Origin of the sequence: Pseudarthrobacter sp. NPDC092419 (assembly GCF_044755045.1) — a bacterium.
Taxonomy (GTDB): domain Bacteria; phylum Actinomycetota; class Actinomycetes; order Actinomycetales; family Micrococcaceae; genus Arthrobacter.
In genome coordinates this window covers 1-56,414 of sequence record NZ_JBIVQF010000005.1, presented here as the reverse complement: position 1 = coordinate 56,414, position 56,414 = coordinate 1, and the positions used below count along the sequence as shown (strand labels likewise).

General features: G+C 67.5%; 51 protein-coding genes and 1 tRNA gene (1 of these 52 running past the window's edge). 33 read left to right on the top strand and 19 right to left on the bottom strand.

The genetic code is table 11. From position 1 onward, the window contains the following. From ACIQC0_RS09685 to ACIQC0_RS09675, 3 genes are all read left to right on the top strand, one after another. Window positions 1-2,018, top strand: the 3' portion of a protein-coding gene (locus ACIQC0_RS09685; RefSeq protein WP_400534611.1) for a PhoX family protein. Its footprint begins 58 nt before the window's first position; the window shows 2,018 of its 2,076 coding nt (coding positions 59-2,076); its start codon lies off the left edge, out of view; the stop codon is at window positions 2,016-2,018. 159 nt (window positions 2,019-2,177) lie between these two features. Beyond that, window positions 2,178-3,875 (top strand): 2-succinyl-5-enolpyruvyl-6-hydroxy-3-cyclohexene-1-carboxylic-acid synthase, encoded by a 1,698-nt coding sequence (gene menD / locus ACIQC0_RS09680; RefSeq protein ID WP_400534609.1) that lies wholly within the window; start codon window positions 2,178-2,180, stop codon window positions 3,873-3,875. Window positions 3,876-4,044: 169 nt separating this feature from the next. Continuing rightward, on the top strand, window positions 4,045-5,040 hold the full coding sequence (locus ACIQC0_RS09675; RefSeq protein ID WP_400534607.1) for a hypothetical protein: 996 nt from the start codon (window positions 4,045-4,047) through the stop codon (window positions 5,038-5,040). Between the two features lie 37 nt (window positions 5,041-5,077). Here the strand turns inward: ACIQC0_RS09675 and ACIQC0_RS09670 are convergent, their stop codons facing one another. From ACIQC0_RS09670 to ACIQC0_RS09655, 4 genes are all read right to left on the bottom strand, one after another. Further along, window positions 5,078-5,881, bottom strand: a complete 804-nt coding sequence (locus tag ACIQC0_RS09670; protein ID WP_400534605.1) for an amino acid ABC transporter ATP-binding protein — start codon at window positions 5,879-5,881, stop codon at window positions 5,078-5,080. Window positions 5,882-5,893: 12 nt separating this feature from the next. Then, window positions 5,894-6,685: an amino acid ABC transporter permease gene (locus ACIQC0_RS09665; RefSeq protein WP_377214554.1), complete on the bottom strand. Its 792-nt coding sequence runs from the start codon at window positions 6,683-6,685 to the stop codon at window positions 5,894-5,896. A 124-nt stretch (window positions 6,686-6,809) separates the two neighbouring features. After that, entirely contained in the window at window positions 6,810-7,610 is an 801-nt protein-coding gene (locus tag ACIQC0_RS09660; RefSeq protein WP_377214555.1) for an ABC transporter substrate-binding protein, read from the bottom strand. A gap of 179 nt (window positions 7,611-7,789) precedes the next feature. After that, window positions 7,790-9,208 (bottom strand): isochorismate synthase MenF, encoded by a 1,419-nt coding sequence (locus ACIQC0_RS09655; protein ID WP_400534603.1) that lies wholly within the window; start codon window positions 9,206-9,208, stop codon window positions 7,790-7,792. A gap of 109 nt (window positions 9,209-9,317) precedes the next feature. On the opposite strand from ACIQC0_RS09655, the gene ACIQC0_RS09650 reads away from it, so the two are divergent. The 4 genes from ACIQC0_RS09650 to ACIQC0_RS09635 all read left to right on the top strand — a co-directional run bounded on the left by ACIQC0_RS09650 (window position 9,318) and on the right by ACIQC0_RS09635 (window position 13,785). Continuing rightward, window positions 9,318-10,094, top strand: coding sequence for a demethylmenaquinone methyltransferase (locus tag ACIQC0_RS09650; RefSeq protein ID WP_400534830.1), 777 nt, complete (start codon window positions 9,318-9,320; stop codon window positions 10,092-10,094). A 3-nt stretch (window positions 10,095-10,097) separates the two neighbouring features. Then, window positions 10,098-11,429: a geranylgeranyl reductase family protein gene (locus ACIQC0_RS09645; RefSeq protein ID WP_400534601.1), complete on the top strand. Its 1,332-nt coding sequence runs from the start codon at window positions 10,098-10,100 to the stop codon at window positions 11,427-11,429. Next, window positions 11,426-12,526, top strand: a complete 1,101-nt coding sequence (locus ACIQC0_RS09640; RefSeq protein WP_377214558.1) for a polyprenyl synthetase family protein — start codon at window positions 11,426-11,428, stop codon at window positions 12,524-12,526. Before ACIQC0_RS09645 ends, ACIQC0_RS09640 begins: the two co-directional genes overlap by 4 nt. Before the next feature lie 839 nt (window positions 12,527-13,365). After that, on the top strand, window positions 13,366-13,785 hold the full coding sequence (locus tag ACIQC0_RS09635; protein ID WP_400534598.1) for an endonuclease domain-containing protein: 420 nt from the start codon (window positions 13,366-13,368) through the stop codon (window positions 13,783-13,785). 126 nt (window positions 13,786-13,911) lie between these two features. Here ACIQC0_RS09635 and ACIQC0_RS09630 read toward each other — a convergent pair whose 3' ends face one another. Both ACIQC0_RS09630 and ACIQC0_RS09625 read right to left on the bottom strand, forming a co-directional pair. Continuing rightward, entirely contained in the window at window positions 13,912-14,334 is a 423-nt protein-coding gene (locus ACIQC0_RS09630; protein WP_400534596.1) for a hypothetical protein, read from the bottom strand. Between the two features lie 13 nt (window positions 14,335-14,347). Further along, the gene (locus tag ACIQC0_RS09625; RefSeq protein WP_377214561.1) at window positions 14,348-15,016 is read right to left on the bottom strand and encodes a trimeric intracellular cation channel family protein; all 669 of its coding nucleotides are present in this window, start codon (window positions 15,014-15,016) and stop codon (window positions 14,348-14,350) included. 61 nt (window positions 15,017-15,077) lie between these two features. On the opposite strand from ACIQC0_RS09625, the gene ACIQC0_RS09620 reads away from it, so the two are divergent. The 5 genes from ACIQC0_RS09620 to ACIQC0_RS09600 all read left to right on the top strand — a co-directional run bounded on the left by ACIQC0_RS09620 (window position 15,078) and on the right by ACIQC0_RS09600 (window position 20,719). After that, window positions 15,078-15,827, top strand: a complete 750-nt coding sequence (locus ACIQC0_RS09620) for a sirohydrochlorin chelatase (protein ID WP_400534594.1) — start codon at window positions 15,078-15,080, stop codon at window positions 15,825-15,827. A gap of 74 nt (window positions 15,828-15,901) precedes the next feature. Continuing rightward, window positions 15,902-17,647 carry a nitrite/sulfite reductase gene (locus ACIQC0_RS09615; protein WP_377214563.1) on the top strand — a complete coding sequence of 582 codons (1,746 nt, stop codon included), beginning with the start codon at window positions 15,902-15,904 and terminating at the stop codon, window positions 17,645-17,647. Continuing rightward, complete coding sequence (locus tag ACIQC0_RS09610; RefSeq protein WP_400534592.1) at window positions 17,647-18,375, top strand: phosphoadenylyl-sulfate reductase; 729 nt, start codon at window positions 17,647-17,649, stop codon at window positions 18,373-18,375. Before ACIQC0_RS09615 ends, ACIQC0_RS09610 begins: the two co-directional genes overlap by 1 nt. Continuing rightward, window positions 18,372-19,316 (top strand): sulfate adenylyltransferase subunit CysD, encoded by a 945-nt coding sequence (gene cysD / locus ACIQC0_RS09605; RefSeq protein WP_400534590.1) that lies wholly within the window; start codon window positions 18,372-18,374, stop codon window positions 19,314-19,316. Before ACIQC0_RS09610 ends, cysD begins: the two co-directional genes overlap by 4 nt. After that, entirely contained in the window at window positions 19,316-20,719 is a 1,404-nt protein-coding gene (locus ACIQC0_RS09600; protein ID WP_400534588.1) for a sulfate adenylyltransferase subunit 1, read from the top strand. Before cysD ends, ACIQC0_RS09600 begins: the two co-directional genes overlap by 1 nt. A 49-nt stretch (window positions 20,720-20,768) precedes the next feature. Here ACIQC0_RS09600 and ACIQC0_RS09595 read toward each other — a convergent pair whose 3' ends face one another. Then, a complete protein-coding gene (locus ACIQC0_RS09595) occupies window positions 20,769-21,227 on the bottom strand; it encodes an SRPBCC family protein (protein WP_400534586.1) in 459 nt (152 codons plus the stop codon). Window positions 21,228-21,289: 62 nt separating this feature from the next. Here ACIQC0_RS09595 and ACIQC0_RS09590 point away from each other — a divergent pair, with 62 nt between their 5' ends. From ACIQC0_RS09590 to ACIQC0_RS09560, 7 genes are all read left to right on the top strand, one after another. Further along, window positions 21,290-22,456, top strand: a complete 1,167-nt coding sequence (locus ACIQC0_RS09590) for an RtcB family protein (protein WP_400534584.1) — start codon at window positions 21,290-21,292, stop codon at window positions 22,454-22,456. Window positions 22,457-22,576: 120 nt separating this feature from the next. Beyond that, the gene (locus ACIQC0_RS09585; RefSeq protein ID WP_400534828.1) at window positions 22,577-23,722 is read left to right on the top strand and encodes an ABC transporter substrate-binding protein; all 1,146 of its coding nucleotides are present in this window, start codon (window positions 22,577-22,579) and stop codon (window positions 23,720-23,722) included. A 30-nt stretch (window positions 23,723-23,752) separates the two neighbouring features. Beyond that, window positions 23,753-24,478: an ABC transporter ATP-binding protein gene (locus ACIQC0_RS09580; protein ID WP_400534582.1), complete on the top strand. Its 726-nt coding sequence runs from the start codon at window positions 23,753-23,755 to the stop codon at window positions 24,476-24,478. Then, entirely contained in the window at window positions 24,468-25,409 is a 942-nt protein-coding gene (locus ACIQC0_RS09575; RefSeq protein WP_400534580.1) for an ABC transporter permease, read from the top strand. Before ACIQC0_RS09580 ends, ACIQC0_RS09575 begins: the two co-directional genes overlap by 11 nt. Before the next feature lie 111 nt (window positions 25,410-25,520). Then, complete coding sequence (locus ACIQC0_RS09570) at window positions 25,521-26,465, top strand: PLP-dependent cysteine synthase family protein (RefSeq protein WP_400534578.1); 945 nt, start codon at window positions 25,521-25,523, stop codon at window positions 26,463-26,465. Window positions 26,466-26,547: 82 nt separating this feature from the next. Continuing rightward, a complete protein-coding gene (gene cobA / locus ACIQC0_RS09565) occupies window positions 26,548-27,813 on the top strand; it encodes a uroporphyrinogen-III C-methyltransferase (protein ID WP_400534576.1) in 1,266 nt (421 codons plus the stop codon). 21 nt (window positions 27,814-27,834) lie between these two features. Continuing rightward, window positions 27,835-29,301 (top strand): FAD-dependent oxidoreductase, encoded by a 1,467-nt coding sequence (locus ACIQC0_RS09560; protein WP_400534574.1) that lies wholly within the window; start codon window positions 27,835-27,837, stop codon window positions 29,299-29,301. 12 nt (window positions 29,302-29,313) lie between these two features. On the opposite strand, the gene ACIQC0_RS09555 is transcribed toward ACIQC0_RS09560, so the two are convergent. From ACIQC0_RS09555 to ACIQC0_RS09545, 3 genes are read right to left on the bottom strand one after another with little or no spacing between them, the layout of a single operon-like run. Next, complete coding sequence (locus ACIQC0_RS09555; RefSeq protein WP_377214574.1) at window positions 29,314-29,754, bottom strand: SRPBCC family protein; 441 nt, start codon at window positions 29,752-29,754, stop codon at window positions 29,314-29,316. A gap of 32 nt (window positions 29,755-29,786) precedes the next feature. Beyond that, the gene (locus ACIQC0_RS09550) at window positions 29,787-30,614 is read right to left on the bottom strand and encodes a DUF1206 domain-containing protein (RefSeq protein WP_377214575.1); all 828 of its coding nucleotides are present in this window, start codon (window positions 30,612-30,614) and stop codon (window positions 29,787-29,789) included. A gap of 4 nt (window positions 30,615-30,618) precedes the next feature. Further along, on the bottom strand, window positions 30,619-30,903 hold the full coding sequence (locus ACIQC0_RS09545) for a hypothetical protein (protein WP_377214576.1): 285 nt from the start codon (window positions 30,901-30,903) through the stop codon (window positions 30,619-30,621). 157 nt (window positions 30,904-31,060) lie between these two features. On the opposite strand from ACIQC0_RS09545, the gene ACIQC0_RS09540 reads away from it, so the two are divergent. Continuing rightward, window positions 31,061-31,597 (top strand): hypothetical protein, encoded by a 537-nt coding sequence (locus ACIQC0_RS09540; protein ID WP_400534571.1) that lies wholly within the window; start codon window positions 31,061-31,063, stop codon window positions 31,595-31,597. A gap of 97 nt (window positions 31,598-31,694) precedes the next feature. Here the strand turns inward: ACIQC0_RS09540 and ACIQC0_RS09535 are convergent, their stop codons facing one another. The 3 genes from ACIQC0_RS09535 to ACIQC0_RS09525 form a co-directional block, all read right to left on the bottom strand. Beyond that, complete coding sequence (locus ACIQC0_RS09535; RefSeq protein ID WP_400534569.1) at window positions 31,695-32,867, bottom strand: AI-2E family transporter; 1,173 nt, start codon at window positions 32,865-32,867, stop codon at window positions 31,695-31,697. A gap of 141 nt (window positions 32,868-33,008) precedes the next feature. Continuing rightward, a complete protein-coding gene (locus tag ACIQC0_RS09530; RefSeq protein WP_400534567.1) occupies window positions 33,009-33,689 on the bottom strand; it encodes a FadR/GntR family transcriptional regulator in 681 nt (226 codons plus the stop codon). Window positions 33,690-33,697: 8 nt separating this feature from the next. Continuing rightward, window positions 33,698-35,014, bottom strand: coding sequence for a CynX/NimT family MFS transporter (locus tag ACIQC0_RS09525; protein WP_400534565.1), 1,317 nt, complete (start codon window positions 35,012-35,014; stop codon window positions 33,698-33,700). Window positions 35,015-35,125: 111 nt separating this feature from the next. On the opposite strand from ACIQC0_RS09525, the gene ACIQC0_RS09520 reads away from it, so the two are divergent. Beyond that, window positions 35,126-36,706, top strand: a complete 1,581-nt coding sequence (locus ACIQC0_RS09520) for a CHAD domain-containing protein (RefSeq protein ID WP_400534563.1) — start codon at window positions 35,126-35,128, stop codon at window positions 36,704-36,706. A gap of 7 nt (window positions 36,707-36,713) precedes the next feature. Here the strand turns inward: ACIQC0_RS09520 and ACIQC0_RS09515 are convergent, their stop codons facing one another. Beyond that, window positions 36,714-38,198 carry a PucR family transcriptional regulator gene (locus ACIQC0_RS09515; protein WP_377214582.1) on the bottom strand — a complete coding sequence of 495 codons (1,485 nt, stop codon included), beginning with the start codon at window positions 38,196-38,198 and terminating at the stop codon, window positions 36,714-36,716. 170 nt (window positions 38,199-38,368) lie between these two features. On the opposite strand from ACIQC0_RS09515, the gene ACIQC0_RS09510 reads away from it, so the two are divergent. Next, complete coding sequence (locus ACIQC0_RS09510; RefSeq protein ID WP_400534560.1) at window positions 38,369-39,799, top strand: gamma-aminobutyraldehyde dehydrogenase; 1,431 nt, start codon at window positions 38,369-38,371, stop codon at window positions 39,797-39,799. Window positions 39,800-39,812: 13 nt separating this feature from the next. Further along, entirely contained in the window at window positions 39,813-41,183 is a 1,371-nt protein-coding gene (gabT, locus tag ACIQC0_RS09505) for a 4-aminobutyrate--2-oxoglutarate transaminase (RefSeq protein WP_377214584.1), read from the top strand. Here gabT and rarD read toward each other — a convergent pair. After that, window positions 41,167-42,225, bottom strand: a complete 1,059-nt coding sequence (gene rarD / locus ACIQC0_RS09500; protein ID WP_377214585.1) for an EamA family transporter RarD — start codon at window positions 42,223-42,225, stop codon at window positions 41,167-41,169. The genes gabT and rarD overlap by 17 nt on opposite strands. Window positions 42,226-42,330: 105 nt before the next feature. On the opposite strand from rarD, the gene ACIQC0_RS09495 reads away from it, so the two are divergent. The 7 genes from ACIQC0_RS09495 to ACIQC0_RS09465 all read left to right on the top strand — a co-directional run bounded on the left by ACIQC0_RS09495 (window position 42,331) and on the right by ACIQC0_RS09465 (window position 50,377). Beyond that, window positions 42,331-43,326 (top strand): DNA topoisomerase IB, encoded by a 996-nt coding sequence (locus ACIQC0_RS09495; protein ID WP_400534558.1) that lies wholly within the window; start codon window positions 42,331-42,333, stop codon window positions 43,324-43,326. 69 nt (window positions 43,327-43,395) lie between these two features. Next, window positions 43,396-44,850, top strand: a complete 1,455-nt coding sequence (locus ACIQC0_RS09490) for an FAD-dependent oxidoreductase (protein WP_400534556.1) — start codon at window positions 43,396-43,398, stop codon at window positions 44,848-44,850. A gap of 46 nt (window positions 44,851-44,896) precedes the next feature. Then, the gene (locus tag ACIQC0_RS09485; RefSeq protein ID WP_400534554.1) at window positions 44,897-45,505 is read left to right on the top strand and encodes a TetR/AcrR family transcriptional regulator; all 609 of its coding nucleotides are present in this window, start codon (window positions 44,897-44,899) and stop codon (window positions 45,503-45,505) included. Window positions 45,506-45,555: 50 nt separating this feature from the next. Beyond that, window positions 45,556-46,758 (top strand): glycosyltransferase, encoded by a 1,203-nt coding sequence (locus ACIQC0_RS09480; RefSeq protein WP_400534552.1) that lies wholly within the window; start codon window positions 45,556-45,558, stop codon window positions 46,756-46,758. A 160-nt stretch (window positions 46,759-46,918) separates the two neighbouring features. Then, complete coding sequence (locus tag ACIQC0_RS09475) at window positions 46,919-48,262, top strand: GAF domain-containing protein (protein ID WP_400534550.1); 1,344 nt, start codon at window positions 46,919-46,921, stop codon at window positions 48,260-48,262. Between the two features lie 147 nt (window positions 48,263-48,409). Next, entirely contained in the window at window positions 48,410-49,933 is a 1,524-nt protein-coding gene (locus ACIQC0_RS09470) for an aldehyde dehydrogenase family protein (RefSeq protein WP_400534548.1), read from the top strand. Window positions 49,934-49,936: 3 nt separating this feature from the next. Beyond that, entirely contained in the window at window positions 49,937-50,377 is a 441-nt protein-coding gene (locus ACIQC0_RS09465) for a DUF779 domain-containing protein (protein WP_400534546.1), read from the top strand. Between the two features lie 27 nt (window positions 50,378-50,404). On the opposite strand, the gene ACIQC0_RS09460 is transcribed toward ACIQC0_RS09465, so the two are convergent. The 3 genes from ACIQC0_RS09460 to ACIQC0_RS09450 all read right to left on the bottom strand — a co-directional run bounded on the left by ACIQC0_RS09460 (window position 50,405) and on the right by ACIQC0_RS09450 (window position 53,127). Further along, on the bottom strand, window positions 50,405-51,040 hold the full coding sequence (locus ACIQC0_RS09460; RefSeq protein ID WP_400534544.1) for a DUF2461 domain-containing protein: 636 nt from the start codon (window positions 51,038-51,040) through the stop codon (window positions 50,405-50,407). Window positions 51,041-51,152: 112 nt separating this feature from the next. Next, a complete protein-coding gene (locus ACIQC0_RS09455; protein WP_377214594.1) occupies window positions 51,153-52,634 on the bottom strand; it encodes a catalase in 1,482 nt (493 codons plus the stop codon). Between the two features lie 7 nt (window positions 52,635-52,641). Then, entirely contained in the window at window positions 52,642-53,127 is a 486-nt protein-coding gene (locus ACIQC0_RS09450) for a Fur family transcriptional regulator (RefSeq protein ID WP_400534542.1), read from the bottom strand. 126 nt (window positions 53,128-53,253) lie between these two features. On the opposite strand from ACIQC0_RS09450, the gene ACIQC0_RS09445 reads away from it, so the two are divergent. Continuing rightward, window positions 53,254-54,525: an MFS transporter gene (locus ACIQC0_RS09445; protein ID WP_400534540.1), complete on the top strand. Its 1,272-nt coding sequence runs from the start codon at window positions 53,254-53,256 to the stop codon at window positions 54,523-54,525. Window positions 54,526-54,558: 33 nt separating this feature from the next. Beyond that, on the top strand, window positions 54,559-55,428 hold the full coding sequence (gene htpX, locus ACIQC0_RS09440) for a zinc metalloprotease HtpX (RefSeq protein WP_377214597.1): 870 nt from the start codon (window positions 54,559-54,561) through the stop codon (window positions 55,426-55,428). On the opposite strand, the gene ACIQC0_RS09435 is transcribed toward htpX, so the two are convergent. Then, window positions 55,425-55,916, bottom strand: a complete 492-nt coding sequence (locus ACIQC0_RS09435) for a YajQ family cyclic di-GMP-binding protein (RefSeq protein ID WP_079596566.1) — start codon at window positions 55,914-55,916, stop codon at window positions 55,425-55,427. The genes htpX and ACIQC0_RS09435 overlap by 4 nt on opposite strands. Window positions 55,917-56,233: 317 nt before the next feature. On the opposite strand from ACIQC0_RS09435, the gene ACIQC0_RS09430 reads away from it, so the two are divergent. After that, window positions 56,234-56,315 (top strand) — tRNA-Tyr (locus tag ACIQC0_RS09430). The last annotated feature ends 99 nt before the right edge of the window (window positions 56,316-56,414 follow it).

The window sequence follows — 56,414 nt, the reverse complement described above, 5'->3', positions numbered from 1 at the left end:
GCAAGCGCAGCGCCGTTACCTGTGCGCTCAAGTGCGACAACGCCTGTGCCGGCGATGTCTGCAACACCAGCTCCAACAGCTACTTCCGCGACATCGCCTCCGCAACGATGTCCCGCCGCGCCGCCCTGGGCTTTGGTGCCGCCGGTGCCCTCGCCGTCGTACTCGGGGGTGCTGTCACCTCGCCGGAGAAGGCGAACGCCGCCGGCCTGTCCAAGGCAGCCACCGAGGGCTTCGCCAAGTCGAAGCTCCAGTTCTCTCCCATTCCGTCGATTGACGCCATGGTGGACGCTGTTACTGTCCCCGAGGGCTTCACCTGGAAGCCGGTCATCCGCTGGGGCGACCCGATGTTCAACGACGCCCCGGTGTTCGACATCAGCAACCAGACGGTTGAGGCGCAGGAAAAGCAGTTCGGCTACAACAACGACTACACGGATATCCTCGAGATTCCGGGCAGCAAGGGCCGCCGGGCAGTCATGTTCTCCAACCACGAGTACACCAACGACGCCCTCATGTTCCCGCCCACAATGCCGGCAGAGCAGGTCCGCGCCGTGGGCCAGGCCGCACACGGGCTGTCCGTCGTGGAACTGGAGCGCCACAACAAGAACCAGCCGTGGACCTACGTCAAGGGTGCCGGGCTGAACCGCCGCTACCTGAACAGCACCGTCTACGAACTGACCGGCCCCGCTGCCGGTTCCGCCCTGGTCAAGACCGTGGAGGACCCCGCAGGCCGCTTCATCAAGGGCACGCTGGGCAACTGCGCCGGCGGCACCACGCCGTGGGGCACCATCCTGTCCGGCGAGGAGAACTTCCAGGGCTACTTCGTTGGCAATGGCACCTCGGCGTCAGACAAGCGCTACGGCCTGACCTCCAAGGCCACCGCCCGCAAGTGGGAACTGGACGACCCGCGCTTCGACACCCGCAACGCCGGCTACGAGAACGAGGCCAACCGCTTCGGCTACATCGTGGAAGTTGACCCGTTCGACCCCACGTCCACCCCGAAGAAGCACTCGATGCTGGGCCGCTTCAAGCACGAGGGCGCCAACGTGATCATCGCCGAGTCCGGCCACGTGGTGGCCTACTCCGGCGACGACGAGCGCTTCGACTACCTGTACAAGTTCGTCTCCAAGGACAAGTACATCGAAGGCGACCGCAAGCACAACATGACGCTGCTCTCTGCCGGCAGCCTGTACGTCGCACGCTTCACCGGCAACTCACCGGCAGCGGAGATCGATGGCACCGGCAACGTTCCGTCCGACGGCGCCTTCGACGGCATCGGCGAATGGCTGCCCCTGGTGGTGGACGGCAAGTCCGCCGTTCCGGGCATGTCCGTCGAGGAAGTCCTGGTTTACACCCGCCTCGCGGCGGACAAGGTCGGTCCCACCAAGATGGACCGGGCCGAGGACGTGGAGCCCAGCCTGCACACCGGCAAGGTCTACGTGGCCTGCACCAACAACTCCGCACGTGGCACCGGCACGAAGGAAGGCGCCACCGAGGTCAACCCGCGCAACCAGAACCGCGACGGCCACATCGTGGAAATCACCGAAACCGGCGACCAGACCTCCACCACCTTCACATGGAACCTGCTGATGGTGTGCGGCGATCCGGCCCAGGGGGACGTCACCTACTTCTCCGGCTTCCCGGTGGACCAGGTTTCGCCCATCTCCTGCCCGGATAACCTTGCCTTCGACTCTGTGGGCAACCTCTGGATCTCCACGGACGGTGCACCCAGCGGCATCGGCCGCGCCGACGGGCTCTTCAAGGTCACCTTGGAAGGTGCTGAACGCGGCAAGGTGGAGCAGTTCCTGGCTGTCCCGCGCGATGGAGAGACCTGCGGACCGATCATCCACGACGAAGAGCGCACCGTGTTCGTCGCCGTGCAGCACCCGGGCGAGGACGGCTCGTTCGAGAACCAGGTGTCCTTCTTCCCGGACTACGTTCCGGCAGGTACGACGCCGGCACCGGGCCAGGCGCGCGCGCCCCGGCCGTCAGTGATCCAGGTGTTCCGCACGGACGCTTAGGTCCCGTTCCCTCCCGCCTCCCCGGGACGCTCTCTCACTTCCTGCGGTTTCGGGCAAACGCTCTCTCACCCTTCGTGCCTTACGGTTCGCAAGGTGAGAGAGCGTTTGGGTTTAAGCGACGGTAAGTGAGAGAGCGTCCGGGGGTGGGAGACTGGTTTGGTGACTTTCCTGAACTCCCTCGAGGCGGCGCGGATCGCCGTCGGGATAATGCTCGACGGCGGTGTGCGGCACGTGGTGGTCTGTCCCGGTTCGCGGTCCGCGCCTATGGCCTACGCGCTCGCAGAGGCGTCCGCAGCGGGGCGGGTGGAGCTGCTGGTCCGCATCGACGAGCGCTCAGCCGGGTTCACCGCGCTCGGCCTGGCGCTGTCCACCGGCTCCCCGGCGGCCGTGCTCACCACATCCGGGACCGCCGTCGGAAACCTGATGCCGGCGGTGATGGAGGCCAACCACGCCGCCGTCCCGCTGCTGGTCATCTCCGCCGACCGGCCCGAAGAGCTCCGCGGAACCGGCGCCAACCAGACCACCGTGCAGCCTGACCTCTTCGGTGAGCAGGTCCGGTTCGCCGTCGACGTTCCGGCCGGGACCGATCCCGGGCGTGCCGTGGAAACCGCCCTCTCCGCCGCCACCGGGGCGTTCCCGGACCTCCCGCCGGGGCCAGTGCAACTGAACCTCGCTTTCCGGGATCCGCTGGTCCCGGCGGCCGGCGAGAAGCTGCCTCCCCCCGCCGGACGGCAGCGTTTCCGGATGGGCGCCGAACCGCTGGTGATGAACCTGCCCCCGGCGCCGGACCACCTCCCGGAGCGGCGCACCGTGGTCCTTGCCGGACACGACGCCGGACCCGTGGCGGAGGCATTCGCGCGCGCCCACAACCTGCCGCTCCTGGCGGAGCCGTCCTCCAACGCCCGCTTCGGCCCCAACGCCGTGGGCCCGTACCGGCTGCTGCTGGAGCACTTCGGACCGGACTCAGGGCAGCCCATCGAGCGCGTGATCCTGTTCGGCCGGGCCACGCTGTCCCGCCCGGTGGCCGCGCTCCTGGCCCGGGCAGATGTCCCGTCCGCGCTGTACCAGCCCGTTCCCGTCGCCTGGTACGAGCCCGGCCGGCGCACCGAACTGCCCCTGGAAAGCCTTGCCGACCTCGCCGATTTCGCCGGCCGGGGGAGCGCCGGCTGGCTTGATGCCTGGCTGCTGGCCGGGTCTGCCGCGCAACACGCCCTGGACGGTGTGCTGGCCGCGGATGCGCCCGCCACCGGCCCGTCCGTCGCCTCACTGGTGTGGAAGCACACGCGCGGGCAGCTGCTCCTGGGCTCCTCGAACGGGATCCGCGACGTGGACCTGGCCGGCCTGCCCTCGCCGGAACCTGCGGCCACCGTCTACGCCAACCGCGGCCTGGCCGGGATCGACGGCACCGTTTCGACCGCTACCGGCTTGGCGGTCGGCGGCGGCCAGGACACCACCGTCCTGCTGGGCGACGTCACCTTCCTTCACGACGCCGGCGGCCTGCTCCTGGGCGCCGCCGAAGACGAACCCGCGCTTCGGATCGTGGTCCTCAACGACGCCGGCGGGGCTATTTTTGGACTCCTGGAGCACGGTGCGGTGGAGGATTCCGGGAACTACGGAGACGCCGTCGAACGCCTCTTCAGCACCCCGCACTCCGTGGATCTGGCGGCACTCGCCGCAGCGTACGGCGTCGGACATTCAGCGGTAAGTACGACGGCGGGACTCGCCGAAGCGCTGGCCCAGCCGTTGCAGGGGCGCACCATCATCGAGGTGCGGACGGACCGGCGGGGGCTGCGGGCACTGCACGCCCGCATCAAGGAAGCCGTTGCCGCGGCGGTAGAGGGAGTACTGGCCGGGTAGTCGCTGCACCGGTTCGGACTTCCGCGCCGGTTTCGGACTGCGGCTGCCCGGTCCCCGGATGCGGATGTCCGGAACCGCAGCCTGTGTCAGAAACCGCGGCGTCAAGGACTTGTCCACATAGAGGTTCAGTGGGCTTCACCAGCCGCGGGGAGCGGAGGAGCCTCGTTGAATGAACCAGATTTCCCTGATTTTGAGCAGCGACTACGCACGGGTTGGCCAGGACAGCCGGGCGTTGTCCCGCCGCGCTGCGTCCAAAGAGCTCTGCAGGATCAGGCAGGGGGTCTACGTAGCGGCCAAGGAATGGAACACGTTGAAGGAGTGGGAGCAGTATCCGTTGCTGATTCGGGCGGCCGCTGCGACGCTCCAATCACGGACGGTGTTCTGCCGCGAGTCCTCTGCTGCTGTGTGGGGCATTCCATTGCTCGGGACCCGGCAGATCGTGCACGCGTTGACAGCTGATGGCGGCGGAGGACGTTCGCGGGCGGGCGTGCGACGGCACCGCGGGGATCCCGAGGCGGCGGACGTTCAGCTAAGGTCCGGTCTGCGGGTGACCGGAAGACTGCGCACGGTGTTGGACCTGGCGGCGTTTGGAACGTTCGAACAGGGCGTGGCCGCGGTGGACCATGTGCTCAAGCCGGACCCCGTCCAGCGGCTCCTGCCCCTGACCTTGGCCGAACTCGAAGGATCCATAGGCTCGGAATACAGTGCAGCGGCTGCCCGGCGCATTCGAAAGGTGCTTGGCTTCGCGGACCCGGCCTCAGGCTCCCCCGGGGAGTCACTCAGCCGCGCCTATATGTGCATGGAAGGCTTCAAGGAACCGCGCCTCCAGACCGAAATCCGTGACCGGCGGGGATTTGTGGCGCTGCTTGACTTCGAGTGGCCAGAGGAGGGGCTGGCCGGGGAATTCGACGGGCTGGTGAAGTATCAGAAGGCCGAGTACCTGAGCGGCCGCACGCCGTCGGACGTGGTGGTTGCGGAGAAACGGCGCGAGGACCGGATCCGTGCCGCCGGCCGCAGGGTCATCCGCTGGACGTGGACTGACCTGGCGGACCGGCCGGCTTTCGCGGCCATGCTGGAGCGGGCGGGGGTTCCCCGGACCCGGTTTCGGGCATGCGCTCCGGACATACGCTACGGAAACGGACAGCCGCCACGCGGGTCCACGTAGCGGCTGTCCGAATAGGTGCGGAACCTGGGCCAGGGGGCTAGCTGTCCAGTCCGATGTGCGTCGGGTCCAGCACGCGGCGCAGGAACTCCTTGGTGCGGGGCTGCGCGGGGGCACTGATGACCTGCTCGGCCACGCCTTCCTCCACCACGACGCCGCCGTCCATGAAGACCACGCGGTCCGCAACTTCGCGGGCGAAGCCCATCTCGTGCGTGACCACCAGCATGGTCATGCCGTCCTTGGCCAGGTTGCGCATGACGGACAGGACATCGCCCACCGTCTCCGGGTCCAGGGCGGATGTCGGCTCGTCGAACAGCATCAGTTCCGGGTCCATGCTCAGCGCGCGGGCGATGGCAACGCGCTGCTGCTGGCCGCCGGAGAGCTGGTCCGGGAAGCGGTCGGCCAAGTGGCCCAGGCCCACGCGCTCAAGGTTGCGCAGCGCCACCTTGTCCGCCTCTGCCTGGCTCCGCTTGAGGACCTTGGTCTGGGCGATGGTGCAGTTGCGCCGCGCATCCAGGTGCGGGAACAGGTTGAACTGCTGGAACACCATTCCCACCTTGCGGCGCATCCGGTCGATGTCCACTTCGGGGTCCGTGGCTTCAAAGCCGCCCACATGGATGCTGCCCTGGTTGGGCGTTTCCAGCAGGTTCACGCACCGCAGCAGGGTGGACTTGCCGGAACCGGACGGACCGATCAGGCATACCACTTCGCCGGGGGCGACGCTTAGGGTAATGCCCTTGAGGACCTCGTTGGAGCCGTAGGACTTGCGCAGGTTGCTGATGTCCACGCCTGCCGCGTTGATGGGGGAGGTGCTGCCGCTGGGGTTAGTGACGACGTCGTTCATTGTCTTCCCTGCCTATCGCTTGGTCCGCGCGGAGCGGCTTTCGAACTTCCGGGCCAGGAGGCTCAGGGGGATGGTGATGACCAGGTAGAAGGCACCCGCCACGAGGAGCGGCGTGAGGCCCGCACCCAGCGAGGAGATGCCGTCGCGGCCGAACTTGGTGAGTTCAAACTGGGAGGCAGTCAGGCCCAGGACGTAGATCAGCGAGGAGTCCTTAGTGAGCAGGATGACCTCGTTGGTCAGCGGCGGCAGGACGATCTTGAAGGCCTGCGGGATCACGATGGTGACCATTGCCCGCCACTGCGGCATGCCCAGCGAGCGGGCGGCCTCGAGCTGGCCCTTGGGCACGGCCTGCAGGCCTGCGCGGAGGGTTTCTGCGATGTAGGCCGAGGCCACCATTCCCAGCGAGATCATGACCACGACGGTCACGTTCCACGAAACGCCGAAGGCCAGGGGAACGCCGTAGCCGAAGGCGATGAAGACCAGAAGGGCCGGGATGCCGCGGAAGAATTCTATGTACGCGGTGGCGATCCACCGGTAGAGGGGGAAGCTGGAAAGCTTCATGAGGGCCAGAAGGAGGCCGCCGGAAAGGCCCACGATAAAGCCGAGGGCGGTGTAAATCAGCGTGTTGCTCAGGCCCGTCAGGATGATTCCCGGGAACATCGGGCCGATCTTGCCGAAGTTGAAGACGCTGTTGGCGACGGTCTTCCAGTCGGTGGCCAGGACCAGCGCGGCAACTGCGACGATGAAGATGCCGGCCTGGACGTAAAGGCTTACTCTGGCGCGCTGACTTGCGGTCATTGCCATGGGGTGCTCACATTCGTTGTGCGTGGCTGAGGCCCCGGACGGACTGGGGACAGTGCGTCCGGGGCCTCAGCTGCGTGTTCTCAGGGGCTATGCAGGAGCCGTGGCCGCGATGGCCGTGGGCTGCTTACTTGGCGGTCTCGCCGAACCAGGTGGTTTCGAACTTCTCCAGGGAGCCATCATCCTTCAGGCGCTTGAGCGTGGCGTTGACCTTCTCGGCCATCGCGGTGTTGCCCTTCTTGATGCCGATGCCCAGCTGCTCGCCCGTGCTGTAGTTCTCCACGCGCTCCCACTTGTCGTTGTCCTTGATGGCGTAGGCCAGGACGGACTGGTTGCCCAGGGCGGCGTCGATGGTGCCGGCCTGGATGGCCTGCGTGAGAAGCCCGGTGTCCTCGAACTGCTGGGCGTCGATGCCCTTCTCGGACGCGTACTTGGCGCCGGTGGTGGCCTGCTGGACGCCGACCTTCTTGCCCTTGGCGTCCTCCAGGCTCTTGATGCCGGAGTCCTTGGAGGCGAGCAGCGTGAGGTCGTCATCCATGTACGGCGTGGAGAAGTCCATGACGTTCTTGCGGGTGTCCGTGATGGAGACCGAGGAGATGGACAGGTCGCACTGGGTCAGTGCGGTGCCGGTCTCGATGGCCTCGAAGGAGCTGTCCACGATGCTCAGCTCGGCGTCGAGGTCCTTGGCGATTTCCTTGGCGATGTCGATGTCGAAGCCTACCGTCTCGCCGTCCTTCTCAAACTCGAACGGCTCGTAGGGGACATCGGAGCAGACCGTGAGCTTGCCGGCGTTGATCAGCTGGACGCCGCCTTCGGACGCGGCCGGGGTGGAGTTGCCGCCACATGCCGTGAGCGTCAGGGCTCCGACGGCGAAGAGTGCTGCTGCCTTGGCAGTGATCTTGGCCGTGGCCAGGGACTTGAGCTGCATGTTTCTTTACCTTTTGTTGCAGGGAATATGCCGTACTAAATCGGTACATAGTGTAGCGCCGATTATGAGATGTGCATCACAGGAAACTTTGTTTCACTATTGGATAACTAAATGGGCTCAGAAATCAAGCGGGCACCGCCGGTGGGTGTCTGTTATTTCGGACTCCCGTTGGGTGGGGGTCAGTTGCGGATGCCGAGGGACTCCAGCATCGGCCGGAACTTGGCCCACGTCTCCGCCAGCTCGGCCTCCGGCTGCGATCCGTCGACGATGCCGCAGCCGGCATACAAACGCACGGTATCCCGGGACTCGATCACGGCCCCGCGCAGCGCGATGCCCCACTCGCCGTTCCCTGCCGCGTCCAGCCAGCCCACCGGCCCGGCATACGGTCCGCGGTCCAGGTGCTCCAGCTTGCGGATCAGCGCGCCCGCCACCTGGGTCGGCGTTCCGCATACGGCCGCGGTGGGGTGCAGCGCATTGATCAGCGCCAGGCAGGTGGGCACGTGCCCCTCCACCTCGGCCAGCTCCGCCTTCACGTCCGACGCCAAATGCCACACATTGGGCAACTCCAGGATGAAGGGCTCGTCGTGCGCGTTCATGGCTTCGGAGAACGGCGCCAGCTGCGAGGTCAGCGACTGGATGGCGATCTCATGTTCGTGCCGCTGCTTCTCCGAACCGGCCAGGACCCGCGTGGCGTAGTCCATCGGCGCGCCGTCCTCGCCGTGGGCATCGCGACGGTCCAGGGTCCCGGCCAGCACGCGCGCCTGGGCCGTGCGGCCCTCCACCTGGATCAGCATCTCAGGGGTGGCGCCCACAAGGCCATCGACGCCGTAGGTCCAGCACTCCCTGTAGCGGGAAGACAGTTCACGCAGGACGTTCGCGGCATGTACGCCGGCGGGAACAGTCGCCACCACGTCCCGCGCCAGCACGAGTTTCTCGAGGGCTCCCGTGCGGATTTCCGCCACGCCGGCGGCCACCGCGGCCATCCATGCCTCCTCGGTCAGGGATCCCGTGTGCAGGGTTGCGCCGGCGGCCAGGGTGACGGGACGTACGACGGCGCCGCCCGCCTGCCCGGGAACGGCACCTTCCGCAGCGTCCCCGGCGGAGTCCGCTGCCGCCGTCGGGGGTGCCGCGGCGGAACCCGCGCCTGGAACGGAACCGGAGCCCAGCCAGCGCTCCAGCGCGGCGAGGGCCCCCGCTTCGGTGAGAGGGCCGTCGTCGAACGTTAAATGGGTGAGCCAGGCCCGGGTGTCCCGCACGCCCACCACGATCTCGGGCACGATCAGCCGGGACTCATGGGACGACGTCTTGGAAAACGCGAAGGAACCGAACGCCACGGGACCCGTTCCCGGAAGCTCCACGGCGTCGGTGACCTCCGCCTCCAGGACGAGGTGCCGCCACCAGATGTCGGCCTCGAGGAACCGGTCCGGGCCGGTGGCCGTGAACCGCGCGATCTCGCCGAAACCCGCCAGTCCGGCTTCGCGGCGGGTCCAGCAGAGGACGTCGTCCCGCACCAAAAACGACGGCAGCCCCCCGGGGAATGCTTTTCCATCCAGGGGGACTGTCAGTGACTTTATGAGGCCGGTGCGCGTGCTCGTCATGATGGAACAACACTACTCCGGCCCGCCGCGCGCCTTTGCGGAAGCCGTGCTGCGCCGAGGGGCCATCCGGGTGGTCCGCACGCAGCCGAACATTTGAGACAATGTCATGGTGAACCGAGCATCCTTGGATAAGCGACCGGACGAAGTAGCCACGATGTTTGACGACGTCGCACCGAAATACGACGTCGTCAACGATGTCCTCTCGATGGGACAGACCCGCCGCTGGCGGAAGATCGTGGTCGAAGCGATGGAGGTTTCCAAGGGCCAGCGGGTCCTGGACCTGGCTGCCGGTACCGGCACCTCGAGCGAGCCATATGCCGATGCGGGCATAGACGTTGTGGCCTGCGACTTCTCCCTGGGCATGCTCAAGGTCGGCAAGCGCCGTCGTCCGGACATCAACTTCGTTGCCGGGGACGCCACCAACCTGCCGTTCGCGGACAACACCTTTGACGCCACCACCATCTCCTTCGGACTGCGCAACGTGAACCAGCCCAAGAAGGCGCTGGAGGAAATGCTCCGCGTGACCAAGCCCGGCGGCCGGCTGGTCATCGCCGAGTTCTCCCAGCCCGTGGTCCCGCTGTGGCGCACCATGTACACCGAATACCTGATGCGGGCGCTGCCGGCAATTGCGGTGAAGGTCGCCTCCAACCCGGACGCCTACGTTTACCTGGCCGAGTCCATCCGCGCCTGGCCGGACCAAGACCACCTGGCCGCGTGGCTTCAGGAAGCCGGCTGGGAAAACGTCACCTACCGCAACCTCACGGGTGGCATCGTGGCCGTGCACCGCGCCTTCAAGGCCCCGGAAACCACGCCGGACGGGGCTGCCGCCGCCATCGCCGCGCACAAAGGTCCGGTGGCCAAGCTCCGCCGCAACATCGTCCGCTGACCTGTGAAGGTACTGATTGTCGGGGCGGGCCCGGCCGGATCCACTGCCGCGTACTACCTGGCCAAAGCCGGGATCCAGGTGACGGTGCTGGAAAAGACCAGCTTTCCGCGCGAGAAAGTCTGCGGCGACGGCCTCACCCCCCGCGCCGTCCGCGAAATCCAGAAACTCGGACTGCCGCACCCCGAGGGTGAGGGCTGGCGCCGCAACAAGGGCCTGCGCCTGATCGCGGGCGGCCGCACCATTGAACTGCCCTGGCCAGAAGTGTCGGACTTCCCGCAGTACGGCCTGATCCGCACGCGCCTGGGCTTCGACGAGGAACTTGCCCGCCACGCCCAGGCAGCCGGCGCCGTGATCCTGGAGCGCCACAGCGTCACCGAAGCCGTGCGGTCCGAGGACGGCCGAGTCACCGGAGTCCGCGCAGCGCTCCTGGACGAGTCCGGACGCAAGACGGGGGAGACGCTCGAGTTCAGCGCCGACGTCGTACTTGCCGCGGACGGCAACTCCACGCGCACCGCTGTATCCCTCGGAATGCATAAACGCGACGACCGCCCCCTCGGCGTAGCCGTCCGAACCTATTTCACCTCCCCGCGCACCGACGACGACTGGATGGAGGGCTGGCTGGAACTCCCCGGCCGCGACGGCAAGCTCCTGCCCGGCTACGGCTGGGTGTTCGGCGTGGGCGACGGCACGTCCAATGTGGGCCTGGGCATCCTGAACTCCTCCAAGGAATTCGGCAAGCTCGACTACAAACAGGTCCTGCGCGAATGGACCGCAGCGATGCCCGCAGAATGGGGCTTCACGCCGGAGAACCAGGTGGGCGAAATCCGCGGCGCCGCGCTACCCATGGGCTTCAACCGCACACCGCACTACTCTCCGGGCCTCCTCCTGCTGGGCGACGCCGGCGGCATGGTCTCCCCCTTTAACGGGGAGGGAATCTCCTACGCGATGGAGTCCGCGCGGTTTGCGGCAGAGTTCATCATCGACGCTTCCTCGCGCACACATGCAGCAGGCGGAATGTACGACGCCGACGCGCACCTGTCCCGGTACGCGGACTATGTACGGAACCAGTGGGGCTCGCACTTCACGCTGGGCCGGGTGTTCGCCGCGCTGATTGGGAAGCCCTCGGTGATGAAGCTGGCGTTGCAGACGGGCATGCCGATTCCGGTTCTGATGCGGTTCGTGGTCAGGCTGCTGGCCAACCTGACCGACCCGTCCGCGAAGGGAGTCGAGGACCGGATGATCAGGATCCTCGAATCATTGGTCCCCGCCACATCCAATGCTCCGGTTGCCTCGAATCAGCGGTATCCGCAACAAAAAGTTAGGGTTAACCCGTGACCAACTCCGCAGACCACAGCTGGACGCACGCCGGGCACGGCCTTCCGGACACCGAACCCAGCCTCGACACCACCGCCATCGCCACGGGACTGCAGCTGCCCGCAGGGTTTGCGGCGATCGCGGAGGACCCTGAGCTCGGCCCCGCCATCACGAACAACCTGGCCCGCGTGGAGAAGAAGCTCCGCGAGGCCATCGCCAACTCCGACCCCCTGGCTGACGCAACGTCGCGGCACCTGGTGGAAGCCGGCGGCAAGCGGATCCGCCCGCTGTTGACCCTCCTCTGTGCCCACCTCGGAGACGCGAGCCGTCCTGCTGTGGTGCAGGCCGCCGTCGTCATGGAACTGACGCACCTGGCCACGCTGTACCACGACGACGTGATGGATTCCGCCCCGTTCCGCCGCGGCGCCCCCACGGCACATGAGGTCTGGGGCAACTCGGTGGCGGTCCTCACCGGTGACCTCATCTTTGCCCGCGCGTCGATTCTGGTGTCCGAGCTCGGTTCGCGCGCGCTCGGCATCCAGGCGCGGACGTTTGAACGGCTGTGCCTGGGCCAACTGCACGAAACCGTGGGGCCGCGCCCGGACGAGGACCCGGTGGAGCACTACCTGTCCGTTATCGCGGACAAAACCGGTTCGCTGGTGGCTGCGTCCGGCCAGCTGGGAGCGATCTTCGCCGAGGCGGATCCCGCCTACGAGCCCGTCCTGGTGGAGTACGGCGAGAAAGTGGGCGTGGCGTTCCAGCTGGCTGACGACGTCATCGACGTGACTGGCGTGAAGGTCAAGTCCGGCAAGTCGCCGGGGACGGACCTGCGCGAAGGTGTGCCCACCCTGCCGGTGCTGCTGCTGCGGAAGGCCGCCGATGAAGGTGACCAGTCCGCCGTCGAACTCCTGAAACTGATTGACGGCGATCTGAGCTCAGACGAAGCGCTGTCCGCTGCGGTGGCCGGGCTGCGCGTGCACCCCGTCACTGCTGAGTCCTGGGTCGTGGCGCGGCGGTGGGCCAACGAGGCCATTGCCGCCCTGGCCCCCCTGCCCGAGGGCGTGGTCAAGGACTCGCTGTCCAACTTCGCACTGGCCGTGGTGGACCGCGCCAGCTAGGTCAACTGCTCTTTTAAGGCCCGGCTCTCCCTGGACGTTGTCCGCGGCGCGCCGGGCCTTTTTTGGCGCTGCTTGGAGTCGCTGCTTAAAAACGATAGCCCCGGTTCGCAGCAACGATACGAGTCATACGTTGCGTTGAACCGAGGCTATCTCTCCGTTCGCATCAGACCCGCCGGAGGCGTTTAGCGGATCCGTGAACAGCTTATGACAGCTTTGTCATATTACGCAAGTCCCGATTTACGGTGTCTGTCACAGGGTTTTCCCCGCCGGGTTTCCCCAGGCTTGAATCCGGCAAGTGGCTGACAGGCGGCGAAATTGGGGGACACGCCGTCGGACGCTCTGAAAGGTGGGGAAAACCGGCGCGGGGTGCCGACAGACTTTGCACATAGAGCTGATTGGGGCTGACAGCCGGGGCGCCGATCAAGTGTTCTGAATCTATGGATCTCTGCAGGTTTCTGCACTACGCCGGCTCAGTAGCCCGAAGGACTACACTCCTGAAGGCTGGATTCTCGGAGCGGGAAGTTCGCAATGCCGTGGCTGCCGGGGAGATACGAAGGCTGCGGCATGGTGTCCTGGCTCTCCCGGAGGCGCCGGCGGACATGGTGGGCGCCGTCTTGGGCAACGGGCTTCTGACCTGTGCGTCCGGGGCGGCGCACCGAAACCTCTGGGTGCTGCACCAGCCGGAGCAACTTCACCTGGCCTGCCGGCATGGCGGGACCAAAACCGCCGTGGTGCACCGTGAAACCTGGGTGCCTCCGGATACTCCCAGGCCGGTGGCCAGCACCACCGATGTACTCTTGCACGGGCTTCGCTGCCTTCCTGGAGTGGAGGCCGCAGTGATGACCGAGAGTGCTGTGCGGCAGGGGGTGACTACGCTCCCTTACCTCCGCGCGCGGCTCCCCGGCAACCGGAACGGCGCTGCCCGAAAAGTCCTCGATTTGGTGGACGGCACCGCGGACTCAGCCATTGAGGTGGTGGCCCGGCTGATCTTCCGCAGTGAGGGGATCTACACCGAAACCCAGGTGGAACTGGAGGGCATCGGCATAGTGGACTTCCTGCTGGAGGGATTCCTGATTGTGGAAATCGACGGTTCCACTCACCTGGAGCCGCGTCAGGTCAAAAAGGACCGGAAACGGAACAACGCCGGCACCCTGAATGGCTATGCAGTACTCCGGTACGGCTACGCCGAGGTGGTCTACCACCCGGAGCGGATCATCAGCGAGGTCTGGCAGGTCCTGCGGGGCAGAGTTGTCCGCTGAGTTTCCCCAAGTTTGGATTCGGGACGTGGCTGACGCGCCGGAAATCCGGGGGGACACGCCGTCGGCCGCTCCCAAAGGTGGGGAAACCCGGCGGCAGGTCCGCTGGAAGCCGGGCCCCGGGAAGCCCTACTCTTCGTCCTCGAACGCCCACTCGAACATGTCGAAAACGAACTCGGAGAAGGTGCCTTCTTCGGACTTCCACTGGCCGCGGGCGTTGTTGCGGCGGTACACGATGGGGTCCGGGATGCTGAGGTCACCGGTCCGAAAGCCCCAGGTGAAGGCCTCCTCCTCGTCCTCGAGGAACATCAGGAAGCCTTCATCATCAACTTCGAGCTCTTCGGGGTCCCAGAAGTAGTGGTACGCCTCCATGAGGTCCTCGCAGCCGCCCAGTGCCAGGTAGAACTCGCGCAGGACCAGCGGGATCTGGAACTGGTGCTCGGCGAGGGCTGAGTCCAGTTCCTCCGGGCTGAGCCCGTCCTCCGGCTGCCATTCGTCCTCGAGATACTTCGGAACAAGCGCGCGGAACTTCTCGAGGAACATGTCAGTCATGCTCATATCCTAGCTAATCGCGGGTGCCCCACTCGCCGGTAGGCCCCGCGCTGCGCTGCCAACCGCGGACCGCCAGCGGGATGTGCCACGACCGCCGCCAGGCCACCACGCGGAACGCGAAGACCACGCCCGCCACGGCGCACGCGGTCAGCGCATTAAAGGACGATGTGACCCACAGGACGGCGGTGAGGGTGGCCCCGCTGAAGGCCGGCAGGGCATAGAGGTCGCGGGCGTCGAATAGCTGCGGCACCTCGTTGGCGGTGATGTCGCGCAGCAGCCCCCCGCCCACGGCCGTCGTCACGCCCAGCAGCACGGCCGCGAACGGGTTCATGCCCAGGGTCAGTGCCTTCAGGGTGCCGGTGATGCAGAACAGGGCAAGCCCGCCGGCATCGAACAGCACCAGGAGGGAGGTGTACCGCTGGACGCTGGAGAACAGGAAATACACCAGCACCGTGGCCAGGACGGGCGGTACCAGGTAGGCAGGGTTGGTAAAGGCTGCCGGGACGGAGTTGAGGATGATGTCCCGGATCACGCCGCCGCCCAGGGACACCAGCGATGCCAGCAGGAGGGAACCCACAAAGTCGAACTGCTTGCGTGCGGCCAGCAGCGAGCCTGAGACCGCAAAGAAGAACACGCCCGCAAGATCCAGCCACACCAGGGCGATGTCAAAAGGGAATGTCATGGAACGTCCCTGCGGTTAAAAGAGGGCGGACAGCGGCGGCTCCAACGTTACGCTAGCCCCTATGAACAGCCCGGTAATGATCGCCTGTGCCCACGGCACCTCCAGCAAGCAGGGAGCCGCGGAGGTCAATGCCCTGCGCGCCGCCATCGCCGCACTCCGCCCCGGCCTGGACGTCCGGGAAGCCTACGTGGACGTTCAGGAACCCGACCTGGTTGATGTGGTGGCGGGCCTGCCGGAGGGGGCGGAAGCCGTCGTCGTGCCCTTGCTGCTGAGCGTTGGCTACCACGTCAAGGTGGACATTGCGCGGGCCGTGAAGAGCCGGCCCGGCATGGCCGCCGCCCAGCCGCTCGGCCCTGATCAGCGCCTGGCCGCGCTGCTTGACCAGCGGCTGCGCGAGGCCGGCGCCACGGACAACGACGCCATCATCCTCGCCGCAGCAGGTTCCTCCAACCCCAACGCGGCCATCAGTGTAGAGGAGCTGCTGGGACACCTGCGGCAGCTGCGGTCCAACCGGATGGTGGCCGCGTACGGTGCCTCCGCCAAGCCTTCCGTGCCCGACGCCGTCGCCATGCTCCGCGAGGAACTCGCCGGGGGTGCCGGGGCGGGGGAGTCCGCGGGAGGGGTCGACGTCGGCGGGCGGGTTGTCATTGCGTCCTACCTTTTGGCGCCGGGTTTCTTCCACGACCAGCTGGCGAAGGCCGGTGCGGACCTGGTCACCGAACCTCTGCTGCAATCTCCGGTGCTCGCCGAAATTGCGCTCGAAAGGTACGACGCCGCCGTCGCCGAAGCCAGCGCCTCCGGCGTTTCGTGACGAAATATTTCCCTAGGTGACTTAGCGTTTCCGGACCTTTGTAGCCCCCTCGAAGCGGGACCTACAGTCGATGCATGACTGATACAGCTCTAGCCGGAGCGTCGGCGGATTCCGCTGCCGCCAAGCGCCCCGCCCGCCCGTCCCGCCCCGCCGCCAAGCCGCACGGGCAGTGGAAGGTGGACGGCAAGGCGCCGCTGAATGCCAACGAAACCTGGAAGCAGGAAGACGACGGCCTCAACGTCCGCGAGCGTATCGAGACCATCTACGCCCAGGAAGGCTTCGACGCCATCCCCAGCCAGGACCTGCACGGCCGCTTCCGCTGGTGGGGCCTCTACACCCAGCGCAAGCCCGGGATCGACGGCGGCAAGACCGCAACCCTTGAACCGCACGAGCTCGAGGACAAATACTTCATGCTCCGCGTCCGCATCGACGGCGGCGCGCTCACCACCGAGCAGCTGCGCGTCATCGGCCAGATCTCCGTGGACTTCGCCCGGGACTCCGCCGACCTCACGGACCGCCAGAACATCCAGCTGCACTGGATCCGCGTGGAGGACATCCCCGAGATCTGGACCCGCCTGGAAGCTGTTGGCCTCTCCACCACCGAGGCCTGCGGGGACGTGCCCCGCGTCATCCTGGGTTCGCCTGTGGCCGGCATCGCCAAGGATGAGCTCATCGACCCCACTCCGCTCATCGAGGAGCTGGGGGAGCGGTTCATCGGCAACCCACTGCTGTCCAACCTGCCGCGCAAGTACAAGACCGCCATCACGGGCCACCCAAGCCAGGACGTGGTCCACGAGATCAACGACTTCGCCCTGGTGGGTGTCCGCCACCCGGAACTCGGCATTGGCTACGATCTCTGGGCCGGCGGTGCGCTGTCCACCAACCCGATGCTCGGCAAGCGCCTTGGCGCCTTCGTGAAGCCGGAACAGGCCGCCGACGTGTGGCTGGGCGTGACCAGCATCTTCCGCGACTACGGCTACCGGCGCATGCGCACCAAGGCCCGCCTGAAGTTCCTGATGGCCGACTGGGGTCCGGAGAAGTTCCGCCAGATCCTGGAGGACGAATACCTCGGCTACAAGCTGGCCGACGGTCCGGCCGCGCCCAAGCCCACCACCCCGGGCGACCACGTGGGCGTGCACGAGCAGAAGGACGGCAAGTTCTTCATCGGCGCCACCCCGGTGGCCGGCCGCCTGTCCGGTGCCGCGCTGGTCAAGCTCGCGGACACCCTCGAAGCCCGCGGTTCCTACCGGCTGCGCACCACCCCGCACCAGAAGCTCGTGGTCCTGGACGTCGAGAAGGAGCAGGTGGAACCGCTCGTCGCGGAGCTGGACGCCCTGGGGCTGTCCGCCCGCCCGTCCGTGTTCCGCCGCGGCACCATCGCCTGCACCGGCATCGAGTACTGCAAGCTGGCCATCGTGGAGACCAAGCACACCGCCGCCACCGCCGTTGCCGAGCTGGAACGCCGCCTGGCGGACCTCGCGGAATCCGGCCAGTTGCCGCAGGCTCTGTCCCTGCACATCAACGGCTGCCCCAACTCCTGCGCCCGCATCCAGACGGCGGACATCGGCCTCAAGGGCATGATGCTTCCCACGCCCGACGGCGACCCCTCCCCGGGCTTCCAGGTCCACCTGGGCGGCGGCCTGGCTTCCAAGGACCGCGAGGAAGCAGGCCTGGGCCGGACGGTTCGCGGCCTGAAGGTCTACGTGGACGACCTGCCGGACTACGTGGAGCGGGTTGTCCGCACCTTCGTGGCCCAGCGGGCAGAAGGCCAGACCTTCGCCGAGTGGGCCCACGCAGCGGACGAGGAGGCGTTGCAGTAATGGCAAAGCACCTGGCACCCTCACCGGCCAAGCGCCCGGTGGAAGAGCTCAAGGCCCTCGCCAAAGCCGGCGCCGCCGAGCTTGGCTGGGATGCCCCGGCCGCTGACGTGATTGCCTGGGTGGCGCGCAACTTCGAGCTGCCCGCCGTCGCCGTCGCCTGCTCCATGGCCGACGCCGTCCTGCCCGCCCTGGTCGCGGACCAGCTGCCCGGCGTCGACGTCCTGTTCCTGGAGACCGGCTACCACTTCCCGGAAACCTACGCCACGCGTGACGAGGTGGCAGCGAACCTCCGCGTCAACGTGGTGGACGTGCTCCCGGAGAACACCGTGGAGCAGCAGGACCGCCTCCTGGGCAAGGACCTGTTCCTCCGCGACGCCGCCCAGTGCTGCGCACTCCGCAAGGTGGCCCCGCTGCAGCGCACCCTCGCTGGCTACGAACTCTGGTTCACCGGCGTCCGCCGCGACGAGGCCCCCACACGGACCAACACTCCGCTGGTGACGTGGGACGACAAGAACGGCCTGGTCAAGGTCAACCCGATGGCCGCCTGGACGTTCGACCAGCTGGTCCAGTACTCCGACGACAACCTCCTGCCCGTCAACCCGCTCCTGTCCCAGGGCTACCCGTCCATCGGATGCCAGCCCTGCACCCGCAAAGTGGCTCCCGGCGAGGACCCCCGCGCCGGCCGCTGGGCAGGAACCAACAAGACAGAATGCGGACTACACGTATGAGCACTTACTTAACCGAGGAGCCCCAGGTGACTGAAGCTGCCGTATCCACGCGCCTCTCCAGCCTGGACACCCTCGAATCCGAAGCGATTCATATCATCCGCGAGGTTGTTGCCGAGTTCGAGAAGCCCGCGCTGCTGTTCTCCGGCGGCAAGGATTCCGTGGTGATGCTGCACCTGGCCACCAAGGCGTTCTGGCCGGGCAAGGTCCCGTTCCCCGTGCTGCACGTGGACACCGGCCACAACTTCCCCGAGGTCATCGACTTCCGCGACCGCACTGTTGAGCGCCTGGGCCTGAAGCTGGTAGTGGGTTCCGTGCAGGAGTTCATCGACCGCGGCGAACTGGCAGAGCGTGCCGACGGCACCCGCAACCCGCTGCAGACCGTCCCGCTGCTGGACGCCATCCAGCAGAACAAGTTCGACGCCGTGTTCGGCGGCGGCCGCCGCGACGAGGACAAGGCCCGCGCCAAAGAGCGCATCCTCAGCCTCCGCGACGAGTTCGGCCAGTGGGACCCGCGCAACCAGCGCCCCGAGCTGTGGAACCTGTACAACGGCCGCCACACGGTGGGCCAGCACGTCCGTGCGTTCCCCATCAGCAACTGGACCGAGCTGGACATCTGGCGCTACATCGAGCGCGAAAACATCGAGCTGCCCGGCCTGTACTACGCCCACGAGCGCGAGGTCTTCGCCCGCGACGGCATGTGGCGCGCAGTGGGCGAGGTTTCCCAGCCGCGCCCCGATGAGGAAGTCATCACCAAGACCGTCCGCTACCGCACGGTGGGGGACATGTCCTGCACCGGCGCGGTCGAGTCCAACGCCTTCACCGTGGCCGACGTCGTGGTCGAAGTCGCCGCCTCCACCCTGACCGAACGTGGCGCCACCCGCGCAGATGACCGCATCTCCGAGGCAGCCATGGAAGACCGCAAGAAGGACGGGTATTTCTAATGAGCACCGATACTTTGGCTTCGGAGCTGGAGACAGCACTGCCCACTACGTTGTTCCGGTTCGCCACCGCCGGGTCGGTCGACGACGGCAAGTCCACTTTGGTGGGCCGCCTCCTTCACGATTCCAAAGCCATCCTGGCTGACACCCTTGACGCCGTTGCCCGGACTTCGGCCGACCGCGGCTTTGGCGGGGAGAAGGGCGGGATCGACCTCGCCCTGCTGACCGACGGACTCCGCGCCGAGCGGGAACAGGGCATAACCATCGACGTGGCCTACCGCTACTTCGCCACCGACCGCCGCAGCTTCATCCTGGCCGACTGCCCCGGGCACGTGCAGTACACCAAGAACACGGTGACCGGCGCGTCCACCGCGGATGCCGTCGTCGTCCTCATCGACGCCCGCAAGGGTGTCCTGGAGCAGACCCGCCGGCACCTGTCCGTGCTGCAGCTGCTGCGGGTGGCACACGTGATCGTGGCAGTGAACAAGATCGACTTGGTGGACTTCAGCGAGTCCGTGTTCCGCGAGATCGAGGCGGACGTGCAGCAGGTGGGCCGCGAACTGGGCCTCGGCTCGGACGGAATCAGCGACCTGCTGGTCATCCCCGTGTCCGCCCTCGACGGCGACAACGTGGTGGACCGGTCCGAGCGCACCCCCTGGTACACCGGCCCGGCGCTGCTGGAGGTCCTCGAGACCCTGCCCGCCGCGGACGAACTCGAAAGCCACCTGGAGAGCTTCCGCTTCCCCGTGCAGCTGGTCATCCGGCCGCAGGGCGCCCTGGCTCCGGACGCCGTGGCCGCCGGCCTGGACGTGGAGGCCTACCGTGACTACCGCGCCTACGCCGGCCAGATCACCGAGGGCTCGGTCAAGGTGGGGGACAAGGTCTCCGTGCTGACCCCCGGCCAGGAGCCGCGGACCACCACTGTGGTGGGAATCGACTTCGCCGGCGCCTCCCTGGAGGAAGCCGCCGCCCCGCAGTCCGTCGCCATCCGGCTGGCCGAGGAGTTCGACGTGGCCCGCGGTGACACCATCGCCGCTGCGGGAACCGTCCGCGAAGCATCGGCGGACCTGTACGCGGCGCTGTGCTGGCTGTCCCCGAAGCCGCTGCGCGAGGGCCAGAAGGTGCTGGTCAAGCACGGCACGCGCACGGTCCAGGCCATGGTCCGCAACGTCTCCGGCAAGCTGGACCTGGCGTCCTTCAAGCTCGAGGGCGCGTCCAGCCTGGAGCTGAACGACATCGGCCACGCACAGCTCCGGCTCGCCGCCCCGCTGCCGCTGGAGAACTACCTGCACCACCGCCGGACCGGAGCGTTCCTGGTGATCGATCCGCTGGACGGCAACACGCTGGCCGCCGGCCTGGTCAAGGACCACCCGGGCGACCACGAAGACGAGCGCTACTCGATCTGATGTCGCACAACCGGCCCTCGCTTGCTTAACCGGTGCCGCCCGGCAACGGTTATGCGGTTCCGGGCCGGTTATGCGGGTCGGCTTCGAGGATCGACTTCAGCTTCTGCAGGTCCTTGCGGTTCTCCCGGCGCATCAAAGGCGCCATGAACAGCCCTGCCAGCCGCGAGAAACCCGAGGGGCTCCCGCTGTTGCCGAGCGTCATCCGGGTCCCGCCGTCGTCGTCCGTCCATGTGTAGGTGGTCTGCATGGGGAAGGGGCCCTGCGCGGTCCGCATGACCAGCCGCTCGCCGGGGACGTACTCCACGAACTCGTACGTGTAATTGAGCTCGCGGCCCAGGAACTTCGCCGTGAACGCTACCCTCGTGCCGGGGCCGACCGGCCCGTCCGTGAGCCTCTGCGCACGGTGGATGTTCGCGTACCACTGTGGGGCGTTGTCCGGGTTGGCCGCGTACTCCGCCACCTCGGCGCGGGGCCGGTTGATGACCATCTCGGTCTGGACATTCACCATAGGTGCCTCCTCGTTGCGGGGTTAGTCTGGAACCCACGTTAGTCCGGGGCGGCGGGAGAACCATGGAAACCATCAACGGCAAGCTGCTGAACTGGGCGTCCATCCTGGATGAGAAGACCCGCGAACAGGCCGTGATGACCGCCGACCTGCCGTTCATCTACCCGCACCTGGCACTGATGCCGGACGCGCACCTGGGCAAGGGCGCCACTGTCGGCTCCGTGATTCCCACGCTCGGCGCGATCATCCCGGCGGCGGTGGGCGTTGACATCGGCTGCGGCATGATCGCGGTCCGGACCCAGTATTCCCTGGCCGACCTGCCCGCAGACCGGCGGCCGCTGCGCGAAGGCATCGAGCGGGCTGTCCCTCTCTCTGCCGGACATAACAACAAAAAGGTGCTTCCGACGGCGGCGCCCCGGGTTGCGAAGCTGCAGTCACGCGCCGCGGTGGCCGGGTTCGATCCAGCCCGGTACGTCCCGGCTTGGGACCTGCAGCTGGGATCGCTCGGGTCAGGGAACCACTTCATCGAGGTGTGCGCGGACGAGGCTGACGGCGTATGGCTGTTCCTGCACTCGGGCTCGCGGGGCATCGGGAACAAGATCGCGCAGCACCACATCGGCGTGGCACGGCAGGCGGCGGCCAGGCTGAAGGTGCACCTGCCGAATCCGGACCTGGCCTACCTGGAGGAGGGAACGGCCGAGTTCGACCGATACATCGCCGAGCTCCGCTGGGCGCAGCACTTCGCCCTCTTGAACCGCGAGGAAATGATGGACCGGGTGACTACCCAGTTTGCGCAGTTCGTGGGAGGGCCGGTCAAAGAGCTGGAGCGCATCAACTGCCATCACAACTTCACCCAGCAGGAGACGCATTACGGAAAGTCCGTCTGGGTCTCACGCAAGGGCGCGATCAAAGCCGAGCCCGGCGATCCGGGACTAATCCCGGGATCCATGGGAACGGCGTCGTACGTCGTGGCGGGGCTCGGGAACCGGGCGTCGCTGAACTCCTCGCCGCACGGGGCAGGCCGGGAGTACTCACGCAACGCCGCCCGCAAGGCCTTCACCCTTGAGGAGCTCAAGCGGGCAATGCGGGGCATCGAGTTCCGCGCCTCCGAAGCCTTCATCGACGAAATCCCCGCCGCCTACAAACCCATCGATGTGGTGATGCAGGACGCCGCGGACCTGGTCGCGGTGCGGCACAAGCTCCGGCAGCTGGTCAACGTCAAGGGGAACTAAACCGTGTCTCCGCGGCCGAATGTGACGCCAGATTAACCCGCGTGACCCCCGGTTTCCGCGTCATTGAATGGGGTTTGGGGCACTCCCTATGGTGAAACAATGACTAGTTCCAAGCCCGGGATGCGGCGCATCGTGGCAGGCGAAAGCGCGGTGCCCCGGCGCAGGCGTGCCATCGAGGCCGCCTTGGCCATCGGGCTTGTCCTGCTGATCGTGGCAGGAGCCGTCGTGGCGTCCAACCTCTCCCGGAATCCGGAAGCGGAAGCCGCGGCTACAGGCCCGGCCGCCGAGCTCCGGCTGGGCTACTTCGGCAATGTAACGCACGCGCCGGCGCTGGTGGGCGTCAATAAGGGGTTCCTCGCCGAGGCCCTCGGCAGCACCACCCTCAGCACCGAGACTTTCAACGCCGGCCCGGCAGCCATTGAGGCCCTCAACGCCGGCGCCATCGATGCTGCCTACCTGGGGCCCAACCCCGCCATCAATTCCTACGCCACCAGCAGGGGCGAATCCGTACGGGTCATCGCCGGGGCGGCGGCCGGGGGCGCGCAGCTGGTGGTCAAGCCCGGCATCAGCTCGGCGGCGGACCTGCGCGGCAAAACTCTGGCCACGCCCCAGCTGGGCGGCACCCAGGACGTGGCCCTCCGAGCCTGGCTGGCCGCGCAGGGCTACAAGACCAGCGTGGACGGCAGCGGCGACGTCGCCATCAACCCCACCGACAACGCCCAGACCCTCAAGCTCTTCCAGGACGGAAAGCTCGACGGCGCGTGGTTGCCTGAGCCTTGGGCGTCGCGGCTGGTGCTCCAGGCCGGAGCCCGGGTGCTGGTGGACGAGAAGGACCTGTGGGACGGAACCGGAACCGGCAAGCCTGGCCAGTTCCCCACCACCGTGCTGATCGTGAACCAGCAGTTCGCTGCCGCCCATCCCGAGACTGTCCAGGCGCTGCTGGCCGGGCACGCCGAGGCGGTGGCCTGGCTGAACGCGGCGCCGGAAGCAGAAAAAGCGCAGGTCATCAACGCAGCGCTGGAGGAAGACGCCGGAGCGGCGCTTCCCCGGAACGTGCTGGACCGGGCCCTGGCCAACATCACGTTCACCCTGGACCCGCTGGCCGGAAGCTACCCGCGGCTGTTGCGGGACGGCGTCGAGGCGGGGACTACGAAGGAGGCCGACATCAATGGCCTGTTCGACCTTCGCGCACTGAACCAGGTCTCCGGCGCCGGCGCGCCGTCAGGTGCCGACCCGATATCCGCCGCAGGCCTCGGCCAGGACTGACCCGCTTTCCCACAAACTTAAGGACTCACCATGCCAGTCGTACTGGAACACCTGGGCAAGCGCTTCGGCGACGGCGCCCCGGTCCTGGATGACGTCAATGCCAACATTGCCCCGGGTGAGTTCGTTGCCCTCCTTGGTGCGTCGGGCTGCGGCAAGTCCACCCTGCTGAACATCATCGCGGGCCTGGAGGCACCGACGTCGGGCGCTTTGGAAGTGCCCAGCGACGGAGCGGCGTTCATGTTCCAGGACGCGGCGCTGTTCCCCTGGCTGACCGCACGGGAGAACGTCCAGCTGGCGCTGAAGATGCGCGGCGTGGGCAAGGCGGAGCGGCAGGCCAGGGCACAGGAGCTGCTTGAGCTGGTGCACCTCGGAGCCGCCGGCGACAAGCGCCCGCACGAACTCTCCGGCGGCATGCGGCAGCGCGTATCCCTGGCCCGGGCGCTGGCCCAGGACCGGCAGCTGCTGCTCATGGACGAGCCGTTCGCCGCGCTCGACGCGATCACCCGCGACCTGCTGCACGACGAACTCGAGCGCATCTGGAAGGAAACCGGACGAACCATCGTCTTCGTGACCCACAACGTCCGGGAAGCCGTGCGGCTGGGCCAGCGCGTGCTGCTGCTGTCCTCCCGCCCGGGCCGCGTGGTCCAGGAGTGGGACGTCACCGAGGAACACCGAACCGACGCCGGGCTCGCCGGCCAGCTGACCGGGGTCATTACCGCCCGGCTGCGGGAGGAGATTCGCCGCCATGCCAAGTAACCCCACCCCGTTGGAGGACAAGCCCCGCGCCGACGCCCCGCACATCCACGCCGCGCTGACCCGCACGTCCACCGGAAACGAGGACCTGCGGGAACTTGAATCCGGGCTGGATTCGCTGCAGTCCGACGCCGCGGGCAAGCACCGGATCGACTGGTCCCGCGCCTTCCTGCCCGCCGCGGCGCTGGCGGTGCTGGTCCTCATCTGGCAGTTCTATGTGTCCCTCGGCTTCAAGCGGCGGGACCAGGTCCCCGGGCCGCTGGATGTGCTGGGCCAGCTGGGGACCCTCTGGGGTGACGCCAAGCTGCAGGAAGCGGTGTGGACTTCGCTGGAGCGCGGGCTGGTCGGCTTCCTGATTTCGGTGGCCATCGCGACGCCGGTGGGGCTGTTGCTGTCCCAGGTCGCGCCGCTCCGCCGGGCGTTCGGGCCGCTGATCTCCGGCCTGCAGGTGCTGCCGTCCGTGGCGTGGGTCCCGGCGGCGATCATCTGGTTCGGACTGACCGACGCCACCGTCTACTTCGTGGTGTTTATGGGGGCGATCCCGTCCATCATCAACGGGCTGATTTCCGGCGTTGACCAGATCCCGCCGCAGTACCGCCGCGTGGGGACCGTGCTGGGTGCGTCCCGGCTGCAGATGGCGCTGCAGATCATCCTGCCGGCCGCCCTTCCGGGCTACTTGGGCGGCCTGAAGCAGGGCTGGGCGTTCTCGTGGCGCTCGCTGATGGCTGCCGAAATCATTGCTGTGGGCGGGACCATTGGGTTCGGCCTCGGCTCGCTGCTGGACCAGGGCCGCGATCTCTCGGACATGACCATCGTGATGGCCGCGATCCTGCTGATCCTCGGCGTCGGCATCCTGATTGAGCTGCTGGTGTTCGGCCCGATCGAGAAGCGGCTCCTCCGCCGGCGCGGGCTCCTGGCCGGCAGCACCCGCTGAACCGGGGGAGGGAACGGCCTTCTCTGGCGTCCCCGGCCCGGCCGGGTATAGCTTGAACCGTAGCCGGCAACTCCTGCGAGTCCGGGCTGGCGCTAAGCGTGAGGCGGACACATGGAACGTGCGGTCGGAACGGATGAAGGCGTACTGGCGGGGATAGGTTCGACCCCCCTGATTGAACTGCGGAAAGTTGTGCCGCCCGGCTCTGCCCGGGTGCTCGCGAAACTGGAGTTTGCGAACCCTACGGGGAGCATGAAGGACCGCATGGCCTTGGCGGCGATCACGGCTGCAGAAGCCCGGGGCGACATCAGCCCGGGGGACACCGTCGTCGAGTACACCGCCGGGACCACAGGCATTTCCCTGGCGCTCGTCTGCGCAGCCAAGGGCTACAAGCTCCATGTGGTTTTTTCCGACGCGTTCAGCGACGAGAAACGGCGGACCATGGAAGCGCTGGGGGCCACCGTCGAAGATGTTCCCAGCGACCACGGAAAAATCACGGAACAGCTGATCAAAGCCATGATCGCCCGTGCCGGTGAGTTGAGCGCACAGCCGGGCCACTGGGCCTGCGACCAGCTCAACAACCATGACGCCATCACGGGCTACCTGGCCCTGGGCGAGGAGATTTGGCAGCAGTCCTACGGCCGCGTTGACGCCTTTGTCCAGTTCGTGGGCACCGCCCACTCGATCCACGGGACGGCGCGCGGCCTGCGGGCACACATCCCGGGGGCCCGCATCATCGCGGCGGAACCCGCCGAATCGGCTGTGCTGTCCGGCGGACCGACCGGGTCCCACCGTATTGAGGGCACGGGCATTGGGTTCGTTCCGCCGTTGTGGGAACCTGCCGAAGTCGATGGGATCGAAAGGGTCACCTCCGAGGAGGCCATGGCGATGAGCCGGCGGCTTGCCCTTGAAGAGGGAATCTTCGCCGGTACCTCGTCCGGCGGGAACGTTGTGGCGGCCCTGCGCATCGCCAAAGACCTCGGCCCGGAAGCCACCGTGGTCACGGTCATGGTCGATTCCGGGTTCCGCTATCTCAGCACCGGCCTGTACGGGGACTGACTATGTGACGCAGGATTACCTTGCGTGAACTGGTGTTGCTGGGCCTTTGTGGGTGATTGTGACGCGGCCCTACCGTTGATTCATGGCAATTCAGGATATCTACCCCACAGCGCTGCGGCTGCTCGGCCGTCCCGTGCTGGTGGTGGGCGGGGGACCGGTGGCTACACGCCGCGCCAAGGGCCTGCTCGACGCCGGTGCCGTTGTCACCGTGGTGGCTCCCGTTGCCTCCGCAGCCCTCCAGGACCTGGCCGACGCCGGCCTGGTCACCTGGGCAGCGCGCCCTTACGTTTCGAGTGACGTCGACGGCGTCTGGTTCGTCCAGACCGCCACCGGCGATCCCAGCGTGGACGCCCAGGTATCGGCCGACGCCGAGGCGCAGCGCGTTTGGTGCGTCAATGCCTCCGACCACGAAGCTTCCGCAGCCTGGACCCCCGCCGTGGCCGAAGTGGATGACGTCAAGATCGCCGTCAACGCCGGGGGAGACCCGCGCCGCGCCATGGCCGTCCGTGACGCCGTGGCCACCGCCCTGGAAACCGGGGATCTTCCGCTGCGCCGCCGCCGCGCCCACCGCGGCTCCGTTGCGCTGGTGGGCGGAGGACCCGGCGATACCGGCCTCATCACCGTCCGCGGCCGCCGGCTCCTGGGTCAGGCCGATGTCGTGGTTGCCGACCGCCTCGGTCCCCGCGAACTGTTGAACGAACTCGCCCCTGACGTCCGCGTCATTGAGGTGGGCAAGACCCCCGGCCACCACCCCGTGCCGCAGTCTGAGATCAACCGCATCCTGGTGGAAGAAGCCCTCAAGGGCCACCGCGTGGTCCGGCTCAAGGGCGGCGACCCGTACGTCCTGGGCCGCGGCGGCGAGGAAGCCGAGTACTGCCGGCAGCACGGCGTCGAGGTCGAGGTCGTGTCCGGTGTTACCTCCGCGATTTCCGTTCCCGCAGCCGCGGGCATCCCGGTCACGCACCGCGGTCTTGCCAAGGGCTTCAGCGTGGTCACCGGCCACGAGGAACTGTCCGAGGTTCCGGCCCGTGCAGACCACACCATCGTCCTGCTGATGGGCGTCGGTCAGCTCCGCGAATCCGCGTCCGCGCTGGGCGAAGCCGGCCTGCCGCAGGACACCCCTGTTGGTATCGTGGAGAACGGCTATTTGCCCAACCAGCGCGTGACGATTGGCACGCTTGGTTCGATCGCCGACCAGGCCCAGGCCGCCGGCGTCGCAAATCCCGCAGTCATTGTCATCGGCGACGTTGTGCGCGTGAGCCCGTTCGCTCCGGCGCATTTCAAAACCGCTGACTACGGCACCACCACCCCGAACAGCCCCCGCAAACCCCGAGTCCTCACCTCCTAGTCGAACAAAAGGAACACAGCCGTGTCATCAAGCACCACCGTAGGTTCTGCCGAACGTCCGCTGCGCGTCGCCGTCGTGGGCTCTGGCCCGGCCGGCGTCTACGCCGCGGACATCCTCACCAAGAGCGAGGCCGTCAAGAGCGGCGAGCTGACCGTGAGCATCGACCTCTTTGACCGCTACCCGGCACCCTACGGCCTGATCCGCTACGGCGTTGCCCCGGACCACCCGCGCATCAAGGGCATCGTCAACGCCCTGCACAGGGTCCTGGACCGCGGCGACATCCGCTTCTTCGGCAACGTGGACTATGGCACCGACCTCACCATCGAGGATCTCCGCACCCACTATGACGCCGTCATCTTCGCCACCGGCGCCATCAAGGACGCGGATCTGAACATCCCGGGCATCGAGCTGGAAGGCTCCTTCGGCGGCGCCGACTTCGTCTCCTGGTACGACGGCCACCCGGACGTGCCGCGTGAATGGCCGCTGGACGCCAAGGAAATCGCTGTCCTCGGTAACGGCAACGTGGCCCTGGACGTGGCCCGCGTCCTGTCCAAGCACGCCGACGACCTGCTCAGCACCGAGGTCCCGGACAACGTCTACGCCGGACTGAAGAACTCGCCCGTCACGGACGTGCATGTCTTCGGCCGCCGTGGCCCCGCCCAGGTCAAGTTCACCCCGCTGGAACTGCGCGAACTGTCCCACTCCAAGGACGTGGACATCATCCTCTACCCGGAGGACTTCGAGTTCGATGAGGAATCGGACCGCCAGATCCAGAGCAACAACCAGACCAAGACCATGGTGGGTACGCTGACCAACTGGATCGCCGAGCAGCCCGAGGACGTTTCCGAACTGACGGCATCCCGCCGCCTGCACTTGCACTTCCTGCACAGCCCGGTGGAGATCTACGACGACCCGGAGACCCCGGGCAAGGTTGCCGGCATCAAGTTCGAACGCACCGAGCTGGACGGCACCGGCAACGCGCGCGGCACCGGCGAGTTCGTCGACTACCCGGTCCAGGCCGTGTATCGCGCCATCGGCTACTTCGGTTCCGCCCTGCCGGACGTTGAGTTCGACCACAAGAAGGGTGTGGTGACGAACGACGGCGGCCGCGTCCTGGGCGCCGACGGCCAGCACGTGCCGGGTCTCTACGCCACGGGCTGGATCAAGCGCGGACCGGTCGGTCTCATCGGGCACACGAAGGGCGACGCCCTGGAAACCGTCACCTACCTGCTCGAAGACCGCGAAAACCTGCCGGTCGCCGAGGCGCCCGCAGAGAGCGCCGTCGTCGAACTCTTGGAAAACCGCGGCGTGGAGTTCACGTCCTGGGAAGGCTGGCTGGCCCTGGACGCCCACGAACTGGCGCTGGGCGCGGCTGCCACGGAGGCCGGCGGCTCGCACGGCGTCGAGGTCAAGCGTGAGCGCATCAAGGTTGTCCCGCGTGAGGACATGGTCACCATCTCCCGCGACGGTGTAGCCGCCCAGGTCTAACGCCGGACCGCTTTACCGCCCTGCACCGCCTGCCGCCATGAGCTCCAGGCGGTGCAGGGTTTCGCGGTTCCGGACCGAAATCGCCGGATCGCGGAACGCCTTGGGCACCCGCTTTCCCGGCCCCCGGATCGCGTCCTCCATGATGGTCACCAGGCACTGGTCGCCCCGGTCCTCGAGCGTCAGCACCACTTTTGCCTCGCCCATGGGCCAGCCGCGCGCCACCAGCTCCAGCCGCTGACCGGGCTCCACGGCGGTGACCCGGCTGCTGTCGTTGATCACCAGCGGCCAGGCGCCGACGGAGTGGTAGAGCCGGGCACCTTCCTGCGGCCAGTGGTCGTCCACCGCCCGGATGCGGGAAGCACCAACCACCCAGCCGGAGTACAGCCAGCCGTCGGAGATCACCTTCCAGACGTTGGCGGCGGGGGCATTGAACAGCCGGGACACGGTCGACATGGCGTTCCTTCCATAGGGTCGGTGGGGAAATCCTACATGCGTCCGAAACGGGCGCGGATGAGCGCGAAGATGCCGTAGGCGATGAATCCCACGCCAATGGCCACCAGCAGGTAGGGCCCGAACGGATGCTCACGGAGGGCCTTGAGGCTGCCGTCCAGCCCGGTGGATTCCTCGGGGCGGTGCTTGGCAGCGGCGATGACGAACAGCAGTCCGGCGAGGTTGAGCGCAACCCCCTTGGCCGCATGCCCGGCGACGCCGAGAGTGTCTATGAGGCGGCCCCGGCGGGTACCGTCGAACGCCAGGAGCTCCTCCTTGAAACCCCGCCGAAGGCCCTTGATGACGAAGTAGACCCCAACGCCCATGATGGTCAGGCCGAGGGCGGCCAGCACCCACGGGCCCAGCGGGTGGGCCATCAGGGCGGCGCTGAAATCCCGGGTGCTGTCCCCGGAGTCGCCGGGCATTCCCGTGGCGAAGCCCGCGAAGCTGAGGCCCACGCTGGCATAGGCCACCGAAAGGAAACCTGACGAGACGAGCTTGGCCGCGCGTTCCTTGCGCGGGAGGTGCCGGGCACGGAGGGTGGCCTCGCTGGCCTGCCACAGCCCCAGTCCAGCGCACGCAGCCACGCTCGCCCACATGACGGCCGGTCCCCAAGGGTTCGCGGCCAGCTGTTCTATGGCACCCGTGGGTTCCGCCTGCCCCGGCTGGCCCAGCGCGATGGCGACGGCGATGGCACCCACGATGAGGTGCAGGAGGGCCATCACGGCAAAACCGGCGCGCGCCAGTACATCCAGGGCCTTGGCATTGGACGCGTCCTCGATGACGTCCGCGGCCTGGCTGAGGGTGGAGTCGGGGTTTGCCATGGCCTCAGCCGTTCATGGGCCCTTCGGCGCGCAGCTTCTCGGCGCCGGGTCCTTCAACGTGGATGGTGCAGCGGACCACCAGGCGGCCCGGAGCGTTCTCCAGTTCCACCAGGGAGTCGTCCCCGCTGAGCACCGTGAAGGCCTCGGATCCGGGAACCGCATCCACCCCCTTGGCGGCTGCCGTTTCCCGGGCGTTCTTCAGCGCCTCACGCTGGAGCCCCTCCACGTAGGAGGTGTCGGATTCACGTGCCGGGTCCCCGAAGGCCCAGCCAAATAAGGTGCCTGTCATTCCCATGGCGACGATATTACGGGGTCGCGCCGCGAAAAGACGGACTTTCGTAACATTAGTAAGTGTGCTTACGATAAGGGCAGTGCGGCCCCTGCGGCTGCGGGCCGGCACAGTGAAAGCCGGCACGGTGAATCCGAATCGACGTTAGGAACGCATCATGGCAGGAAACCTCATTGCCCGCTCAGTCCACGACCTGACGGCGGCAGCATGGTTCGGCGGGTCCCTCATGGGCGCCATCGGCCTCAACGGGGCGGCAGCCCAGGCCAAGGACCCGGCCGAACGCACCCGGCTCTCCAGTGCCGGGTGGATGAAGTGGGCGCCGGTCCAGACAGCCGCCTTTGCCTCGCACCTGGTGGCGGACCTCGCCATCGCCTGGGAGAACAAGGGGCGGATCGCCAAGCAGGATGGAGTTGCCCGGGACACGGCGATCAAGACGGCGGTCACGGTCGCAGGCGCAGCGGTGACGCTGTACTCGGGCATCCTGGGCAAGAAGGTGGAGAAGCTTGCCGGGGAGGGCGCCGAGGGTGCCACCGAACCCCGTTCCGGCGCCTCCAAAGAGCTGAAATCCGCCCAGGAGCAGCTGAAGATGCTGCAATGGATCATCCCCGTCTTTGCCGGCGCAGTGGTTGTCCTCGGCGCGAAGCACGGCGAGATGCAGCGGCCCAAGAACGTCCTCGCCGGCCTCCGCGGCTAGGCACCCGGCTGGCCCGGGCGGCCTCCACCACACGCAAATGACGACGGTCCGGCACCCGGGTGCCGGACCGTCGTCGTGCGTCCGCTCTCCGAAGAGGCTAGACCGGGTGGGTATTGGCCGGCGGCAGGTCCGGGTTCATGTCCGTGAGGCTGGGGTCCTCCGCGGTCCACACCTGGATGATTGCCCAGACGACGGCGGCGAGCGGCACTGAGAGCACCGCGCCGACGATTCCGGCCAGGATGGTTCCGGCGGTCAGTGCCATCAGGATCACCAGCGCGTGCAGCTGGAGGGACTTGCCCATGACGATCGGCTGCAGGAGATCGCCCTCCAGCTGGTTGACCGCGACGACGACGGCCACCACGATCAGCGCCACCACCGGTCCGTTGGCCACGAGTGCAACGAGCGCCGCGAGGATGCCCGCAACCGTGGCACCAACCAGCGGGATGAACGCGGTAATGAAGACAATGATCGCCAGCGGGAAGGCCAGCGGAACCTGCAGGATCAGCAGGGCGGCGCCGATGGCGACGGCGTCAACGAGCGCCACGATGGCGGTACCGCGGACGTAGCCGCCCAGGACCTCCAGGGTGCGGCGGCCTACCCGGCGGAGTTTCGCCTCGCGGAGTCCGCTGAAGGGCCGGAGCAGGAAGTTCCAGATCTTGGCCCCGTCCTTGAGGAAGAAGAAGAGAATAACCACCATCAGGGCGGTCCCGGCCAGGAATTCAGTGACAACGGAGAGTCCCGTGATGGCTCGTGAGCGCGCCTGGCTGCTGGTGAGGAAGTCGACGATTCCCTGGCGTGCCTCCTGCAGCTGGCCCTGGTCGAGGGGAACCGGGCCGTTCAGGAGGAAATTCTCCAGCTCGTCCAAGCCGGACGAGGCCTGCTGGGCAAGATCGGCCCATTGGTTCCGCACGGACAGGTAGATGATCGTCCCGACGCCGGCCAGCAGGGCCAGGAGTGCCACGAACGCAATGCCGGTGGCCAGCCCGCCCGGGACATTGCGGCGGCGAAGCATGTTAACGAAGGGGCCGATGGCGGCAGCCAGGACCAGGGCGATAAGGACCGGGATCACCAGTAGTTTGATCTGCATCAGTGCGTAGACGGATACGGCTGCCAGCAGCAGGATCAGCAGGACCTGCGCGGCCCGGGTGCCGACCCTTCCCAGACCGTCGGCCCAGAGCGAGGCCGGTCCTGTTTTCGGAACCGGGGGTACTGCTGCCGGCGGGGCTTCGGTGCAGGCCCGGCGGGCGGCAAGGCGTGAAAAGGGCGCCATGGGAACTCCTCGTGGTGGGCTGGCGCCTGCGGACCAGGCGGACAGCAGGCGTGACTACCTCGTCTGACAGTAAGCCTACTGAGTGTTCCCGGGCGGCAGAAACCGACACGGCCATCGGCGGGGCGGTGGACGGAGTCGGCGCTACTCTGCCAGCCACTCCGCGCAGGAGTTCAGGTTCCGGCTGACCGTGGCCACGGCCGCTTCCTCGTCCCGGCGCTCAATGGCAGCCAGCAGCGCCCCGTGGCCTTCGTGCGGCAGTCCGTCGAATCCCGGCCGGCTGTGCTGGACGAGCAGGTCCTGGTGGAAGGCGGCCCCGAAACTGGCGTACAGCTCGTGCAGCAGCGGGTTCGCGGAGGCCAGGGCGACGCGTTCGTGGAACCGCCAGTCGGCCTCCGCCCATTCCGCGTAATTGCCGGCCTTCCAGGCCCGGTCCCGGGTGGCGAGGAGGCTGCGTAAGGCGGTGACGTCGTCGTCCGTTGCATGGCGTGCGGCCAGCCGCGCGGCCTGGGTGTCGAGCCCCAGCCGGACCTCCAGGACGTGTTGCTCAGTGTGGTCCTGGTAGAGCCGCCGGGCCGCCCCGGATATTTCGCTGGTGGCCCGGACATAGGTGCCGTCGCCGCGCCGGACTTCCAGCATGCCGGTGTGCGCTAAAGCTTTCACGGCTTCCCGGAGGGTTCCGCGCGAGACGCCCAGGCCTGCCATGAGCTCGGGCTCGGACGGAATGCGCCGGTCCAGGGGCCATTCGCCGGACTGGACCATGGCGCGGAGTTTGGCGGTGACTTCCTCGGCCAGGGGCTGGCGGTGCGAGGGGCTCAGTTCCATGGCTGCTCCTACTTCCCTCCGGTGCCCGCGGGCCCGCCGGCAGCGCCGGTGCCGGCCCGGGTCCCGGTCATCGCCCGGCCGGTCACCAGGTGTGAGACGACGATCTGCACCAGGGCAAGCGCCAGCAGAAGCGCGAGCGGCAGCGTCCAGGACCCGGTGGCGCTGTGCAGCAGGCCCATTCCGAACGGTCCGGTGGTGGCCAGCAGGTAGCCGGTGGACTGCGCCAGCGTGGACAGCGCGGTGGTCTCGGCGGTGCTGGCACCGCTGCGGCTGATCATCACCATCACCAGCGGGAAGATGCCCAGCCCAAACCCCAGCAGCACGGCCGGCAGCACGGCCAGTTCCGCCGGAAGGAGCAGCAGCAGCGCGAGTCCGGCGGCCATCGTGGCGCTGGCCAGGTAGAACGCCGGCCGGAGCATCCGTGGCCGGGATCCGATGGCGATCAGCACCATGCCCGCCGGCACGGACACCAGCTGCATCAGCCCGAACAGGAGCCCGCTGTCCGCTGCGCTTCGTCCCATGGTGGTGAGCATGTACGGGAACCAGCTCATGATCGCGTAGGCCAGCAGTGACTGGAGCGTGAAGATAGCGGTGAGCAGCACGCCCTTCCGGGTCCGCAGCAGCGGCCACGGTGAAACACGGGCGGCGGGGGTGCGGGGTTTGTTGCGGTGGGCATGCAGGGCGACAGGCAGGAAGCCAAGGAACGCTGCCACTGCGGTAATGCCGGTCGCCCCCACAGCGGCCGACGGCGACCCCAGCGCCTGCGCCAGCGGCACCACGGCGACGGATGTCACGGTGGCTCCGGTGGTCATCGTCACCGTGTAAAGCCCGGTCATCAGCGAGGTGCGGTGCGCGAAATGCTCGCGGATGAACGACGGCATCGCCACGTTGCACACCGCCAGCCCGGACATGCCCACGACGCTGCCTGCCACCAGCATGCCCGTCGCCGGAACGCCGCGCAGCAGCAGCCCGCCGGCCAGCATTGCCAGTGCCAGCAGGATCGCATTTTCCACGCCCAGCCTGCCCGTCAGCCACGAGGTTCCGGCGCCCGCCAGCGAAAAACAGAGGGTAGGAATGGACGGAATGATCGCAGCCACCAGTGTCCCGTACCCCAGGACCGCCTGCAGGTCGTGCAGCAGTGCGGACGCGCCGGTAATGCCCGCGCGGAGGTTGAGACCAATGAGGATCAGAGCAATGACACCGAAAACGACGGCGGAGCGCGCCGCGCGTGCGTCCGCCGGGGCCATCGAGGTAGTGACCGCAGTGGGGGCAGCGACAGCCCGGGGCGCCGAAGGCGCGGCGGACTGCGAACGTGGCGTTGGCATACCTCAAGGGTAAACGTTAGACGTTTGACGTCTAGTGGTTTGTGGCCAACCTCTCCCGGCCCGGCGGCAGGCGAAATAGACTGCAGGAAACACCACGGCGGAAGGACAGCCATGAACTTCGAGGGCATGGAAGTCGAGATGAAGTACGACGCCGACGCGGCGGCCCGGGTGCCGGGGCTTGCGGAGCTGCCCGGGGTCGCCCGTGTTGCGCCTCCCGGGGTGGACAGCCTCACCGCGGTGTACTTCGACAGCCCGGGCCGCGCGCTGGCCGGCCGCGGGATCACGCTCCGGCGGCGTACGGGCGGCACGGATGAGGGCTGGCACCTGAAGCTCGCGCCGGAACAACCGCCAGGGAATGGCGCCGATGCGGAGCCCGGGGCTCCCGAGGCCCGGCGGCGCCGCGAGCTGCACGCACCGCTGGGCCGCGCCGACGCCGTGCCGGATGCGCTCCTGGCCCACCTGCACGTGCACCTGCGCGGTGCCGACCTCGCTCCCTTGGTGCGGCTGGAAACGCAGCGGACCACGCACGCCCTCTACGGCCCCGACGGTACCCACCTGGCGGACCTGGCCGACGACAGCGTGACGGCCAGCCTCCTGCCCGCCGGAGGGGGGCCGTACCAGTGGCGGGAGTGGGAATTCGAACTGGTGCACGGCGGGCCTGATCTCCTGGGGCCCGCCGCGGACCTGCTCGCAGCGGCAGGCGCCACCCCCACCGCGCACGGGTCGAAACTGGCCAGGGCGCTCGCGGCGCTCGCAGAACCCCTCCCGGCGGACACCAAGAGGCCCCCGGGTGAAAGCACCCCGCAACTGGCGGCGGGCAAGGAAGCGCCGGCTGCCGCCGTCGTCGGCCTCTATTTTGCAACTCACCTGGACAAGCTGCTGGGCAATGACCCGGGCGTCCGGCTGGAGGAACCTGAGGCCGTGCACAACATGAGGTCCGCAGCGCGGCGGCTTCGGTCCGCGCTGGCCGCGTACCGAAAGCTGTACTCGAAGGCGCCTGTGCGCAGGCTGGCCGAGGAACTCAAGTGGCTGGGCGGCATGTTGGGCGGTCCGCGCGATGCCGAGGTCCTCCGGGAGCGGCTGGACCGGCACGCCGCGGAACTGCCGCCGGGGAAGGACTCGGCGGGAGCCCGGGAGCGGCTGGACCGGCACGGCGCGGAGGAGTTCGACGCCGGATACCGCCGCCTGCTGCTCGCGCTGGAGTCGGGGCGCTACTTCCGCCTCCTGGACGCGCTCGAGGATTTCCGGGACGCTCCGCCGCTGCGGCTCGACGGGGCCGGCACGAAGGCTACCCGGCGCGGCAGGAAGGTGTCCGCCCGGGCCGTCGCGAAGGCGGCAAAGCGCCTCCGCCGGGCCCAGGATAAGGCGTCCGGCACCGCCGCCGAGGGCGATTATGAGGAAGCGCTTCACCGGGTGCGGAAGGACGCCAAGCGGCTGCGGCACGTGGCAGAGTCAGCGGAACCTGTGCGGCGCAGGGCCCGCAAGGTGGCGAAGGCCGCACACCGGCAGCAGAAGGTGCTGGGCGATTTCCACGACGCCGTCATCGCCCGGGACCTGCTCGCCCGAATGGGCAGCGATGGACCCTATGCCGTCCTGCACGCAAGGGAGATCGAGTTGATGGCCGCGGCGGAGAAGAAATACCGGAAGGCCCGGAAGAAATCCCGCCGCCTCCTGCACGGCCGGATCACATAACGCCGTCTCAGGCGCGTTGAGTGGGCCGGGACTGACCCCGCGTTGCAGGAGGGGAGGGGGCGGACGGGCGGGAGGCGAGCCGGGCCACGGCCAGCGCCAGCCACAGCTGCACGCGGTCCGCGGTGACGGCGGGGTCGTATCCGGTGAGTTCGGTGATCTGTGCCAGCCGGTAGCGGACCGTGTTCCGGTGCAGCGTCAGCTCCTCGGCTACGGCAGCCACCGACCCGTTGTTGTTGAGGTAGCTTTCCAGCGTGCCCATCAGTTCGGAACCGTGGGCGGCATCGAAATTTCGCAGCGGAGTGAGCGATTCGTGGGCCATGTCCGCCAGCGGCACGTCCTCGCTGGCCAGCAGCAGGGAGGTAAGGCTCAGCCGCTCGGGTTCGTTGACGGGCAAGCCATGGCTGGCGGCGTCCCGGGCTTCGTAGTAGCTCCACCGCAGGCCGTTCGGTTTCGTATACGCCCCGCCAATCCCGATCGTCGCGTGGATCCCGGCTTCGGCGAGGTGGTCGCTGAGCCGGCGCGCCAGCGCAGGTGCCGCCCCGCCGTCGTCATTGACCACCAGCACCAGGTCCTTGTTGACGACGGCGGCCACCGCCTCCCCGAGTTCGCGCGGCACCGAGGTGCTGGCCAAGGCCTTGTGATGGGCAGCGGACACGGCCAGCAGCACCACGTTCTTGCGCGTGCTGTTGATGCCCACGCCGGCCAGGCGGCGCTGGGCCTCGCTGGTTTCGAGGGCGCCGTTGATGACGTCGTCCAGCACCTGCCCGCACAGTGCCCGCTGGGCCTGCCGCTGCTGGACCATGTTGTTCAGCTCCACGCTGATCAGGTTCTGGGCGTAGCCGATGATCCCGGTGTCCTCGAACGGTTGCCGGACCCACAGGGTGCACGCGTCCCGGCGGCCGGTTGGCACGGGGTAGGAGGACCAGGTCCCTGCGGACGGCACCTCGCCGGTGCTGTTGTAGAGCTCGGCCGTGAACTGGGTCAGGGCTATCCCGGTGCGCAGCATGCTGCCCAGCTGCTTGAGCAGCTCGCTGAGCCCGCCGCCGGTGAGGAGTGCACGCGCCAGCACCTGGTGCCCGGCAATCAATCGCTCCAGCTTGGCGTAGTGGTCCGCGGACTGGGCGTCCGCCACCAGCTTGCCGATGGCGATGAACGGCGTCTCGTATGGAACCTCCACCACGGGCAGGCCCCACCGGTTGGCCTCAGCCAGCAGCGCCGACGGCACGGTTTCGTGCGAGAGCCCCACGCCGAAGCCGATGCCCACGGCACCGGCGCGCTGCACTTGGCGGACAAAGCGGCGCTGGTCCGGGGCGGACCGGAGCCGCAGTCCAGTGGTGAGCACCAGTTCGCCGCCGTTGAGGAAACGCTGCGGGTCCTCCAGTTCGGTCACCGCGACCCAGTTGATGTCCTGGTGCCAGGTGGTCTCGGCCAGCCCTGCCTTGGACAGTTTCAGGGAACCGACACCCAGCAGGGCGGCAAGGGAAATAGCCATGGACCAAGGATAGTTCGATGCTGGTCAACCGCACTAAAGATTGCGGTCGACGGTGTGCAGGTGGCTATTCCCTGCCATGGGGTGCTGGCATAGGCTCGAGACAGAGCCAGCCGTCCGCTGCCGCCCACCCGCGCGGCCGCCGACAGCCCCACAGAAAGAGGTTGTACACCGTGGTCCAAACCTTGCAGAACTTCATCAACGGCGAATTCGTGACGCCCGCAGGCACCGACCTGCTGGACATCGTGAACCCCACCAACGGTGAAGTAGTGGCCAAGTCGCCCGTGTCGGTGGAGGCAGACGTCGATGCTGCCATGGCCGCCGCCAGGGACGCCTTCAAGTCCTGGAAGCACGTCACGCCGGGCCAGCGCCAGCTGATGCTGCTCAAGCTCGCGGACGCCATCGAGGCCAACAGCGACGAGCTCGTAGAGGCCCAGCACCGCAACACCGGCCAGGTGCGCTCGCTGATCGCGTCCGAGGAAGTGGCCGCCGGCGCCGACCAGCTCCGGTTCTTCGCAGGCGCCGCCCGCATCCTGGAAGGCAAGTCCGCAGGGGAGTACTTCGAGGGCCACACCTCCTACGTCCGCCGCGAACCCATCGGCGTGGTGGCCCAGGTTGCCCCGTGGAACTACCCGTTCCTGATGGCCATCTGGAAGATCGGCCCCGCGCTCGCCGCCGGCAACACGGTGGTCCTGAAGCCCTCCGACACCACCCCCGAATCCACCCTGGTCCTGGCCCGCCTGGCCGGGGAGATCTTCCCGGCCGGCGTGCTGAACGTGGTCCTGGGCACCGGACGTACCGGCTCGCTGATGGTGGAGCACAAGGTGCCGGGCCTGGTGTCCATCACCGGTTCGGTCCGCGCCGGTATCGCCGTTGCCTCCGGCGCCGCAAAGGGTCTCAAGCGCGCCCACCTGGAGCTGGGCGGCAAAGCGCCGGCCATCGTCTTCAAGGACGCTGACATTAAGAAGAGCGCCGCCTCCATTGCCGAGTTCGCGTTCTTCAACGCCGGCCAGGACTGCACGGCCATCACCAGGGTGCTGGTGGAGGAGTCAGTGCACGACGACGTGGTGGCGGCCATGGTGGAGCACACCAGGACGCTGCGCACGGGCTCGCAGGATGACTCGGAGAACTACTTTGGTCCGTTGAACAACGTCAACCACTTCAACGCGGTGAGCTCTGTGGTGGCCAACCTGCCGGAGAACTGCCGGATCGAAATCGGCGGCCACCCGGCGGGGGAGAAGGGCTACTTCTTCGAGCCCACCATCATCACCGGCGCCCGCCAGACGGACGACGTGGTCCAGCACGAAACCTTCGGCCCGGTGATCACCGTCCAGAAGTTCAGCACCGAGGAAGAAGCCGTGGAGCTGGCCAACGACGTTGACTACGCCCTTGCCTCCAGCGTCTGGACCACCAACCATGGAACGGCCATGCGCCTGAGCCGGGACCTGGACTTCGGCGCCGTGTGGATCAACACCCACATCCTCCTCACCGCCGAAATGCCGCACGGCGGGTTCAAGCAGTCCGGCTATGGCAAGGACCTCTCCATGTACGGCGTGGAGGACTACACGCGCATCAAGCACGTTATGTCAGCCCTCGACTCTTAAGAAAGCATTCATAATGACCACTACCGCATCTGACATCACCTTCCGCCTGGAGCAGAAGCGCCGCGTGCAGGCCGATTTCCCGGGTCCCAAGTCCGTGGCACTGGCAGAACGGCGCAAGGCCGTGGTTGCCGCCGGCGTCGCGTCCGGCGTTCCCGTCTACGTGGCGGACGCCGACGGCGGCATCATCCATGACGTGGACGGCAACTCCTTCATCGACCTCGGCTCAGGCATCGCGGTGACCAGCGTGGGCGCATCCGACCCCGCCGTCGTGGGTGCCGTCAAGGAAGCCGTGGAGCACTTCACGCACACCTGCTTCATGGTGACCCCCTACGAAGGCTACGTCGCCGTAGCTGAGCAGCTGAACCGCCTCACCCCCGGCGACCACGAGAAGCGCACGGTGCTGTTCAACTCCGGCGCCGAGGCGGTGGAGAACGCCGTGAAGGTGGCCCGCCTCGCCACGGGACGTGACGCCGTCGTCGCTTTCGACCACGCCTACCACGGCCGCACCAACCTGACCATGGCGCTGACCGCCAAGGCCATGCCGTACAAGACCAACTTCGGACCGTTCGCCCCCGAGGTGTACCGGATGCCGATGAGCTACCCGTACCGCGAGGAGAACCCCGCCATCACGGGCGCCGAGGCAGCCAAGCGCGCCATCACGATGATCGAGAAGCAGATCGGCGGCGAGTCCGTGGCCGCGATCATCATCGAACCCATCCAGGGCGAGGGCGGCTTCATCGTTCCGGCAGAAGGCTTCCTGCCGGCACTGGCTGAATGGGCCAAGGAGAAGGGCATCGTCTTCATTGCCGACGAGGTCCAGTCCGGGTTCTGCCGCACCGGCGAATGGTTCGCGGTCAACCATGAGGGCGTGGTGCCGGACATCATGACCCTCGCCAAGGGCATCGCCGGCGGCATGCCGCTCTCTGCGATCACCGGCCGCGCGGACCTGCTCGACGCCGTCCACCCCGGCGGGCTGGGCGGCACCTACGGCGGCAATCCCGTAGCCTGCGCCGCGGCGCTGGCATCCATCGGCACCATGGAGGAGTATGACCTCGCCGGCCGTGCCCGCCACATCGAAGCCGTCGCCACCGGCCGCCTCCGCGAACTGCAGGCGGACCTGGCCGGGACCGGGACCGGCGTCATCGGCGATGTCCGCGGCCGCGGTGCCATGCTGGCCATCGAGCTGGTTCAGGCGGGCTCGAAGGAACCCAATCCTGAACTGACCAAGGCAGTAGCCGCCGCCTGCCTCAAGGAGGGTGTCATCATCCTCACCTGCGGAACCTACGGCAACGTGATCCGCCTGCTCCCGCCGCTGGTCATCACGGACGAGCTGCTCAACGACGGACTGGACGTCCTGGCAGCTGCCATCAAGGCCCACGCGTAACAGCCGCTGCCCTGCGCGCCGCCGAGTTCTTCCGGGCGGCGCGCAGCATGTCCAGCGTCAGCAGGAGCAGTGCCAGCCACACCACGCCGAAGCCGATCCACCGCTCCAAGGGCATGGCTTCGCGGAACACCAGCAGCGCCACCACGAACTGCAGCAGCGGCGCCATGTACTGCAGTAGGCCGATGGTGGTCATGGGCAGCCGGCGGGCCGCAGCACCAAAGAACAGCAGCGGGACCGCCGTGATCACGCCGGAGGCCACCAGCAGCCAGAAGTGCCCCGCGCCCTGCGCGGTCAGGGTGGCGGTGCCGTTCAGGGCGAGGACCGCCATGGTGGCCGCGGCGAACGGCGCCAGCACCATGGTTTCCACGCTGAGGCTGGTCACAGCGTCCACCCTTGGCCCCACGCGTTTCTTCACGAAGCCGTACAGGCCGAAGGTCACCGCCAGGGTCAACGCAATCCAGGGAAGCTTTCCGTAGGAATAGGTGAGCACGCCCACCGCCACGAAACCGGTTCCGACGGCGGCCCACTGCAGCGGCCGCAGCCTTTCCTTGAGCACGAACACGCCCAGGAGCACGGATACCAGCGGGTTGATGAAGTACCCCAGCGCCGCCTCGACGGCCTGCCCTGTGGTCACGCCGTAGGTGTAGGTGAGCCAGTTGGCGGCGATCAGCGCGGCAGCCAGGGCCAGGGACCCGAATACCTTCCGGTCGCGGAAGGCCGCTGCCAGCGCCGGCCAGGCACGGGTGGCGGTAATGAGCAGGACGCAGAACACCAGCGACCACACCACCCGGTTGGCCACGATTTCGACGGCACCCGCCGGCATCAGCGCGAAGAAGTACAGCGGGAGCAGCCCCCACAGCCCGTAAGCGCCGACGCCGAAGAGGATTCCCGCCGTCGTCTCCTTGTCCACGGCCTTGGGGCCGGACGGCGTGGCCCCGGGAGATGTGGTGCCGGGCGCCCGGGGGCCTGCGGAGCGTGGGGCCGCTGCAGTGGCAGGGGCGCTGGCGGGGGTTACTCCATCGGGTGTAGGCACGCAACCCATAACATCACCACCGGGGCAGGTATTCCAGCACGCCATGCGGGGGAAAACGGCACTGATCAGTAGGCTTGCTTTCATGACACACGCAGCCCCGTCCCGGTCCGCGCCATGAGGCTCCGGCGCAGCAACGCCAACGGGCGCGGATACCGCCGCGTGGCAGCCGGCACGGGCTTCAGCTACCGCGACCTCGATGGCTCCACCCTGCCGCCTGGACCCATCCGCGACCGGCTGGAAAGCATCGGCATCCCGCCGGCCTGGACGGACGTGTGGATCTCCCCCTTCGAGAACGGCCACATCCAGGCCACCGGGCTGGACGCGGTGGGGCGCCGGCAGTACATCTACCATCCGGAATGGCGGGAGCGGAAGGACCGGGCCAAGTTCGACCGGTCCCTCCAGCTCGCCGAATCACTGCCCGCCGCGCGCCGGAAGGTGACGATGGACCTGCGCAGCGAGGGGTTCTCCCGCGAGCGGGTCCTGGCCGGGGCCTTCAGGATGCTGGACAGCGGGTCGCTGCGGGTGGGCTCCGAGCGGTACACCAACGAGAACGGCAGCCGCGGCCTGGCCACCCTGCTGTGCGCCCACGCCCAAGTGCGCAAGGACCGCGTCATGCTTCGGTTCCCGGCCAAGAGCGGCAAGTTCTGGGAGTCCGAAATTGACGACGCCGACCTGGCCGCCCTGGTGCGGTCGCTCAAGCGCCGGGGACCCAACGCCAGGCTCCTCGCGTACAAGGAGGGCCGGCGGTGGCGGCCGGTCACCAGCGCGGAGATCAACGCCTACGTCAAGGAGCGGACGGGGTCCGACTTCACGGCCAAGGACTTCCGGACCCTGCGCGGCACGGTGGCTGCCGCCGGGAGCCTGGCGCAGACCGGCGTCCGCCGGACGGTTGCTCAGCGGAAGCGCGCGGTGAGCCAGGCGATGCAGGAAGCTGCGGCGGTGCTGGGGAACACGCCGTCGATCGCGCGGAAAAGCTATGTGGACCCCCGGGTAGTGGACCACTACAACGACGGCGAAACCATCGACCCCCGCCGCACCGATTCCGGCGAGGCCGAACTGCGGGCGCTGCTGTACCGGGAGGGCAGCGTGGTCCCGCTGCGGGCCTCATAAGCGTGTCAATCTAGAATGGAAGGCGGTGCGCCAAGGTCCGGCGCATCCTCATCGTAAGAAGGGCTCCCGGTGTCCAACCACAGCGAAACCGCCTCCACCCGTCCCCTCCGCGTCGCCATCGTGGGCGCCGGTCCGGCCGGGGTCTATGCTGCGGACATCCTCACCAAATCGGCGGGCGTGAAGGACGGCGACTTTGAGGTCAGCATCGACCTCTTCGAGGCCTATCCGGCACCGTACGGGCTGATCCGCTACGGCGTCGCCCCGGACCATCCGCGCATCAAGGGCATCGTCAACGCCCTGCACAAGGTGCTGGACCGCGGCGACATCCGCTTCCTGGGCAACGTGACCTACGGCCGCGACCTGACGCTGCACGACTTCCGCGCGTTCTATGACGCAGTGATTTTCTCCACCGGCGCCATCAAGGATGCGGACCTGAATATTCCGGGTATCGAGCTTCCCGGGAGCTTCGGCGGCGCGGACTTTGTGTCCTGGTATGACGGGCATCCGGACGTTCCCCGCGAATGGCCGCTGGAGGCACGCGAGATTGCGGTGATCGGCAACGGCAACGTGGCGCTGGACGTGGCGCGCATGCTGATCAAGCACCCCGAGGAACTGCTCAGCACCGAGATCCCGGACAACGTCTACCAGGGGCTGAAGTCCTCGCCGGTCACGGACGTGCACGTGTTTGGCCGCCGCGGCCCTGCGCAGGTGAAGTTCACGCCCCTGGAGCTGCGCGAGCTCAGCCACATGAACGACGTGGACATCGTGCTGTACCCGGAGGACTTCGAGTTCGACGAAGCCTCCGACGAGGCCATCCGCACCAACAACCAGACCAAGACCATGGTGAACACGCTCACCAACTGGCTGGTGGAGGAGCACGCCGAGTCCGAGAACCCGTCCTCCCGCCGCCTGCACCTGCACTTCCTGCACAGTCCGGTGGAAATCCTCGCCGAAGGCGGAGAGAGCAGCGGGGCGGGCAGGGTGGGCGCCATCAAGTTCGAGCGGATGCAGCTGGACGGTACCGGCAACGCGAAGGGAACGGGGGAGTTCGTTGAATACCCGGTCCAGGCTGTATACCGGGCCATCGGCTACCACGGTTCCGCGCTGGACGAGCTGGAGTACGACGCCAAGCGCGGTGTCATCCCCAACGAGGGCGGCCGTGTCCTGGACGCCGAGGGCAACCCGGTTCCCGGCATCTACACCACCGGCTGGATCAAGCGCGGTCCGGTGGGCCTGATCGGCCACACCAAGGGCGACGCACTGGAGACCATCGGCTTCCTGCTGGAGGACCGGCTGGCGCTGCCCCCGGCCAGCAACCCGGACCCGCAGGCCATCATCGACCTGCTGGAGGAACGCGGCATCGAATACACCACGTGGGAAGGCTGGAACAGGCTCGACGCCCACGAGGCAGCCCTCGGTGCTGCGTGGACTGCGGACCGGTCCGCTGACGGAGCCGAACCCGTGGTCCGGGAGCGCATCAAGGTGGTCCCGCGCGAAGAAATGATCAAGATCTCCCGCGCCTGACATCCGCGCATGGACAAGAACTCCCATTGGAGTTAGTGTCATTAACATGAATGCGGACGGGCCGACCCGGCCCTACGCCTCACCCAAGCGGGCGGCTGCGGCTGCGGAAACCGGCCGGCGGATCCTGCAGGCCACCGAGGACCTGTTCCTCGAGGGCCCGCTCGCGGACGTCACCCTCAATGCGGTCGCAGCCCGGGCCGGAGTCACAGTCCAGACCGTCATCCGCCGCTTCGGCGACAGGATGGGCCTCATCCACGCCACCGCGGAAGCCGCGGCAGCGAGGGTGGCCGGCCAGCGCAACGCCGCGCCGCCCGGCGATGTCCGGGCCGCCGTCGCAAATCTCATGGAGCACTACGAAACCACCGGCGCGCTGGCGCTGAAGATGCTCGCGGAAGAGGGCACTTCCCCGGTCATGGCCGAGATTACGGCCGCCGGACGCCAATTCCACTGGCAGTGGTGCGAGCGCGTTTTCGCACCCTACCTGGCGGAAGACCTGTTTGCGGACACGGCGGAGCGCCACCGCCGCCTTGCCCAGTTCGTCGCCCTCTGCGACGTCTACACCTGGAAACTGCTCCGTCTCGATGCAGGACTCAGCCGGGACCAGGTGGCCACCTCACTTCTTGAAATGCTGGGGCCCTTTAGCTGGAGGCCATAATGTCCACCGTCCTTGCCTAGACCTCACCCGCCATCGGCCACCTGTTCCCGATGGTCCCGCTGCTCCTGGAGCTGAAAGCGCGGGGGCACGTCGTGCATGTCCGCACCCTGCCGGCGTACGTGGATCACCTGCGCCGCGAAGGCCTGGAAGCCCGGCCCATAGACGCCCGGTTGCTTGATCTCATGCACCGCGACTACACCGCGACCTCCATCAAGGCCAACCTCGCCCTGAGCACCGCCACCTTCACCGCCCGCGGCCTGGTGGACGGGCCGGACCTGCGCGCGGCCATTGCAGAGACCAGTCCCGACCTGCTGCTCGTGGACATCAACGCCTGGGGCGCCCGCACCGTGGCCGAAAACAGCGGAATTCCGTGGGCGGCCTTCAGCCCCTACACCCCGCCGCTTCGGTCCAGCGGAACCCCGCCTTTCGGACCGGGGCTCGATCCCATGCCGGGCCCGTTGGGCAGGCTCCGGGATGCGCTCGTGCGGCCGCTGGTGACCGGTGCGGTCGAAAAGATCATGCTGCCCGGCATCAACACCATGCGCGCCGACCTGTCCGGCGGCACGCTTCAGCCGGTCCGCGGAGTGGATGACTTCTTCCGCACGGCGCCGCTGCTGCTCGTGGCCACCGCCGGGCCGTTCGAGTATCCCCACCCGGACTGGGGACCGGACGTCCGGATGATCGGTGCGCTGGGCTGGGAACCGCCGGCGGAAGCTCCCGCGTGGCTGGACGCCCTGCCGGATCCCGTTGTCCTGGTCACCACTTCCTCCGAGTACCAGGCGGACGAGGACCTGGTACGAACGTCCCTGGCGGCGCTGGAACACGAGCCGTTTACCGTCGTCGCCACTCTTCCGGCGAGCAAGGAGGCCCCGGAGCCGCCCGCCCAGCTGCCAGCCAACGCCCGGCTTGAGCGCTTCCTGCCGCACGGGCCGGTGCTGGATCGTGCCGCCGTCGCCATCACCCACGGCGGGATGGGCGGCACCCAGAAGGCGCTGGCCAAGGGAGTGCCAGTGGTGGTGGTTCCCTATGGCCGGGACCAGCATGAGGTGGCTGCCAGGGTAGTGGCGGCCGACGCCGGCGTGCGGCTAAAGCGCAAAAACCTCACCCCCGAGAAGCTGCGCACCGCCGTCCGGGAGGCCCTCACGAAGACCGCAGGCGCCCGGCGGGTGGCTGCCGGCTTCGAAGCGGCGGGCGGGGCGCGGACGGGCGCCGACGCACTCGAGGAGCTGCTCAGCCCGGCCCGAACTGCGTGACTTCTGGATCCCTGACTCAGCTGCAGCAGCGCCATTCCGACGACAGCCGCAGCTGCCGGTGCCAACAGTGACGCATTAGCGGCCGGGCCTGCTTCAGTGTGATGGGGGTTACAATAGCCGGGCCGGCGCAGCGTCGCCGTGCCTGCACCCCGGGAGTTCAATGACGAACCTGATCACGCGCCAGCAGCACAGCGCCCTGGCCGGCCATGAGCGGCTCGATGGCGGCCTGGCGTTTCCGGGCGTCGAAGAACTCCCCGGAATCCGGACCCTGATCCGCGAATCATGGCAGCGGTCGGCCGGGTTCAAAGCGGACCCGGACAGCCCCGGCGCCCCGCTGGCCCTGGACCTCGAAGAACTCGAGGACTACCGCCGGCAGCATCCGCTGGCCACCATCATGCCCGTCATCCACAAGCTCCTGGTCCAGCCCAGCCATGACAGCGGCCTGCTGGTTGCGGTGGGCGACGAGGTGGGCCGGCTGCTCTGGGTGGAAGGCGATCCGGCAATGCAGCGCCGGGCCGAGGGCATGATGTTCGTCCCCGGCGCCGACTGGTCCGAGGCGACGGTGGGCACCAGCGCCCCCGGGACCGCGCTCGCCCTGGGCCGGGGCATCCAGATTTCGGGTGCCGAGCACTACCAGCGTTCGGTGCACCCGTGGAGCTGCACCGCCGTTCCCTTCCACGACCCCGACTCGGGCGCCGTCCTGGGCGTCGTGGACATCACCGGCACGGACAGCGCCGTGGCGCCGCACACGTTGTCGCTGGTGGAAGCCACGGTGGCAGCCGCCCAGGCGCAGCTGCGCGTCGAGCGGCTCCAGCTGGCGGCGGAGCTCGCCCGCAAACCGGTACGACGGCGTCAGCAGGCTTCCGCTTCCCGCCCGCCAAGGGCGGAGGGCAAGGAAGGCAGCCTCTACCGCAACAGCCTCCAGCTGCTGGGCCGCGACCAGGCCCTGCTGAGCATCGGTGGCAGGACGGTGGCGCTGTCCGCCCGGCACAGCGAGATCCTCGCCCTGCTCAGTGCCCACCCGGAAGGCCTGACAGCTGAGCAGCTGTGCCTGCAGCTCTACCCCGGGGACGGCTCCACCATGACGCTGCGCGCCGAAATGGTCCGACTCCGCAAGATACTCCAGCAGCTCAACCCCGAAGCCGTGCCCGGCTCGAGGCCGTATCGGCTGGCCATGGATCTGGTGCCCGACAGCAACCAGGTCCTCAACTGCCTGCAACGCGGAGCCCACCGGATAGCGCTGGAGATTTACCGGGGCGCGGTGCTGCCGCGGTCCGAGGCGCCGGGGATCGTGGAGCTCCGGGCCAGGGTGTCCGGGCTGCTTCGGGAGGCGGTCCTCACCGACGGCAGCGCCGAGTCCCTCCTCAGGTATGCCGAACTTCCCGAGGCAAGGAACGACGCCGGCGTCCGCCTTGCCGCCCTGAAGCTCCTTCCGCCGCGCTCACCCCGCCGGGCCGCCGTCGTCGCGGACCTCGAGCGGCTGGAAGCCGAGCTCAGCGCGTAGCCGGCCCCCGCCGTCGACCGTTTCGTAAGACTGGTGCCTGGGCACGTGGTGGGGCGCAACCTTGCTGCAACCTTTGCCCTCCTACGCTGATGCCAGCGGCAGCGCCCGTGTCGGGCCGCCGAACACTGCACAGCAAAGGAGCTCGCAATGACTGTTTACGCCCAGCCCGGGACCGAAGGTTCGAAGGTCACGTTCAAGGACCGGTACGAGAACTGGATCGGCGGCGAATGGGTGGCTCCCGTGAAGGGCCAGTACTTCGAAAACATCACCCCCGTGACCGGCAAGGCCTTCTGCGAGGTGGCCCGCGGAACTGCCGAGGATATCGAACTCGCTCTGGATGCCGCGCACAAAATCGCGCCGTCGTGGGGTAAAACGTCGGTGGCCGAGCGCGCGGCGATCCTCAACAAGATCGCCGACCGCATCGAGGAAAACCTGGAGATGCTGGCGGTGGCCGAGTCGTGGGACAACGGCAAGCCGATCCGCGAAACCCTCAACGCCGACATTCCGCTGGCGGTAGACCACTTCCGCTACTTCGCCTCCGCCGTGCGCGCCCAGGAAGGCCGGCTCTCGCAGCTCGACGACGACACCACGGCGTACCACTTCCACGAGCCGCTCGGCGTGGTGGGCCAGATCATCCCCTGGAACTTCCCCATCCTGATGGCGGTGTGGAAGCTGGCGCCCGCGCTCGCAGCCGGCAACGCCGTGGTGCTCAAGCCCGCCGAGCAGACGCCTAGCTCCATCCTGGTTCTGATGGAGCTCATCGGTGACCTGCTGCCTGCCGGCGTGGTCAACGTGGTCAACGGCTTCGGCGTCGAGGCCGGCAAGCCGCTCGCCTCCAGCTCCCGCATCCGCAAGATCGCCTTCACCGGTGAGACCACCACGGGCCGGCTGATCAGCCAGTACGCTTCGAACAACCTGATTCCGGTCACGCTGGAACTGGGCGGCAAGAGCCCCAACATCTTCTTTAACGACGTTGCGCAGGAGAACGACGCTTTCTACGACAAGGCCCAGGAAGGCTTTGCGCTGTTCGCATTCAACCAGGGCGAGGTCTGCACCTGTCCGTCGCGCGCGCTGGTCCAGGAGGACATCTACGAATCCTTCATGGCGGATGCCGTGGCCCGGGTGGAGAAGATGATCCAGGGCAACCCGCTGGACACCGAAACGCAGGTGGGCGCCCAGGCCTCCAACGACCAGCTGGAGAAGATCCTGTCCTACATCGATATCGGAAAGCAGGAAGGCGCCAAGGTTCTCACCGGCGGCGCCCGCGCGGAACTGCCCGGCGACCTGGCCGGCGGTTTCTACGTCCAGCCCACCGTGTTCGAAGGCCACAACAAGATGCGCATCTTCCAGGAGGAGATCTTTGGCCCGGTGGTGGCAGTGACGAAGTTCAGCGATTACAACGACGCCATGGGCCTGGCCAACGACACCCTGTACGGCCTGGGCGCCGGCGTCTGGTCCCGGAACGGCAACGTGGCCTACCGCGCCGGCCGGGAAATCCAGGCCGGACGCGTCTGGGTCAACAACTACCACGCCTACCCGGCAGGAGCCGCGTTCGGCGGCTACAAGTCCTCAGGCATCGGGCGTGAAAACCACGCCATGATGCTGGACCACTACCAGCAGACCAAGAACCTGCTGGTCAGCTATAACGAAAACAAGCTGGGTTTCTTCTAAGCCGTGGAAGACGCAGTGTTGGACGCCGCCGTGACGCTGCCCGGGGAGGATTTCTCCCGGGTGGCGCTCACGGCGCCTGCCGCGGACCTGCTCCGGAAGCTGTGGCTGCAGCACGGGCCGCTGATGTTCCACCAGTCAGGCGGCTGCTGCGACGGCTCCGCGCCGATGTGTTATCCGGCCGGCGAGTTCCTCACCGGGGATTCGGACGTCCTACTGGGCCGGTTCGACCTGGCGGCGGAGGGAATGCACGACGGCGGCGCGCGCCAGCGTGCCGACGCGGCCCAGCCGCTGGAGTTCTGGATGTCGCGGGAACAGTTCGCCTACTGGAGCCACACGCACCTGACCGTCGACGTGGTCACCGGGCGCGGAAGCGGGTTTTCGGTGGAGGCGCCGGAGGGCAAGCGTTTCCTGATCCGCTCCACGCTGATGGACTGGCCGGCCTAAATGTTCGCTGATGCGGCACGAGGCCCGTCACGGCGCCGCGTGCCTGCCCACCCATTCCACCAGCGGGCGCAGCCGTTCCCACCGCGTTGAGATTTCCTGCGCCGCCGCCGGCGTGGCCAGCCAGTCGGGCCTGCCCAGCTCCAGGCCGGCAGACAGCGACTTGTATTGGAGCAGGTCGGAGCGGGGGTGGTCCCGGTCAAAACCCCGCGGCACCGTTTTGAGTTTGTCGCCGTCCAGGGTAAATCCCGCCGCCGCCATGCCGTCAACTATCTGCCGGAGCGCTTCGCCCGTGGCGGCGGCATCCACCGAGTTCCGGTAGCGGGCCAACTGCGCCGGAGTGTGGGAATGGTACCCGCCGCCGACCAGCAGCCCGTCTGCGCTGATCCGCAGGTAATAGCCCACGCCTTCCAGGGTGGATGCGAAAGCGCCCTGCGCTGTCTTGTACGGCGACTTGTCCTCCGAAAACCGGATGTCCCGGTTGGGCCGGAAAAGTTTGCCGGGGCCGAACCGGGGCGCCAGCTCTGCCAGCAGGGCCGTAACCGGATCACGGACCAGGCTGGTGTAGCTGTCCTTGTGCTCCTGCCACCACTGCCGGTTGTTGTTTTCCTCCAGTTCGGCATAAAAGCTGAAGGCTTCGGGAGGAATTCCCTGGAAAGTAGTCATGCACCGAGCCTAAGGAGGCCTGCCCCCGGACGCCACGGTCCCGCCGTCGTATGTGGAAAACACTCCGCCCCGCTACGGAAGCCGTAGCGGGGCGGAAGGATAAGCGGAGGACTTAGCCGATCTTGTTGGCTGCCTCAGCCTCGGACTGCGGGGCGGCGCCCAGGTTGGCGCGCAGCTTGGCGCCGAGTTCGGCGTCAACATTGGTCCAGTACTGGATGGCGCGTTCCTTGATGCCGGGGCTCTTCACGCCGCCCACGGCACCGGTGATGGTGTCCAGGAAGCGGGCCTTGGCGGCGTCGTCGTAAACCTCGCGGTACAGCGTCCCGGCCTGGACGAAGTCACTGTCCTCGGCGTGGAGGGAATGGGCAGCCAGGGTCAGCTCGCCGTCGTTCTCCCAGCCGCCGGCCGGGTTCTGCGGCTCAACGGCGGCGGGCCCGCCCATGGTGTTGGGTGCGTATACCGGAACGGAGGGGGCGTTGAACAGGTAGCGGCCGGCGCCGTCCTGGCTGTAGTTGTTGACCTGGCTCTTCGGCTGGTTCACCGGGATCTGGGCGTGGTTGGTGCCCACGCGGTAGCGGTGCGCGTCAGCGTAGGAGAAGATGCGGGCCTGGAGCATCTTATCCGGCGAGGCGGCGATGCCGGGAACGAAGTTCGACGGCGCGAAGGTGGCCTGCTCGATCTGTGCGAAGTAGTTCTCTGGGTTCCGGTTCAGCTCCATCGTGCCCACCTTGATCAGCGGGTAGTCAGCGTGCGGCCACACCTTGGTGAGGTCGAACGGGTTGAAGCGGTAGGTCTTGGCGTCCTCGTACGGCATGACCTGGACGTGCAGGTCCCAGGACGGGAAGTTCCCGGCCTCGATGTTCTCCGAGAGGTCGCGGATGTAGAAATCGGCGTCGGACCCGGCCAGCGCCTCGGCCTGCTCGGAGGTCATGGAGTTCACGCCCTGGTTGGACCTGAAGTGGTACTTGACCCAGAAGCGCTCGCCGGCGGCGTTGATCCACTGGTAGGTGTGGGAGCCGTAGCCCTGCATTTCGCGCCAGGAAGCCGGCAGGCCGCGGTCGCCCATAAGCCAGGTGACCTGGTGGGCGGACTCGGGGGAGAGCGTCCAGAAATCCCACTGCATGTCGGCGTCGCGCAGGTGGGTGCCCGGCAGGCGTTTCTGCGAGTGGATGAAATCCGGGAACTTGATGCCGTCGCGGATGAAGAACACCGGGGTGTTGTTGCCCACGAGGTCGTAGTTGCCCTCGGTGGTGTAGAACTTCACGGCGAAACCGCGGGGGTCGCGCCAGGTGTCCGGGGAGCCGTTTTCGCCGGCGACGGAGGAGAAACGGATCAGCATTTCGGTCTCGACGCCCGGCTGCAGGAACGCAGCCTTCGTGTACTTGGAGATGTCCTCGGTGGTCTTGAACGTGCCGAATGCACCGCCGCCCTTGGCGTGCACAACGCGCTCCGGAACCCGCTCACGGTTGAACTGGGCGAGCTTTTCCACCAGGTAGTGGTCAGTCAGGATGATGGCGCCGTCGGCACCAACTGACTTCGAGTGTGCGTCGGACGTAACCGGTGCACCTGACTGGGTTGTGGAAACGGCAGTCATTGTTCTCCTATTTCTCTGTTTCTTGCGAGGGATTGTGGGGAGGAAGCTGTTGGTTCCGCTGGCAGTCCTGGCAGATGCCCTGGTACAGGACGTCGGCGATCTGGATGGTCATCGGCTTGGCATCGGGGTTCCAGTGCGGCGTCAGGCAGGGGGCGTGCCCGACGGCGCAGTCGACGTCCTCCACGCGGCCGCAGCTGATGCAGACGGCGTGGTGGTGGTTGTCGCCGACGCGTGTCTCATACAGTGCAGGCGAGTGGGGCGGCTCGAACCGCCGCAGCATGTTCAGGTCGGTGAGGTCTCCGAGTACCACGTAAACGGACTGCGCCGTCAGTTCCGGCAGCTCCGCGCGGGCCGCGGCAAGGATGCTTTCAGCCGGGGAATGCGGATGGCGCTCGACGGCGGCCAGCACGGCGAGGCGCTGCTTGGTCACCCTCCGGCCGTGGGCACGCAGGGCGGCAGCCCAGGAGTCGTGGCCATCCAGAAGTTCCGTCATGGGACCATTCAAGCACTTATTATGAGCATCTCATAATAAGGCGTGGCTAAGCTTCGGAGCGGCCCCGTTTCCGGTGCAGCACGCCTTCCGACCTCCGCTGTCGGCGCTGCCCAGTATGGTGTCAGGGTGGGGAGACTGCTGGCAGACGTGACGCCGCTCAGGGAGAGCCCGGCGTTCCGCCGGCTGTGGCTGGGATCCGCGGTGTCCGCCGTCGGAAGCCAGCTCACCCTGGTTGCGGTCAGCCTGGAGGTCTACCGGCTGACGCAGGACAGTTTCTACGTGGGCCTGCTCGGCATCTTTGCTCTGGTACCGCTGGTGTTTGGCGGGCTGATGGGCGGCTCCATCGCGGACTCGCACGACCGCCGGACCGTGGCGCTCGCCGCCACCGCCGTCCTCTGGCTGACCACCGGGATGATCGCGCTGCAGGCCTGGCTGGTGTTGGGAAATATATGGATCCTTTATGCGCTGGTGGCACTGCAAAGCGGGGCCCAGGCCATCAACCAGCCTGTCCGCAGTGCCATCATCCCCAACCTGGTCCGGCGCGAACTGCTGCCCGCGGCCAATGCGCTGAACATGCTGTCCATGGGCCTGTCCATGACGGCCGGACCGCTGCTGGCAGGACTGCTGGTGGCGGGGGTGGGGTTCGCTTGGACCTACACGTTGGATTTCGCCAGCTTCGCGTTTGTGCTGTGGGCGGTGTTCCGGCTGCCGCCGATGCCGCCGGACGGCCGCCGCAGCAAGGCGGGAATCCGTTCCGTGATCGAAGGCTTCCGTTTCCTGGGCACCCGTCCGAACGTGCGGATGACATTCGTTATCGACCTCATCGCCATGGTCCTGGCCCAGCCCCGGGCGCTGATTCCCGCCATCGGCGCGGTGATGATCGGCGGTGGGGAAGCCACCGTGGGCATCCTCCTGGCGGCCACCGCGGTCGGGGCCTTCCTGGCCGGCCTGTTCTCCGGACCGCTGGGCGGCATCCACAAACAGGGCACCGCTGTGGTGCTGTCGGTCATGGGCTGGGGCGCGTCCATTGGCGGCTTTGGCCTGGTGGTGCTGCTGGCCGGGCGTTCCCCTGACGGTGCCGTTACGGGCTGGCTGGTGCCGGCGGCGCTCTGCTGTGTCCTGGCAGGCATCGCCGATTCCATCAGTGCCGTCTTCCGGAACACCATCCTGCAGTCGGCCACCCCGGACCACCTGCGGGGACGGCTTCAGGGCGTCTTCATCGTGGTGGTGGCCGGCGGGCCGCGGGTGGGGGACCTGCTGGCAGGCGGCGCGACTAAGATTTTGAGTGAGGGCTGGGTGCTGCTGCTCGGCGGCGTGCTGTGCATCGGCGCCGCGTGGCTGGCCGCCAGGCTGCAGCCGGGCTTCACCGCGTACGACGCCCGCCGCCCGGCCCCTTAGCGGCAACTGTTCGCGTTCCAGACGGGAGTGGAAATGCACAAGCACTACAACGGACTCAAAACCGCGGCGCTGTTCGGCGTTCTCTGGGCGGTTCTGCTGGGACTCGGCGGGCTGATCGGCCTCAATACCCGCAGCTCCACGCCCATCTGGATCATGGCGCTCGTGGGTGTTGCCACCACTGCGTACGGCTACTGGAACAGCGACAAGATCGCCATCCGTTCCATGCAGGCATACCCGGTCACCGAGGCCCAGGCACCGCAGCTGCACCAGATCGTGCGTGAGCTCTCCGTCCGGGCCAACCAGCCCATGCCTCGCATTTACCTTTCGCCTACGATGAACCCCAACGCCTTCGCCACCGGCCGCAACCCGAAGAACGCGGCGGTCTGCTGCACCGAGGGGATGCTCCAACTGCTGGATGCGCGCGAACTCCGCGGAGTACTGGGCCACGAACTGATGCACGTCTACAACCGGGACATCCTTACCTCGTCCGTGGCGGCCGCCGTCGCCGGCGTCATCACCTCGGTGGGCCAGATGCTGCTCTTCTTCGGCGGCGGGGACCGACGTAACGGCAACCCCTTGGCCATGATCGCCATGGCGCTCCTGGCTCCGTTTGCAGCCTCGCTGATCCAGTTGGCCATCTCCCGCACCAGGGAGTACGACGCCGACGAGGACGGTGCACAGCTCACCGGCGATCCGCTGGCGCTCGCCTCAGCCCTGGCGAAGATCGAGCGCGGCGTCGCCGTCGCGCCGCTGCCCCAGGACCAGCGGCTGGTCAACGCCTCGCACCTGATGATCGCCAACCCGTTCCGGGGCGGGGCGATGACCAAGCTGTTCGCCACCCATCCGCCCATGCGGGACCGGATTGCCCGGCTTGAGCGGATGGCAGGCAGGCCGCTCGCCTAGCTGCGGAAGTTGACGAACTGCAGGTCCGCCTCCTCGAAGTCCTTGAGCAGGGCCATGGTGGCCTGCAGGTCGTCGCGGGACTTGGACGTGACCCGCAGTTCGTCGCCCTGGATCTGGGATTTGACAGACTTCGGGGCCTCGTCGCGGATGAGCTTGTTGATCTTCTTGGCCAGGTCCTGGGCGATGCCTTCCTTGATGGAGGCTTCGAGACGGAATTCCTTGCCGGAGGCGTAGGGCTCGCCGGTGTCCAGCGACTTGAGCGAGATGCCGCGGCGGATGAGCTTGGACTGGAGGACGTCCAGCACGGCCAGGACGCGTTCCTCGGAGTTGGCCTTCATGAGGATCTTTTCGCCGCTGAAGTCCACCTCAGCGCCGACGCCCTTGAAGTCGTACCGCTGCGCCAGTTCCTTCTGGGCCTGGTTCAGGGCGTTGGCCACTTCCTGCTTGTCCACTTTGCTTACGACGTCGAACGTTGACTCGCCTGCCATGACTCTCCTTATGCGGTGGTGCGGGGTAGGGCCCTGTGCGCGGACGGGGCCGGGGATCACTGCGGTCAAGCCTAATACGGATGCCTCTTCCGGTGGGGGTCTGGGATTCACAGTTCCCTATCAGCGGAAACGGGGACGGAGCCCCGCCTGATCTGCCCTGAATTCCGCGCGGTTCCGCGGCTCTGTGCTGTCAGGGAGTCCGATTCGATTCTTCGGCGGAAATTCTGTAAAGTTGTCTTGCCCGCGGTTACCGGAAGCAGAACGGCCTGGAAACAGACGCTCTGCAGACTGCATCGGCGGGTACTTCTTTGAAGTTCGGCAGATTACCCGAGCGGCCAAAGGGGGCTGACTGTAAATCAGCTGGCAACGCCTACGGGGGTTCGAATCCCTCATCTGCCACCCTTGTGATGAGTCGAGACATCCTTCACGGATGAGTCGGGTCATCGGTTACACCCCGGTCTTCGGACCGGGGTGTTTTTCTTTGTCCGGATGTTCTGG

Excerpts from the sequence above, each read along its gene's own strand:
- ACIQC0_RS09675 (WP_400534607.1), top strand. The coding sequence starts at position 4,045 with ATGAACCAGATTTCCCTGATTTTGAGCAGCGACTACGCACGGGTTGGC.
- ACIQC0_RS09670 (WP_400534605.1), bottom strand. The coding sequence starts at position 5,881 with ATGAACGACGTCGTCACTAACCCCAGCGGCAGCACCTCCCCCATCAAC.
- ACIQC0_RS09665 (WP_377214554.1), bottom strand. The coding sequence starts at position 6,685 with ATGGCAATGACCGCAAGTCAGCGCGCCAGAGTAAGCCTTTACGTCCAG.
- ACIQC0_RS09660 (WP_377214555.1), bottom strand. The coding sequence starts at position 7,610 with ATGCAGCTCAAGTCCCTGGCCACGGCCAAGATCACTGCCAAGGCAGCA.
- ACIQC0_RS09655 (WP_400534603.1), bottom strand. The coding sequence starts at position 9,208 with ATGACGAGCACGCGCACCGGCCTCATAAAGTCACTGACAGTCCCCCTG.
- ACIQC0_RS09635 (WP_400534598.1), top strand. The coding sequence starts at position 13,366 with ATGACCGAGAGTGCTGTGCGGCAGGGGGTGACTACGCTCCCTTACCTC.
- ACIQC0_RS09630 (WP_400534596.1), bottom strand. The coding sequence starts at position 14,334 with ATGACTGACATGTTCCTCGAGAAGTTCCGCGCGCTTGTTCCGAAGTAT.
- ACIQC0_RS09625 (WP_377214561.1), bottom strand. The coding sequence starts at position 15,016 with ATGACATTCCCTTTTGACATCGCCCTGGTGTGGCTGGATCTTGCGGGC.
- ACIQC0_RS09620 (WP_400534594.1), top strand. The coding sequence starts at position 15,078 with ATGAACAGCCCGGTAATGATCGCCTGTGCCCACGGCACCTCCAGCAAG.
- ACIQC0_RS09615 (WP_377214563.1), top strand. The coding sequence starts at position 15,902 with ATGACTGATACAGCTCTAGCCGGAGCGTCGGCGGATTCCGCTGCCGCC.
- ACIQC0_RS09610 (WP_400534592.1), top strand. The coding sequence starts at position 17,647 with ATGGCAAAGCACCTGGCACCCTCACCGGCCAAGCGCCCGGTGGAAGAG.
- cysD (WP_400534590.1), top strand. The coding sequence starts at position 18,372 with ATGAGCACTTACTTAACCGAGGAGCCCCAGGTGACTGAAGCTGCCGTA.
- ACIQC0_RS09600 (WP_400534588.1), top strand. The coding sequence starts at position 19,316 with ATGAGCACCGATACTTTGGCTTCGGAGCTGGAGACAGCACTGCCCACT.
- ACIQC0_RS09595 (WP_400534586.1), bottom strand. The coding sequence starts at position 21,227 with ATGGTGAATGTCCAGACCGAGATGGTCATCAACCGGCCCCGCGCCGAG.
- ACIQC0_RS09590 (WP_400534584.1), top strand. The coding sequence starts at position 21,290 with ATGGAAACCATCAACGGCAAGCTGCTGAACTGGGCGTCCATCCTGGAT.
- ACIQC0_RS09585 (WP_400534828.1), top strand. The coding sequence starts at position 22,577 with ATGCGGCGCATCGTGGCAGGCGAAAGCGCGGTGCCCCGGCGCAGGCGT.
- ACIQC0_RS09580 (WP_400534582.1), top strand. The coding sequence starts at position 23,753 with ATGCCAGTCGTACTGGAACACCTGGGCAAGCGCTTCGGCGACGGCGCC.
- ACIQC0_RS09575 (WP_400534580.1), top strand. The coding sequence starts at position 24,468 with ATGCCAAGTAACCCCACCCCGTTGGAGGACAAGCCCCGCGCCGACGCC.
- ACIQC0_RS09570 (WP_400534578.1), top strand. The coding sequence starts at position 25,521 with ATGGAACGTGCGGTCGGAACGGATGAAGGCGTACTGGCGGGGATAGGT.
- cobA (WP_400534576.1), top strand. The coding sequence starts at position 26,548 with ATGGCAATTCAGGATATCTACCCCACAGCGCTGCGGCTGCTCGGCCGT.
- ACIQC0_RS09555 (WP_377214574.1), bottom strand. The coding sequence starts at position 29,754 with ATGTCGACCGTGTCCCGGCTGTTCAATGCCCCCGCCGCCAACGTCTGG.
- ACIQC0_RS09550 (WP_377214575.1), bottom strand. The coding sequence starts at position 30,614 with ATGGCAAACCCCGACTCCACCCTCAGCCAGGCCGCGGACGTCATCGAG.
- ACIQC0_RS09545 (WP_377214576.1), bottom strand. The coding sequence starts at position 30,903 with ATGACAGGCACCTTATTTGGCTGGGCCTTCGGGGACCCGGCACGTGAA.
- ACIQC0_RS09540 (WP_400534571.1), top strand. The coding sequence starts at position 31,061 with ATGGCAGGAAACCTCATTGCCCGCTCAGTCCACGACCTGACGGCGGCA.
- ACIQC0_RS09535 (WP_400534569.1), bottom strand. The coding sequence starts at position 32,867 with ATGGCGCCCTTTTCACGCCTTGCCGCCCGCCGGGCCTGCACCGAAGCC.
- ACIQC0_RS09530 (WP_400534567.1), bottom strand. The coding sequence starts at position 33,689 with ATGGAACTGAGCCCCTCGCACCGCCAGCCCCTGGCCGAGGAAGTCACC.
- ACIQC0_RS09525 (WP_400534565.1), bottom strand. The coding sequence starts at position 35,014 with ATGCCAACGCCACGTTCGCAGTCCGCCGCGCCTTCGGCGCCCCGGGCT.
- ACIQC0_RS09520 (WP_400534563.1), top strand. The coding sequence starts at position 35,126 with ATGAACTTCGAGGGCATGGAAGTCGAGATGAAGTACGACGCCGACGCG.
- ACIQC0_RS09515 (WP_377214582.1), bottom strand. The coding sequence starts at position 38,198 with ATGGCTATTTCCCTTGCCGCCCTGCTGGGTGTCGGTTCCCTGAAACTG.
- gabT (WP_377214584.1), top strand. The coding sequence starts at position 39,813 with ATGACCACTACCGCATCTGACATCACCTTCCGCCTGGAGCAGAAGCGC.
- rarD (WP_377214585.1), bottom strand. The coding sequence starts at position 42,225 with ATGGGTTGCGTGCCTACACCCGATGGAGTAACCCCCGCCAGCGCCCCT.
- ACIQC0_RS09495 (WP_400534558.1), top strand. The coding sequence starts at position 42,331 with ATGAGGCTCCGGCGCAGCAACGCCAACGGGCGCGGATACCGCCGCGTG.
- ACIQC0_RS09485 (WP_400534554.1), top strand. The coding sequence starts at position 44,897 with ATGAATGCGGACGGGCCGACCCGGCCCTACGCCTCACCCAAGCGGGCG.
- ACIQC0_RS09480 (WP_400534552.1), top strand. The coding sequence starts at position 45,556 with ATGGTCCCGCTGCTCCTGGAGCTGAAAGCGCGGGGGCACGTCGTGCAT.
- ACIQC0_RS09475 (WP_400534550.1), top strand. The coding sequence starts at position 46,919 with ATGACGAACCTGATCACGCGCCAGCAGCACAGCGCCCTGGCCGGCCAT.
- ACIQC0_RS09470 (WP_400534548.1), top strand. The coding sequence starts at position 48,410 with ATGACTGTTTACGCCCAGCCCGGGACCGAAGGTTCGAAGGTCACGTTC.
- ACIQC0_RS09460 (WP_400534544.1), bottom strand. The coding sequence starts at position 51,040 with ATGACTACTTTCCAGGGAATTCCTCCCGAAGCCTTCAGCTTTTATGCC.
- ACIQC0_RS09455 (WP_377214594.1), bottom strand. The coding sequence starts at position 52,634 with ATGACTGCCGTTTCCACAACCCAGTCAGGTGCACCGGTTACGTCCGAC.
- ACIQC0_RS09450 (WP_400534542.1), bottom strand. The coding sequence starts at position 53,127 with ATGACGGAACTTCTGGATGGCCACGACTCCTGGGCTGCCGCCCTGCGT.
- htpX (WP_377214597.1), top strand. The coding sequence starts at position 54,559 with ATGCACAAGCACTACAACGGACTCAAAACCGCGGCGCTGTTCGGCGTT.
- ACIQC0_RS09435 (WP_079596566.1), bottom strand. The coding sequence starts at position 55,916 with ATGGCAGGCGAGTCAACGTTCGACGTCGTAAGCAAAGTGGACAAGCAG.